At 37.9% G+C, this 57671-nt stretch carries 54 protein-coding genes (1 of these 54 running past the window's edge); 17 read left to right on the plus strand and 37 right to left on the minus strand.

Annotated elements, in window-relative coordinates; genetic code table 11:
- The first annotated feature begins 327 nt into the window (after positions 1-327).
- On the plus strand, positions 328-1104 hold the full coding sequence (gene mazG, locus ACOVQQ_RS02665; protein WP_421816819.1) for a nucleoside triphosphate pyrophosphohydrolase: 777 nt from the start codon (positions 328-330) through the stop codon (positions 1102-1104).
- Entirely contained in the window at positions 1104-2540 is a 1437-nt protein-coding gene (locus ACOVQQ_RS02670; RefSeq protein ID WP_421816820.1) for an APC family permease, read from the plus strand. Before mazG ends, ACOVQQ_RS02670 begins: the two co-directional genes overlap by 1 nt.
- A 1151-nt stretch (positions 2541-3691) precedes the next feature.
- On the opposite strand, the gene ACOVQQ_RS02675 is transcribed toward ACOVQQ_RS02670, so the two are convergent.
- The 10 genes from ACOVQQ_RS02675 to ACOVQQ_RS02720 all read right to left on the minus strand — a co-directional run bounded on the left by ACOVQQ_RS02675 (position 3692) and on the right by ACOVQQ_RS02720 (position 12090).
- The gene (locus tag ACOVQQ_RS02675; protein ID WP_421816821.1) at positions 3692-4411 is read right to left on the minus strand and encodes a DUF4369 domain-containing protein; all 720 of its coding nucleotides are present in this window, start codon (positions 4409-4411) and stop codon (positions 3692-3694) included.
- Positions 4412-4523: 112 nt separating this feature from the next.
- On the minus strand, positions 4524-6374 hold the full coding sequence (locus ACOVQQ_RS02680; RefSeq protein ID WP_421816822.1) for a peptidase M61: 1851 nt from the start codon (positions 6372-6374) through the stop codon (positions 4524-4526).
- Between the two features lie 56 nt (positions 6375-6430).
- A complete protein-coding gene (locus tag ACOVQQ_RS02685; RefSeq protein WP_421816823.1) occupies positions 6431-7360 on the minus strand; it encodes an alpha/beta hydrolase in 930 nt (309 codons plus the stop codon).
- Positions 7361-7371: 11 nt separating this feature from the next.
- A complete protein-coding gene (locus tag ACOVQQ_RS02690) occupies positions 7372-7656 on the minus strand; it encodes a TIGR03643 family protein (protein WP_094485810.1) in 285 nt (94 codons plus the stop codon).
- A 242-nt stretch (positions 7657-7898) separates the two neighbouring features.
- A complete protein-coding gene (locus tag ACOVQQ_RS02695; protein WP_094485811.1) occupies positions 7899-8177 on the minus strand; it encodes a DUF2805 domain-containing protein in 279 nt (92 codons plus the stop codon).
- Positions 8178-8266: 89 nt separating this feature from the next.
- A complete protein-coding gene (locus ACOVQQ_RS02700) occupies positions 8267-9088 on the minus strand; it encodes a sterol desaturase family protein (protein WP_421816824.1) in 822 nt (273 codons plus the stop codon).
- Between the two features lie 40 nt (positions 9089-9128).
- Entirely contained in the window at positions 9129-9725 is a 597-nt protein-coding gene (locus tag ACOVQQ_RS02705; RefSeq protein ID WP_421816825.1) for an alpha-ketoglutarate-dependent dioxygenase AlkB family protein, read from the minus strand.
- An 84-nt stretch (positions 9726-9809) separates the two neighbouring features.
- Positions 9810-10718 (minus strand): DMT family transporter, encoded by a 909-nt coding sequence (locus ACOVQQ_RS02710; RefSeq protein WP_421816826.1) that lies wholly within the window; start codon positions 10716-10718, stop codon positions 9810-9812.
- Positions 10719-10749: 31 nt separating this feature from the next.
- On the minus strand, positions 10750-11418 hold the full coding sequence (locus tag ACOVQQ_RS02715) for a hypothetical protein (RefSeq protein WP_421816827.1): 669 nt from the start codon (positions 11416-11418) through the stop codon (positions 10750-10752).
- Between the two features lie 90 nt (positions 11419-11508).
- Positions 11509-12090 carry a helix-turn-helix domain-containing protein gene (locus tag ACOVQQ_RS02720; protein WP_094485816.1) on the minus strand — a complete coding sequence of 194 codons (582 nt, stop codon included), beginning with the start codon at positions 12088-12090 and terminating at the stop codon, positions 11509-11511.
- 290 nt (positions 12091-12380) lie between these two features.
- Here ACOVQQ_RS02720 and ACOVQQ_RS02725 point away from each other — a divergent pair, with 290 nt between their 5' ends.
- Positions 12381-13316: a peptidoglycan-binding domain-containing protein gene (locus ACOVQQ_RS02725; protein ID WP_421816828.1), complete on the plus strand. Its 936-nt coding sequence runs from the start codon at positions 12381-12383 to the stop codon at positions 13314-13316.
- A gap of 110 nt (positions 13317-13426) precedes the next feature.
- Positions 13427-14776 carry an oxygen-independent coproporphyrinogen III oxidase gene (gene hemN / locus ACOVQQ_RS02730; RefSeq protein ID WP_421816829.1) on the plus strand — a complete coding sequence of 450 codons (1350 nt, stop codon included), beginning with the start codon at positions 13427-13429 and terminating at the stop codon, positions 14774-14776.
- 628 nt (positions 14777-15404) lie between these two features.
- Here hemN and ACOVQQ_RS02735 read toward each other — a convergent pair.
- The 23 genes from ACOVQQ_RS02735 to ACOVQQ_RS02845 all read right to left on the minus strand — a co-directional run bounded on the left by ACOVQQ_RS02735 (position 15405) and on the right by ACOVQQ_RS02845 (position 44527).
- Positions 15405-16238 (minus strand): caspase family protein, encoded by an 834-nt coding sequence (locus ACOVQQ_RS02735; protein ID WP_421816830.1) that lies wholly within the window; start codon positions 16236-16238, stop codon positions 15405-15407.
- A gap of 10 nt (positions 16239-16248) precedes the next feature.
- Entirely contained in the window at positions 16249-17160 is a 912-nt protein-coding gene (locus ACOVQQ_RS02740; RefSeq protein ID WP_421816831.1) for a PP2C family protein-serine/threonine phosphatase, read from the minus strand.
- Position 17161: 1 nt separating this feature from the next.
- Positions 17162-18208 (minus strand): hypothetical protein, encoded by a 1047-nt coding sequence (locus tag ACOVQQ_RS02745; RefSeq protein ID WP_421816832.1) that lies wholly within the window; start codon positions 18206-18208, stop codon positions 17162-17164.
- 12 nt (positions 18209-18220) lie between these two features.
- A complete protein-coding gene (locus tag ACOVQQ_RS02750; RefSeq protein WP_421816833.1) occupies positions 18221-20050 on the minus strand; it encodes a serine/threonine-protein kinase in 1830 nt (609 codons plus the stop codon).
- A 24-nt stretch (positions 20051-20074) separates the two neighbouring features.
- Complete coding sequence (locus tag ACOVQQ_RS02755; RefSeq protein ID WP_421816834.1) at positions 20075-21745, minus strand: serine/threonine-protein kinase; 1671 nt, start codon at positions 21743-21745, stop codon at positions 20075-20077.
- 11 nt (positions 21746-21756) lie between these two features.
- Positions 21757-22317, minus strand: a complete 561-nt coding sequence (locus ACOVQQ_RS02760) for a hypothetical protein (RefSeq protein WP_421816835.1) — start codon at positions 22315-22317, stop codon at positions 21757-21759.
- Positions 22318-22338: 21 nt separating this feature from the next.
- Positions 22339-22893 carry an FHA domain-containing protein gene (locus tag ACOVQQ_RS02765; protein ID WP_421816836.1) on the minus strand — a complete coding sequence of 185 codons (555 nt, stop codon included), beginning with the start codon at positions 22891-22893 and terminating at the stop codon, positions 22339-22341.
- 167 nt (positions 22894-23060) lie between these two features.
- Positions 23061-24041 (minus strand): hypothetical protein, encoded by a 981-nt coding sequence (locus ACOVQQ_RS02770; RefSeq protein ID WP_421816837.1) that lies wholly within the window; start codon positions 24039-24041, stop codon positions 23061-23063.
- A gap of 98 nt (positions 24042-24139) precedes the next feature.
- The gene (locus ACOVQQ_RS02775) at positions 24140-24811 is read right to left on the minus strand and encodes an FHA domain-containing protein (RefSeq protein WP_421816838.1); all 672 of its coding nucleotides are present in this window, start codon (positions 24809-24811) and stop codon (positions 24140-24142) included.
- Between the two features lie 2 nt (positions 24812-24813).
- On the minus strand, positions 24814-25503 hold the full coding sequence (locus ACOVQQ_RS02780) for a LytTR family transcriptional regulator DNA-binding domain-containing protein (protein ID WP_421816839.1): 690 nt from the start codon (positions 25501-25503) through the stop codon (positions 24814-24816).
- A gap of 726 nt (positions 25504-26229) precedes the next feature.
- Positions 26230-26688, minus strand: coding sequence for a hypothetical protein (locus tag ACOVQQ_RS02785; protein ID WP_421816840.1), 459 nt, complete (start codon positions 26686-26688; stop codon positions 26230-26232).
- A 245-nt stretch (positions 26689-26933) separates the two neighbouring features.
- On the minus strand, positions 26934-30293 hold the full coding sequence (locus ACOVQQ_RS02790) for a helicase-related protein (protein WP_421816841.1): 3360 nt from the start codon (positions 30291-30293) through the stop codon (positions 26934-26936).
- A 72-nt stretch (positions 30294-30365) separates the two neighbouring features.
- On the minus strand, positions 30366-30818 hold the full coding sequence (locus tag ACOVQQ_RS02795; protein ID WP_421816842.1) for a type II toxin-antitoxin system death-on-curing family toxin: 453 nt from the start codon (positions 30816-30818) through the stop codon (positions 30366-30368).
- Positions 30819-30821: 3 nt separating this feature from the next.
- The gene (locus ACOVQQ_RS02800) at positions 30822-31823 is read right to left on the minus strand and encodes a DNA-binding protein (protein ID WP_166235706.1); all 1002 of its coding nucleotides are present in this window, start codon (positions 31821-31823) and stop codon (positions 30822-30824) included.
- Positions 31824-32062: 239 nt separating this feature from the next.
- Positions 32063-35227 (minus strand): Eco57I restriction-modification methylase domain-containing protein, encoded by a 3165-nt coding sequence (locus tag ACOVQQ_RS02805; protein ID WP_421816843.1) that lies wholly within the window; start codon positions 35225-35227, stop codon positions 32063-32065.
- A 732-nt stretch (positions 35228-35959) separates the two neighbouring features.
- On the minus strand, positions 35960-36658 hold the full coding sequence (locus ACOVQQ_RS02810; RefSeq protein WP_421816844.1) for a sulfite exporter TauE/SafE family protein: 699 nt from the start codon (positions 36656-36658) through the stop codon (positions 35960-35962).
- A gap of 1 nt (position 36659) precedes the next feature.
- Positions 36660-37103, minus strand: coding sequence for a FixH family protein (locus tag ACOVQQ_RS02815; protein ID WP_421816845.1), 444 nt, complete (start codon positions 37101-37103; stop codon positions 36660-36662).
- 11 nt (positions 37104-37114) lie between these two features.
- Positions 37115-38536, minus strand: coding sequence for a cytochrome c oxidase accessory protein CcoG (ccoG, locus tag ACOVQQ_RS02820; RefSeq protein WP_421816846.1), 1422 nt, complete (start codon positions 38534-38536; stop codon positions 37115-37117).
- A 12-nt stretch (positions 38537-38548) separates the two neighbouring features.
- Positions 38549-39469, minus strand: coding sequence for a cbb3-type cytochrome c oxidase N-terminal domain-containing protein (locus tag ACOVQQ_RS02825; protein ID WP_421816847.1), 921 nt, complete (start codon positions 39467-39469; stop codon positions 38549-38551).
- A gap of 17 nt (positions 39470-39486) precedes the next feature.
- Positions 39487-39657 carry a CcoQ/FixQ family Cbb3-type cytochrome c oxidase assembly chaperone gene (locus ACOVQQ_RS02830; RefSeq protein ID WP_298148648.1) on the minus strand — a complete coding sequence of 57 codons (171 nt, stop codon included), beginning with the start codon at positions 39655-39657 and terminating at the stop codon, positions 39487-39489.
- A 4-nt stretch (positions 39658-39661) separates the two neighbouring features.
- Positions 39662-41839, minus strand: coding sequence for a cytochrome-c oxidase, cbb3-type subunit I (gene ccoN / locus ACOVQQ_RS02835; RefSeq protein WP_421816848.1), 2178 nt, complete (start codon positions 41837-41839; stop codon positions 39662-39664).
- A 2-nt stretch (positions 41840-41841) separates the two neighbouring features.
- Entirely contained in the window at positions 41842-42045 is a 204-nt protein-coding gene (ccoS, locus tag ACOVQQ_RS02840; RefSeq protein WP_094485826.1) for a cbb3-type cytochrome oxidase assembly protein CcoS, read from the minus strand.
- Positions 42046-42154: 109 nt separating this feature from the next.
- Entirely contained in the window at positions 42155-44527 is a 2373-nt protein-coding gene (locus ACOVQQ_RS02845) for a heavy metal translocating P-type ATPase (RefSeq protein ID WP_421816849.1), read from the minus strand.
- A 95-nt stretch (positions 44528-44622) separates the two neighbouring features.
- Between ACOVQQ_RS02845 and ACOVQQ_RS02850 the strand changes: the two genes are divergently transcribed.
- Positions 44623-45309: a Crp/Fnr family transcriptional regulator gene (locus ACOVQQ_RS02850; RefSeq protein ID WP_421816850.1), complete on the plus strand. Its 687-nt coding sequence runs from the start codon at positions 44623-44625 to the stop codon at positions 45307-45309.
- Between the two features lie 161 nt (positions 45310-45470).
- On the opposite strand, the gene ACOVQQ_RS02855 is transcribed toward ACOVQQ_RS02850, so the two are convergent.
- Positions 45471-45878: a DUF2721 domain-containing protein gene (locus ACOVQQ_RS02855; RefSeq protein WP_421816851.1), complete on the minus strand. Its 408-nt coding sequence runs from the start codon at positions 45876-45878 to the stop codon at positions 45471-45473.
- Between the two features lie 131 nt (positions 45879-46009).
- Between ACOVQQ_RS02855 and ACOVQQ_RS02860 the strand changes: the two genes are divergently transcribed.
- Complete coding sequence (locus ACOVQQ_RS02860) at positions 46010-46444, plus strand: Hsp20/alpha crystallin family protein (RefSeq protein WP_421816852.1); 435 nt, start codon at positions 46010-46012, stop codon at positions 46442-46444.
- Between the two features lie 46 nt (positions 46445-46490).
- Here ACOVQQ_RS02860 and ACOVQQ_RS02865 read toward each other — a convergent pair whose 3' ends face one another.
- A complete protein-coding gene (locus tag ACOVQQ_RS02865; RefSeq protein ID WP_421816853.1) occupies positions 46491-46685 on the minus strand; it encodes a hypothetical protein in 195 nt (64 codons plus the stop codon).
- 183 nt (positions 46686-46868) lie between these two features.
- Here ACOVQQ_RS02865 and ACOVQQ_RS02870 point away from each other — a divergent pair, with 183 nt between their 5' ends.
- Both ACOVQQ_RS02870 and ACOVQQ_RS02875 read left to right on the plus strand, forming a co-directional pair.
- The gene (locus tag ACOVQQ_RS02870; protein ID WP_421816854.1) at positions 46869-48020 is read left to right on the plus strand and encodes a glycosyltransferase family 2 protein; all 1152 of its coding nucleotides are present in this window, start codon (positions 46869-46871) and stop codon (positions 48018-48020) included.
- 81 nt (positions 48021-48101) lie between these two features.
- Positions 48102-49406: a dihydrolipoamide acetyltransferase family protein gene (locus ACOVQQ_RS02875; RefSeq protein WP_421816855.1), complete on the plus strand. Its 1305-nt coding sequence runs from the start codon at positions 48102-48104 to the stop codon at positions 49404-49406.
- A gap of 304 nt (positions 49407-49710) precedes the next feature.
- On the opposite strand, the gene ACOVQQ_RS02880 is transcribed toward ACOVQQ_RS02875, so the two are convergent.
- Entirely contained in the window at positions 49711-50874 is a 1164-nt protein-coding gene (locus tag ACOVQQ_RS02880; RefSeq protein ID WP_421816856.1) for an iron-containing alcohol dehydrogenase, read from the minus strand.
- 142 nt (positions 50875-51016) lie between these two features.
- Here ACOVQQ_RS02880 and ACOVQQ_RS02885 point away from each other — a divergent pair, with 142 nt between their 5' ends.
- Complete coding sequence (locus ACOVQQ_RS02885; RefSeq protein ID WP_298148624.1) at positions 51017-51790, plus strand: 3'-5' exonuclease; 774 nt, start codon at positions 51017-51019, stop codon at positions 51788-51790.
- 175 nt (positions 51791-51965) lie between these two features.
- Here ACOVQQ_RS02885 and ACOVQQ_RS02890 read toward each other — a convergent pair whose 3' ends face one another.
- Positions 51966-52487, minus strand: a complete 522-nt coding sequence (locus tag ACOVQQ_RS02890) for a hypothetical protein (protein WP_421816857.1) — start codon at positions 52485-52487, stop codon at positions 51966-51968.
- Between the two features lie 125 nt (positions 52488-52612).
- On the opposite strand from ACOVQQ_RS02890, the gene ACOVQQ_RS02895 reads away from it, so the two are divergent.
- From ACOVQQ_RS02895 to ACOVQQ_RS02930, 8 genes are all read left to right on the plus strand, one after another.
- Positions 52613-53224 (plus strand): fumarylacetoacetate hydrolase family protein, encoded by a 612-nt coding sequence (locus ACOVQQ_RS02895; RefSeq protein WP_421816858.1) that lies wholly within the window; start codon positions 52613-52615, stop codon positions 53222-53224.
- Positions 53224-53568, plus strand: a complete 345-nt coding sequence (locus ACOVQQ_RS02900; RefSeq protein ID WP_421816859.1) for an Hpt domain-containing protein — start codon at positions 53224-53226, stop codon at positions 53566-53568. Before ACOVQQ_RS02895 ends, ACOVQQ_RS02900 begins: the two co-directional genes overlap by 1 nt.
- 16 nt (positions 53569-53584) lie before the next feature.
- Positions 53585-54835, plus strand: coding sequence for a competence/damage-inducible protein A (locus ACOVQQ_RS02905; RefSeq protein ID WP_421816860.1), 1251 nt, complete (start codon positions 53585-53587; stop codon positions 54833-54835).
- Between the two features lie 75 nt (positions 54836-54910).
- Positions 54911-55147 carry a 50S ribosomal protein L28 gene (rpmB, locus tag ACOVQQ_RS02910; protein ID WP_298148620.1) on the plus strand — a complete coding sequence of 79 codons (237 nt, stop codon included), beginning with the start codon at positions 54911-54913 and terminating at the stop codon, positions 55145-55147.
- Between the two features lie 18 nt (positions 55148-55165).
- Positions 55166-55348 carry a 50S ribosomal protein L33 gene (gene rpmG / locus ACOVQQ_RS02915; RefSeq protein ID WP_094485840.1) on the plus strand — a complete coding sequence of 61 codons (183 nt, stop codon included), beginning with the start codon at positions 55166-55168 and terminating at the stop codon, positions 55346-55348.
- A 12-nt stretch (positions 55349-55360) separates the two neighbouring features.
- Positions 55361-55513, plus strand: a complete 153-nt coding sequence (locus ACOVQQ_RS02920) for a DUF4295 domain-containing protein (RefSeq protein ID WP_094485841.1) — start codon at positions 55361-55363, stop codon at positions 55511-55513.
- A gap of 179 nt (positions 55514-55692) precedes the next feature.
- Entirely contained in the window at positions 55693-56646 is a 954-nt protein-coding gene (gene ftsY, locus ACOVQQ_RS02925) for a signal recognition particle-docking protein FtsY (protein ID WP_094485094.1), read from the plus strand.
- A 347-nt stretch (positions 56647-56993) separates the two neighbouring features.
- Positions 56994-57671, plus strand: partial view of a sensor histidine kinase gene (locus tag ACOVQQ_RS02930; RefSeq protein WP_421816861.1) — the 5' portion only. It continues 594 nt past the right edge of the window; the window shows 678 of its 1272 coding nt (coding positions 1-678); it begins with the start codon at positions 56994-56996; its stop codon lies off the right edge, out of view.

Below are 57671 nucleotides of genomic sequence, written 5' to 3' on the forward strand. Positions count from 1 at the left end.
TCATTTTGTATTTTGGCGTTTTTATATTTTCAGTTCATGGGAGTTGATCTCTTCTCTCTTGAAAGTTTCATCCTAGTCTATTTCCCAATCTTCATAATATTTGTTTTAACTAGTTTCAGACTTTTGAAGCAAATGAATGAACCGACGATCACAGACTAAGTAGAATACGGTTCGAACTAGAGAATCTCGTTGCCCAAAGCAGCGAGATTTTTTTATTTACCGATCAGATGGCGATCATTCTTTCTAAAAATAGAAGTCTATTCTCTACTAAAGTTACTTTCGCACGATACTTCAGCAAGATTTCATACTTTTAGCAAAATTGCAGGTATGAATTCGGTTGCCGACAAACTAAAGTCATTTGAACGCTTATTAACAATCATGGATGAGCTGCGTGCCGGCTGTCCGTGGGATCAAAAACAAACCTTCGAGTCGCTTCGGCATCTTACCATTGAAGAGACTTATGAATTAGGTGATGCCATTCTCAATCGAGATCTTACTGAAATCAAAAAAGAGTTGGGCGATTTACTCTTACACATTGTTTTCTATTCAAAAATAGGAAGTGAAGAGCAGGCCTTTGATATTGCAGATGTGTGCAATGAAATTTGCGACAAGCTCATTCATCGGCATCCACATATCTACGGTGATGTTCAGGTAGCAGACGAGGAAGAGGTCAAACAAAATTGGGAAAAGTTAAAACTGAAAGAAGGGAAAAAATCGGTTTTAGAAGGTGTGCCGCAATCGCTTCCCGCATTGGTAAAGGCATCGCGCATTCAAGATAAAGCAAAAGGTGTCGGTTTTGATTGGGAAAAACCCGAGCAAGTGTGGGAAAAAGTACAAGAAGAGCTTGCCGAATTACAACAAGAAGTACATCGAGGTGATCAGGCGAAAATGGAAGCCGAATTTGGCGACGTTCTTTTTTCGATGATCAACTACGCACGTTTTTTAAACATCAATCCCGAAGATGCGCTCGAACGCACTAACAAAAAATTTATTCATCGTTTTCAACATCTGGAGCGTCGCGCTGCTGAGACAGGAAAGTCGCTTAGCGAAATGACGCTCGCAGAAATGGATGTATATTGGAACGAAGCTAAAAATACGCATTAATGGCAGAACAATTAAAACGCAGTTTAGGATTACTTGATGCAACCAGTATCGTTGCAGGCTCCATGATTGGTAGCGGAATCTTTATCGTTACCTCGGCGATGGCTCGCGATGTGGGTTCGGCGGGATACATCGTTTTACTGTGGGTACTGACCGGATTTTTAACGATGACAGCCGCTTTATCCTACGGAGAACTCGCTGGAATGATGCCAACTGCGGGCGGTCAGTTTGTTTATATTCAGCGCGCATACGGAAAGCTAACGGCTTTTTTATACGGATGGACTGTCTTTACCGTAATCCAAACCGGCGTTATTGCTGCTGTGGCCGTTGCTTTTGCAAAATATACGGCGGTTTTCTTCCCGCAGCTCGACGAAACACTGCTCGACACCGGACTTTTTATCCTTAACGGAAAAACGTTTTTAGCAATGTTCACGATTGTTTTGCTAACCTTCGTAAACAATCGAGGTGTTGAAAACGGAAAGTGGATACAACTCATATTTACTTCTGCCAAATTAGTAGCTTTGTTCGGATTAATTGCTTGCGGCTTGTATTTTGGAACACAAACAGACGTGCTTTCGCAGAATTTTGAAAATATGTGGGAAGCCAAGAAATCGGTTGTCAATCCAGACGGTACTTTGAGCATCACCGATTTAAGTGGTTTTGCGCTTTTAGGCGCTGCTGGTGCAACCATTATTAATTCGCTTTTTTCGAGCGATGCCTGGAACAACGTTACGTTTATAGCCGCTGAAATAAAAGATCCGAAGCGAAACATACCGCGTAGCTTATTTCTTGGAACTACCATCGTTACTGTCATTTATGTTTTGGCGAATGTGGCATATTTGGCACTGCTCCCTTTATCTGGCGTGCCCGACGCGCAAACGGTAACAGGTGCCGGAATTCAGTTTGCTGCCGAAGATCGGGTAGGAGCAGCTGCTGCTAGTGTCGTTCTCGGAAATAGCGGCGTATTTTTAATGGCTGCACTGATTATGATATCGACGTTTGGTTGCAACAGCGGTTTGATTTTAGCCGGCGGACGCTTGTTTTATGCGATGGCAAAAGAACGTCTGTTTTTTAATAAAGCCGCTGAATTAAACGAAAATCAGGTGCCGGCAAAAGCGTTGTGGTTTCAATGTTTGTGGGCTTGTGTATTGTGTTTATCCGGGAAATACGGCGATTTACTCACGTACGCTACTTTTGCTTCGCTGCTTTTTTATATTCTGACTATTGCAGGCATTTTCGTTTTACGACGTAAAGAGCCACACACCGAACGTCCGTACAAAGCGTTTGGATATCCGGTAATTCCTGCGCTTTATATGGCTTGTACGCTGCTGATTTGCATTATTTTGTTGGTTCAAGACACACTTAATACCGGACTTGGGTTACTCATCGTTGCCTTAGGGATTCCCGTTTATTATGTAGCTAAATTGAATAAAGAGTAGGGGAAAAGCTAGTTTCGATGGTTATGGGAAAGAAGTTGGGCCCGATAGTTATCGGGATAGTTCCGATTGCTATCGGAATCGCGACGTTCACCATTTAACGTATCGTTTTTCCCGCCCGAACCCACTTATCATGGGAGCCTTAGCCTGTCGAATGCCGCTTTCAGATCTTTTTTATTTGGGCAGCATTTCCGGCTTTCGGCTGTATCTTTTTATTCCGCGTTGCTCCAAAAAAAGGATGTCGCCTCTATCCGGGCTGCGAAAATCGTTACCGAGAAATTGGTGCTTGGGCGTTTTGCAAGGCGGTGCCATTTTTCAGGCGGTTTGATACGTTCTGTGTTTTCCTCACCAGCCAAACATTCCACAAAATTCTGTGAGATTCGGCGTTTTCTGTGCGATTAAAAGCTGCTGCGTGATCTTGTTGAACTCAGCGTATCGAAGGCTTTTTTAGAAGCTAGTCCCGATGGCTATCGGGATAGACACGAGTTCCGATAGCTATCGGAATAGACTCAGCGACGTTCACCACTTAACGTATCGTTATGCCCAAATGACCCCGCGTATCGTCGCTGCCTGAGCCTATCGAAGGTTAAATCTAAATCTTTAAATCTTTAAATCTTTCAATCTTTCAATCTTTCAATTTCGAAATCTCTAAAAATTACGGTTTTTCCGTAAAATTAATTTCTGGAAATTTCGTACGTGGGAATCGCTCCCCATCCCACCCGCCCCCATCGAGGCGAAGTTTTGAAAAAAAAACGACATACAATTACGGGTTTTCCGCATATTTCTTCTGAAGTTCGAAAACAGCACGTATTTTATTGTTCGACAGGTTAAGATGATTCGTTGATTGGTAACGATCTTCGCGGCCGCGACTGCAATGAAAATACAGCCGTAATCGCGGTACGTGAAGGCGGTTTTGGAGCAGCGACCAGCGGAAGCTGTTACAAAAGCTAGCCTGAACTGCCGCGGTTAGGCTGTATTGCAATGAAAGGCGCGAAATGCCGCCCAAAAAATAAATGAAATGCGGTTTAATGCCTTTTTAAAGCGCTTTTTACAGAGGAAAACACGACTTTACCATTCGGCAATTTGAGTTTTTACTTTGCTTTATTGATTCGAAATTCTTTGTTATTTCAGTAGTACTGATGCGTCTCTACTACTTACTGCTGTTCCATTTGCTTGCGGATCTCGTATAACTTTTGAAGTTTTTTACCGTCGCGCGTTTTAAGCACTTTTGGATCTAAATTTTTGTAAATTGTGTCTAAGTACTTGAACGACATGTCGTAAAGTTCGGTCGTTAAAATAAAGGGAACTACCTCTTTATCACGATGGTTTAAAGAGAAGTTGATTCCCATGAGGTAAATCTTTTTTACAATATCCTTCGAAGCCTTATCGATGCTGTCTAAGCGAAACGTTTTGTTAAATCGTATAGCATTTAAGCGCTGTTGCTGCAGGTCGAGATTAATGCTTCTGTATCTCGACTGAATCTTCTTGTACTCTTCCAACAACTTTTGATTTTCACTTCCTGTAATTTTAGCATCGGCGTAAAACGCTTTTAAATTGGTCTCGATGTTAATCTTACCTTTTTCGGCAAAAAATGGAACTACATCGTCTATTGAGTTAGTGACACCGCGATCGAGATAGAGAAATAACATTTTAGGCGAATCGAGATTAACATCGAATTCAAAGTTGGAATCGCCGTCAACAATAAGTGAATCAATGGTAACTAAGGTGGTATCGGCCTGTTCTTTCAAGTACAGTTTTCCGGTTTTTAAATCTTTAATGGTTCCGGTAACCAGTAAATTTCCGGTTGCTTTCTTGTCGTCTTTACAAGAAACTAGTGCCAACGCCATCAAGGCGCCTATAAAAATGTGTCGCATGCTTGTTAAATTTCGGTTCGCAAAATAACTATTTACGTGTTGATTCACCTACTTTTTCCAAACAAAAAAGCGTCGCTTTTAAGGGCGACGCTTTTAAAATCTTCACGTTAAATTATTTCTTAAGCCATGCTTGTTTAAGACCGTCTTTTGATTTGTCGGTTGCTGCGAATCCGAGTGCTTTTTCTTTTGGAAGAATTATTTTTCCTGTTGCTGTTTTTTCAACACCATCGCGTTTGTATTTGATGGTAATGGAATCGTTATCTTTCCATGTCTGACTCACATTTATCAAATCGTAGATGTTGTCTAGATTATAATTTACATCATTAAACGATAGTAAAATATCATTGCCTTGGATTCCTAAACTGGTAAAAAATGATGAAATTTCAGGCAAAGCTAGAAGGTAAATCTCTTTGGTTTGCGGGTTTACAGATATCATTGGACTTTGTCCTTTTATAAAAGGGTTTCCACTAACTTCGGTATCTTGTGGTGTCACACCAATTTTTGCTAAAATCGCATTGTAGTCGATAGGCGTTGTTCCTTGAACGTGCTTGATTAAAAAGTCTTTTACCTCAGGATAGGTGATTTCGGCAATTTTATCGAACAACTCATTGTCGTTAAATGCTTTCTTGGTTCCGTAAATTTCAGACAACTTTTGCATCATGTCTAAGATGCCGCGTTGTCCGTTGCTTTTTTCACGAATGATGATGTCGATACACATACCAATGAGCGCGCCTTTTTCGTACACATTTACATACTGCGTTTTGTACGGTTCATCTAGCACATTTTTACTCATGACGGTAAACGACATGGAGTCGTCCATCTGTGAAGCATTTTTGATTTTTCCGCTTATTCTTTTGTAGAAGTCTTCTTCAGAAATCAAACCTTGATTAATCTGGAACAAGTTGGCAAAGTACTCGGTAACTCCTTCGTACATCCACAAGTGTTCCGACATTTTTGGGTTTGCGAAATCGAAGTCTTCAATTTCTTTGGAATGAATGGTTAATGGGGTTACGATATGAAAGAATTCATGGGAAACCACATCACGCATCGATTCGTTCATTTGATCTAGTGGAAGTGATTCTGGCATCACCACTGTTGTAGAAGTGGGATGTTCTAAAGCGCCAAATCCTTTTGCGTCATCGGCTTGTAAGTCGGATAAATACAGTAATACTGCGTATTTCTTTGTTGCGTTAAATTTGCCTAAGAATTGTTTCTGTGCGGTCATCATGCGCTTCATTTCTGGCTCGAGCATCTTAGCGCTGAAGTTCCCTTTCGGGGAATACACTGCGATAATGATGTCCATATCACCTACTTTAAAGGTAACGTAATCAGGTTTGCTGTACATGATCGGATTTTCGATCAGTTCGGCGTAGCGAGCGGCAGTGAATAAATCGGTTGTATTCGAAGCATCCGCGTCGGTCATTGATGTGGCACCGTACAAATTTTCTGGATGCGTAACTTTTAATGTGTACGGAACGCTCATTAAGCCATCGACATAGCCAATAAATCCGTGTGTATTTAAAAAAAAGTTAGCACCTTCCAAGATATTGGTTCCTGCTGGCGAGAAAATTTCTTCACCAAATTGTCCGCCTTTTTCTTGATCGAAAGTATCGTTTACGTAATAGGTAATCGATTTTAGGTTCTTTGCATCGCTGATTTTATACGAGTTTTCGTCGATTTTCTCCACTTTAAGCTCGTTGTTCTTTTTGTCGATTGCTTTAAAGTCGAAGACATATTTCCCGTAGTTTGCCGTGGAATATGTTCCAGGAATGGTTTTAGGTAAACGATAAACAATCTCCGAACCGAGTTTACCTTCGAAAGTAACCTGAACGGCCAGCGCATCGTTTTTAACTTCGTTTAAATTAATCGAAGTATTAATTTTTGTGACTCCCGATTTTTGTGCCAGGACAGCATGTTGTCCCATACCACAAACGAGAACAACGGCTAGAAATAGCTTTTTCATGTACGTTCTTGATTTTAGATTTTCAAGTAAGTACATCTTTTGAGCTAATTGTTACACTATTTGTTGCAGAATGTGAATACAGCAGAAATCAATTCCGGCGATATGGCTTTAATTTGGTCGTTGTACGAAGCTACATTTTCTTCTTGCGAATTCACGATTTTTAAAACGTGATTCATTTTTTCGATCAAGACAGGCTTGTCGACTTTAGCGGCAGCAGCCAGTTGGTTTGCGTCGGAAGTTGGAACTTGTAAATCGGCTGTTCCTTGTACGATTAGAATAGGCGCAGTTACTTTCGTGATTTCTGCCGACGGGTTGTACTTAAACCAACTGATGAGGTAGGGTTGTACCGACTCGCGAAAAATGCTCGCCAACATCTGATTTTCAAGCTTAAATGTTTCTCCTTTGTTTAGTTTATCGACGGCTTTTTGAACATCTTCTCGTAAAAACGGAGCCTGTTTTGCGATTTGCTCTACCAGAAGAACGCCCGCTGCTTGAGCCGGACCGGCAAGCGATACGTAGCCACGGAGTTTTGTTAATTTTGGTTCTTGCGCAGTAACCGACATTACCAAGGCACCTTCGCTGTGGCCGAGTAGGTAAATTTTCTTTATCTGTTGCTGTTGTTGAAAATGTAGTGCTACAGCTTTTGCATCGGTAATCATGTCTTCAAAATTCAGAGCTGCTTCGTCGAAATTCGGATTTTTAGCGAGTACGAAGAAACGTTTGTCGTAACTAAAAACGGCAATTCCCTTTTTTGCGAGTTCCTCTGCGAGAAATTTAATGCTGTTGTTTTCTGCGCCGTATTGGTTTCCGAAGCGATCGGTTGGTCCGCTTCCCACCGAAACAATCAGTACGGCATTGTAGTTGGCGTTTGTTGAAAATAACGTTCCGGTGATTAGTTCGTTGATTTTAATTTCAGTTTGGGAAACTGATTGCGCAAGACTTAATGAACTGCACAAGAGCAAGGCAATTTTGAGGAATTTCGACATGATAAAGGAACTTAGCGTTTGCTAATTTTGTTGTTAGAGATGTTTCGTTGGCGCGTGCATTTGAATCGATCGACATCGTCGGTTCGCAGTTTTGCGTGTTTTGTTGCACGGCCTTGAACGCGTTCACGCCACAGTCGGAAGCTCGATGGCTTCATTTCCCGACGCATAATCTCGATGGTTTCTTGTTCTGAAATACCAAATTGAAGTTTAATGGCGTCGAAAGGAGTTCGGTCTTCCCATGCCATTTCAATAATCCGATCTATTTGGATTTCCGATAAATCTTTATAGGTTTTCATGTCCGCAAAGATACAAACTAATCAACGTGAGTGCGACATAAAAATTTTTGTTAGATCGCTGAACCTGATATAACTACATTATTCATGGAAAATTCTCGAGTACTATTTTTTGATGCTAACCGGTTAAATAGCTGCTTTCGTCGTTGTTTTTTTTTTTTGATATCTCGGCTTCCCAAAGAAAACACTCTTAAGAATCAACTATTTAGATGATTTCTGCCTTCGATTTTTCCATCGAACGCGCGTTAATCAAATTTATTTTTGATATAATACTTACCGTCTAACTCGTCGTCAAAATCGTCGTAACGAATAGGTTTTGGCTTTGGTTTTGCCGCTTGGGCTTTCTTTTTCCAAAGTTCAAACTTGTCTGCAGTGAGTTTCGATTTCATAAAATCAATCGTTTCATTTGCCGACCAGCCAAAGTCTTTTTTTATGATTTCCAGCGGATTCTTTTCCTCGAGTGCCAGACTCATAACTTTTTCAATTTGCTCGCGAGTCAAATCGCTGTGTTTACTCTTTTTCATTGCAGAAAACTCAAATCAAAATCAAAATGTTGTCAATAGTATCCCAATATTACTAAAAAATTGATTTTAGTGTATCAGCTCAGTGAAAATTATTTTGGCTGACGCTTTTTTTGGAAGGGAATAATGAGTAAATTACGTAAAGTACTGTGATCGTTTTCGTTAGGATGCGTGTCTAGACCGAAATCAATCTGACTGGGCGCTAAATGCATATAGGTGCCAAATACGTAATCCCAGGTTGAAAAGATGTTTCCGTAATTCGAATCGGTATGTGGCAAATACATGTGGTGGTGTACTTTGTGAAAATCGGGCGTTACAAATAATTTGTTGAGCACGTTTTCAAGCTTCCGCGGAAGCGAAATATTTGCGTGATTAAACTGACTAAAAACCACGGAAAGCGACTGATACAGAAAAACCATCCACATCGGTGTTCCGAGCAGCAACACGCCAAAGACGGTAAATAAAAAACGGATGACACTTTCTCCCGGATGATGCCTGTTGGCGGAAGTAGTGTCCAAATAAACATCGGTGTGGTGAATGATGTGAAAACGCCACAACGGCGCCCATTTGTGCTGTGTGAAATGAGCTAAATACGCTCCGAAAAAGTCGAGTAAAAAAATACCGACAAACGTGTACAACCAAAGGGGCATTTCGGGTAAGACGTGCAGCAAGCCAAGATCGTATTTGTGCGTGAGGTTTGCGGCCTCCAACAACAGAAACGCCAAAACAAAATTTACTAGAATGGTTGTTCCTGTAAAAAAGAAATTAATTACAGCATGCGACCATTTTTTGTAAGCAAAATTCGCTGCGGGCTTTACGTTTTCGATTAGCCAAAAAAGGGCAATTCCGCCAGCTAAAATACCGGCTCTGTGGTACGATTCTATATGTTTAAAGAACTCAACGATAGCTTCCATGAAATTGATACATTTTTTCAAATATACCAATTTTTACAAATCACTTTAGTTCTCTGAAAGTAAGGTTAATTCGTGGGCCAACTTCTTTTGTGGTTTTTGGAATTTGATGTTTCCAAAAGTGTTGCATACTGCCTTTCATCAATAATAAACTGCCGTCTTCCAATTCCAAATTTATTCTTTGATCGCTCAGTGTATTGTGCTTGAGTTGAAACTTCCGACTAGCACCGAAACTCAGCGAAGCAATCACCGGATTTCGCCCTAACGCACTTTCGTTATCAGCATGCCAACCGTTACTGTCGGCTCCGTTGCGGTATAAGTTTAAAAGTACCGTCGAAAATGAGTTTTCCGCACGTTGCTCGACCCGCTCTTTTAAATGCGTAAGCAGCGGTGTCCAACGGTTTGGTTGCATCACGATACCCGAATAGCCGTATGGCTTTCCTTCATTTCCATAAAGCGCCGTTAATCGCGGTTGTTGGTAGATTTTTCCGAAGATTCGAATCGGATCCGATTGCCAAAGGGTTTCGTGCAGTAACTGCTCAAATAACGTAACGCACTCTTCTTGGCCAATAAATCCAGGAATGTAAACCAATTCGCCGTCGGGAATATCGAAGTGTATCGGATCTGGTGCAAATAACATATTTATCGGAACTTCAATACAGATTATTGTTTCTATCGTCTTGTACTATTCAACGCAAAAGCCCGTGCTCTTATATAATTCGTCTTATCCTAGTTTTGCTTTTCGGTTAATTAGTACAACTGCAATCAGAATTAAGACAATTCCCAGCCACTGAAAACCGCTTACGCTTTCGTTCAGTAAAAAGAAAGCCATCAAAACCGAAACAGGCAATTCGAGCGAAGCTACAATACTTCCCAAACCTATTCCTGTGAGCGGAAATCCTTTATTCAATAAAATCGGTGGAATAACTGTGCCGAATAAAGCGAGTATAATTCCCCAAGTGTAAAATATTTCAAAATTAAAGGGCGTAGATTGTGTGGCGAGGGCAAACGGAAAAACCATGCAAGCACCGCCAATGAGCATCCAAAAGCTCCGTTTTTCGGAAGCTGCACCCGTTGCAATACTGTTTGCAGTAAACATGGTAGTAGTGAACGAACAGGCCGCTAGAAATCCGAGTGCGAGTCCGCGCCAATCCGGAATGTCTTGTGCTTCAAAAGCTTTCGTGGCAAGCAAGGTTCCTAATAAAACCACGGCGATAGCCAGTAGTTTAGCAGTGGATGGTTTTTGCTTGCGCAGAATAGCCTCTAAAGCTACGCCAATCCATACCGTTTGCATCAACAAAACAATGGCAATGGAAACCGGAATAAATTTAACCGATAGATAATAAAAAATGCTGGTAAGTCCCGTAGAAGTACCAGCAATGATTAGTGATTTTATTTCTTTGGATGTCGGACTCGGTTTTTGAATTTTCGATTTGCCATTGATCCAAACAAGAAGTGCCGTGAAAAGGATTCCTAATGCGAATTGCGAAGTGGTAACCTCAGCAGTTGTAAAACCTATGCCGCTATCCGATTTATCTGCGTAAGCGAGTTTAACAAAAGTGGCCAGCATGCCGTAAACTGCCGCACCTGCTCCTACAAACAGCACTCCTTTCAATACATTTTTTTGTTCCATGCGAAAAATTAAGTTCGCAAAGGTACTTTTTTCAGCTATTGAAAAACTTAATACGTTCCATTCGCATTCCAAAAGGTACGTTTCCGCTCGGAAAGGTGTACGAAACCGATTTACCAACTTTGAGTTTTACGGCTTGTTCGCCCGGCGTTGCAGCAATAGTGGCGTCGAGTGCGGCTTCCCATTTTTGGTCGATGGTTATTTCAACGGCACCGTAATACAGTTCAGTAATCATATACGCACGTCGTAATCCGGTGCGGTATTTGTCCCAGTTTTTTGCTTTGAGCTGATCGAGAAGTCGGTCGATGATGATGCGATCGCGGTTCGGAATACTTTTGCCAGTGGCTTCCAAAACCGAGAATCGCGCATTTTTAACCATGTCTAACTTCGCATCGAGTTTGGCTAACTGCGGAATCCCCAATTGTAAAGCATCGTCGGTTTCAAGTTCTACACTTTCCTGACTAAAAGCAGCTTCAATACGCGGCAATGTTCGGAAACGCTCCAAGTATTCATCGCATTCGTCTAAACTGATTAAATCCTCAGCTACAAACGCATTGAAGATATAATTGGGCATACCTTTTCGTTCAAACGAGGGTTTATCAAACCAACCGCCGTCCCAAACGCATTTTCCTAGGGTTAAGTCGGCCAATGCTGCCGGAATAAGCTCTACATCGTATTTTCTGTAAAAGTCTCTCGCATTCATAATCGTTCGTATTAGGTTTTAATCTTACGAAGTACGGAAAGTAGCCTCAAAAAAAAATCCCTACTTGTAGGGATTTTTTGCTTCTCGAAGTTATATTTTAATATGACCCCAATTTTCGCCTTTCTTAATTCGGAACAACTGCATTTCGCTGATGTTGAATTGTCTAGCAAGGGCACGCAATTTAATCTTGCGATTTGGGTCGGCTAAGATTTTTTTCAACTTCACTACATTAGCAACAGTTAATTTACGACCGTCGCTTTTAATGTTGTGCTGAATGAGTTTGCGTCTGGCTTCTTGTACATGTGGGCTCTTGTTTCCGTGGTCCAACATTTCTTGGTACGTTGCAAACTTCAAGTTTTCAAGTCGGTCGTTTGCACGCTTGTAATCCAAGTGCAAAACGTAGGTGTGATCTTCGCTAGGTCTTTCCAAGAAAGCTTCAGCTACTAGTTTTCCTACAAAAAATACTTTCGACTTCGGACTAACATCGTCGTTAACTTTCACTGGGAGCACACGATATCCATCGCGCTCACCACCTTTTAAAATTTTACCGTCTGTCATCTCTCTGGAAAAACTTAAAATTCTTCCAAAATTTGAGACAGCATAACGAACTCGTGTCTTGTGACCTAGGAAAATCTCCCTAAATTCTTCTCCAGATAATCTTCTGTATCTCATAAGGTTCTTTTTTTGTTTGGTTATTCTTAATTAGTTAGAGGGTTTAACTTTGAAAAAAAAATTGAATAATTGTTAATATTTAAATCATTAATAAATAAACACACGAATACTCAAAAATAAATTCAAAACAAAGTTACGATTCCAAATGTTAAAAACAACATGTATTTCATCGAAAAAAGGTTTTTCCGTAAAGAAAACTAATTTTTTTTTGTAAGAAAGCGTTTTTGCTGACTCGAGCCCCAAAATAAATTTTGTTTAACGATGTAAAAATGAGTAAATTACTCCGTTAAATGAAGATATTTATGCAAAATTTCACATTCTCGGCAAGCCAACTACGGCAACTTTTGGAGCTAAACAGCTTTCCTTATTCTAGAACCGAAAAGCTTATTTTTGGATTGAGAGGCTGCCTCGCAACAGCAGCTAATCCCGCTAGTTTTAAGACGGAACACAAAATCCAAACCACCGAAGTCAATTACGAAAATCCGCGTTGCCTAATTGGTATTTTTAATCCGCTTACCGAAAAAATGGCTCTCTATCCGGGCAGTACCGTTCCGCACTTAAAATACATGAAAAAGCAACAGGCAGGAACAGGGCGCGCCAATGCTATGCAATCCGGATTTTACGCGTATTACGAAAAAGGTTTTCACAATCCAAGCATCAATGGCGCACATCAAGCCCTGCGTTTAGCTACTAATATTGTGTTGCGACGAACTACGAACGATCTTGTTTTCACCAACGACGATGCTATTGAAATCGGTAACCCAAACGATAACATTCACGCAGCCTACGGCGAAAGTCTTACCGGAGCGTACAGCAGCGCAGGTTGCCAAGTCATCTTGGGGCTTCCGAATTCAAAAGGTCGGAATTTTGCACCCAACACCAGCTACTGGAAACTCTTTCACGATGCCGTTTACAAAGATTCCCCAGCACAAAATCGTTTCTGTTACGCCTTGTTTCGCGGTGCCGACGCCCAGTTTATCTCCCAAAATCCCGAGGCAATACAAATTCGTTTGCGTTTCGGTTCTAAAGGTCCGCATGTGATTCAACTCCAAAAACGATTGCAAGAACTCGGATTGTTTCAAACCAATATCGACGGCGATTTCGGAAGAAACACCTTGCTCGCCGTTCTCGCGTTCCAAAAACAGCACTTTCCTGCAAAAGATATCGATGGAGTAGTGGGAAAACAAACAGCTCTAAAACTAAATTTGAATTTGCCCACGCTGTAGTTTATTATCAGCGCTGAGAGGTTTGAAAAAAATGAAGTCATCCCTCTGCTAAGCTGATAATTGTCATGTTTTCATGCGATTGCCGCCGCTACATTTGCTCAAAAAAGATCATGAATCTCTTTGATAAATACAACACGGCTGCACCGCGCTACACCAGTTATCCCACTGTTCCCTATTGGGATGAAACTACTTTTTCGACCGTAGTAGCTCTTGAACGCCTGCAACAACAACTCGAAACCGAAAACACGCTCAGTTTGTACATTCACTTGCCTTTTTGCGAGCGCTTGTGCACGTTTTGCGGTTGTCACAAATATATTACCAAACGCCATGAAGTCGAGCAACCTTATATAGAAGCGCTGCTTAAAGAGTGGCATCTTTACCTCGAATTATTGCCCGCAAAACCTGTTTTGAAAGAACTGCACTTGGGCGGCGGCACACCAACCTTTTTCAGTCCGTTGTCGTTAGAGCACTTGCTTACCGAAATTACCAGCTCCGTTGAAGTCGATGCAACTGCCGAACTCGGTTTCGAAGGACATCCGCATTCCACCTCCGCACAGCATTTACGCGCGTTGCGACGCTTCGGATTTACGCGCGTTAGCTTTGGCGTTCAAGATTATAACCCGCATATACAACAAGCTATAAGCCGACAGCAAACTTTTAACGAAGTAGCCAAAGTAAGTTTTATGGCGCGCGAATTAGGCTACAAAAGCGTTTCGCACGATTTGGTGTACGGACTTCCCTTTCAGTGTGAAAACGATATCATCGACAGCATTGAAAAAACTACAATTTTACGTCCCGATCGCATTTCGTTGTACAGTTACGCACACGTGCCGTGGGTAAAAGGCACCGGACAGCGCGGTTTTAAAACGTCCGATTTGCCCGAAGGTGCTCAAAAACGCAAGCTGTACGAAATTGCGCGAGAACTGTTACTCGAAAACGATTATGTGGAAATTGGTATGGACCATTTTGCGCTGCCCACCGACGATTTGTTTCGCGATAGTTTGTCGGGACAATTGAACCGCAATTTTATGGGCTATACCACCGCCAAAGCCGCTGTGCAACTGGGTTTGGGTGTTTCGGCTATCGGAAATTCTAAGGCGGCATTTATGCAAAACACCAAAGATTTAAAGCAGTATTATAAGTTGCTCGAAGATAATACGTTACCGATAACTAAAGGGCATTTGCTGAGCCATGAAGATTTGTGCATACAGCAGCACATTTTAAATATCATGTGTCGGTTACAAACCACCTGGACCGACGAGCTGTTTCGGTTCATAGATTTTCAAACCTTGAAAAACAGTTTGCGCACTTTTATGTCCGATGGTTTGCTCGAGCTCACCGAAACGGGCATGCAGGTTTTAGAGGCCGGCCGACCCTTTTTGCGAAACATTTGTATGGCTTTCGATTTGCGGTTGCAGCGAAAATGGCCCGATATCAAATTGTTCTCCTCGGCAGTTTAGGATTTATTTTTTAGGGCACATCCTGCCGTGAAAAATCTGTAAGCGCGGAATTAACGTGGGTTCGACCTAAAAATTTTTATTAGATCGCTTGTAATGAGTACTTTAATTATAAGAAAATAATCTTCAGGCAGGATTTTTTAAAGCTAACCATTTAAACAGTTGCTTACGGCGTTGTATTTTTTTGAGATACCTCGGTATCCCAAAGAAAATACGCCTTGTAATCAACTATTTAAATGATTTCTAATTTCGATTTTTATATCGAACTCACGTTATTTGCAATCCGCGCGAAAAAATCGTTTACGGCAGGTCGGGCTGTTCACTGCAAGGCGCACCAGCAAACGGCGTTTCAGCCGCGTGTTGGTTCGGCTTCTTGGGTCGCCGCACCGCCACGGGCTTCAATTGCCGTTTGCTGGCACGGCTTTCCGTTGCCATCCCTTGTGCGGAAATGCGTGCAAAAGTGATAAAATATTGAATTTCTTGCAGTTTAACTTGACATACGTCTGTGTTAAAGTGATACTCGTACCATGTAGCTGAACGATCGTGCAGGCTTTTTGGGCATAGCAACGTTGCGAATAAGTACTGGTTAAACTTCAAGTTAAGTTTGAATCACAATACCATTTTAAAAAAATTAAAGATTAGAAACAACCATGTTTTTATTAAACTTACCAAAAGTATTTGGTGTTTGTTTTGGATTATATGATTTAACCTCTTTAAAAACAAAGTCATGCAATTCTTTAATTGTTATTCGTTTATCTAAATTGAGGTCTGCCTTACCTTGCAATCCTTCAATTAAAAAATAGCTAAAAACGCCTTGCTTTAATTGATTGTACTCTAAGCTGTATTCATTAGCTCGGGCAGCAACCATAACAGCTACCTCCACATCATTAATTTTTGTTGAATTTTGATTTAATGAACGTGATTGACTCTTGATATCTTTTGGAGTGTTTTGCTTTAGTGCTCCAGAGTGACAAGCATCGGCGAATATTAATTTTACTTGGCATTTTGCTGACTTTATAATATCTTTTAAATCAGAAAAATAAAGTAAGTTATAAGCTTTCCCTGTTTCTGGGTTGTATAATCCATCATGGGGAACAAACGCTCCTTGTGTTCCATGCCCAGACCAAAAAAAAATTACCCGATCACCTTCTTGTGCACGTTCAAATAACTGCTTGGCATATTTTATAATGTTTGCCTTTCTTGCAGTTTCATTTTTTAATACATAGATGTTGCCAACTGGAACTTTACCTCCTTTTTCACTCTTGAGAAAACTGACAAATTTCTCAGCATCATTGACTGTCCATTTTAAATCTTTTGCGGTATTTTCATATTTGTAATCCGCTATGCCAATCACTACAGCGTAGGTGTTTTTTATCACTTTTTCATTATTATCCTGCTTGCAAGTAAAGGCCAAGAGAGAGAATACAACTAGAAATTTAAAAAATTGACATTGCAGCTTTATCATTATGATAGAATTAATGAGTAAAAAAAGTCCTTTTGAATAAAATATAAATCAGAAATACAAAAGAGATGATGAATAATACTCGCAAACCATTAAAACCAAACTTATCTCTTTTTGTTGACAATAATTCCTTTTCTTTCGAGGATTTTACTCGATTAAACACCTGCGCTATAGATAGCCATTCAATTTCATAATTATCCCCTTTGTTTATTTCATCATCAACCGCAATTTCGATAATTATTGCTGTATTATTATCTTTTGATTCCAATTCACATTGGTTTTGAATTAGTGCAATCTTTTGCTCAACAGACTTTCTTTTGTCTACTAATGTTGTTATTAAATCATAATCACTCCAAGCTTCGTTAACGCCATCGGTACAAAGGAAGAAAATATCTCCACTATCTACTTTGTCAATTTTAATAATTTCTGGAGTGGTGGTCTTGTTTTCTTTGTTAGCTACAATTGCCTTACTAATTCTGTTATTCATGGGGTGATGCCGACCTTCTTCTCTAGTTATTTCACCCGATTTTACTAATTCACTAACAATAGAATGATCCCAAGTGTGCCAAACTAAATTTTCTTTAGGCTTCAACCAATACAAACGACTATCACCAATATGGGCTATAAACGCATTATTTTTATTAAAAAACAAACAACAAAAAGTAGTTCCCATTCCAATAGTTTCAGGGTTTTGACCGTACCTTTCATTTAATGCTTTTTGTGCATCAACAAGCAACTTTTCAATGTTAAGTTTGGTAATTTCAATTGGATTTTCTAAAATAAAATCCTTTATAAAATTACTAGCAACTTCTCCTTTAGTATGACCACCAACACCATCACAAACAATAAAAGTAGTGCTGTTACTACCAAAGGCATCTTCTTGGTTAGCGCGTTTGCCCAGTTGTGAAAAAGAAATTGACTTCATTTTATTTTGGTGTTTTTATGCCAAGTCCAGCAAGCATTTCTTTTGCTTCAGCATCATTAGTAGTAGCCGCTTTTTGAAGCCAAGTAACCGCCAATGCTTTATCTTTTATAACTCCATCACCTTGAAGATACATCTTACCTAACATTACCATCGAACTAGTATCCTTTTTATTTGCCGCCTTTAAAAACCATTCAAAAGCTAACTTATTATCTTGCTTTACTCCTATTCCATTGAGGTATAAGTTCCCTAATTCGTGCATTCCATACTTATTTCCCATTTTGGCTGACTTTTCAAACCAATAAAAAGCTTTTGAGACATCAAGAGAGGTATGTAAACCCACTTGGTAATTTCTTCCGACTTCAACCATATCTTGAGAACTATTTAAAAGAGCTGCTTTAAGCTTAAAGGCAAACGCTTTTTCATCACTTTTGGGAACACCCTTACCTAAAGTAAACATAGCGCTTAAATTATGTAAAGCTTCAATATTATCTTGGTCAGCAGCCATCGAAAAATAATAAAATGCCAACCTAAAATCAACCTCTTTGCCAAAACCATTGAAGTACATTTCTCCTATTTTATTCATGGCATCACTACTTTTGGATGAAGCTTGACTGAAAAAGTCAAAAGCCTTTGGGTAGTTTTCTTCCATATAGTAAAGTAGTCCAATTCTGTATATCGCTTCTTCGGAGCCGTTATCTTTTGCTTTATTTAAATAAGTAAGTGCTTTGGGGATGTCTTTTTTAAAATTTGAATCCCATGAATAAAATTTACCCAAAGCCAACAGAAATGAATCGTCTTGCTCTGCTATAGGCTCAATCCATTTTTGCAATTGCACTTCGTCAAACTCAAAGGTTAAATTATCTTGTAATACAATGTATGATAGTGCTGCTAAAGCTGTTTTATCTCCTTTTTCGGCTTCCGGCCATAGTTGATTGTAAGCGGCTTCGTATTGTTCTTCTAGAAAGAATTTTTTAATTTCATTTATGTTAACTTGAGAGTAGGAGTTTATTGAGAGGAGGGTTAATATAATGATTATTGTTTTTTTCATAACTAGTTAAAATTAATTATGTGGTAAAGTTGGGGAAAATCGATCAACATCTTTTTTTGCAGGTTCATATCCATTAATATATGCTTTATTATAATATTCATATGCCATAGCATCACTTTGATCTAAATAGTATCCATTTTCATACATTAAACCAATATTATAAAAGCTTTCTTTGGTATTAGCATCTTTAAAGAATTCATATGCTTTTTGATAATTTTTTTGCTCTAAAAAGCATAATCCAATATAATTTAAGGCATCAAATTGATTTTCTGCATTATAAGTTATTGATGAAGCAAATAATTTTTTTGCTTCTTCATAATCTTTTAATTCAAAATAACATACTCCTAAATAGTAATTTAATTCTCTTGATTTTTCTTGATCTTTTTCTATTGCCAACCTATACCTAATAATTGCTGACTTGTATTCACCCTTGTCAAAATAAGAATTCGCTTCTTTTATAATTGATTGTATTGAATTGATTGAGTCATACTTTTTATCAACATAGGATTTTGTTATAGATTCAGGAATGATTTCAACATCATCTGAGGTATTGTCCTTGTATATCTTTATGATAGAAGAGAGTAGAATTATAAAAAAAACCGTTCCAAAAATGTACAAAAAAACTTTAAACTCCTCTTTTCTGTAGTATAAAATTTTTGTTTCGACCGATTTAATATTAGATTTTTCATCTTTTACACTAACTTTATAAGTACCTGGATTTAAGTTTAGAAAAGTTTTTTCAGTAGTATATTTACCATCATTTATTGAATATGTAAAATTTTTGCCTAGTGGGTAAAGAATTTCAATTGAACCTGTTTTCTTTCCTTTTTGAGGATGTGTCGTTTTAACTAAAGGGGTTTCAATTTTATTGTATTTAACAGTTTCTTCAACTACAGTTTCTTCATTTTTTATTAAAATTTCTTTTTTTTGTTCATTTTTAAAAATAATATCTAATAACTCATCAGCAGTTTTAACCCTATAATTAGGATCTCTTACGAGACATTTTTCGGCTATTTTTTGCCATCTTTTCGGGAGTTCTTCAATATTTTCAGAGATTTTTTCATTCAAAATTTTATCTCCTATACCTTGTCTTGAAACAGACGTATTATTTTTTGGTGTAGAATTGAATAGTGATTTACCTGTAAAAAGTTCATATATAATAACACCATAAGCCCATAAGTCAGTGTTATAATAAATTTTTGTATCTCCTTTAATTTGTTCGGGAGAACTATATTCTACTGTACCACCTTGTACACTATTTTCAATGAAACTTTCAACTTCTTGATTTACAATTTTAGACAAACCAAAATCTGTAATCAATGGTGTAATTAATCTTCTTTTTTCATCATAATGTATAAGTATGTTTGAAGGTTTTAAATCACGGTGTATTCTATTGTTTTTATGTAGAAACGACAGTCCTTTTAAAATATCTACTGCAATATTTTCTTTATCATCAAAAGATAATTCTTTTTGTAATTCTTTTCCTTTTTCGTGTTCTTCTTCATAACTAACACCATTAAGTTTTATTAATTTACTTAAGTTACCATAAGGGTAATATTCCATAATGATATAATCGTATTCACCATGATCTGTCTTAATATTTATTACATCTTTATAATAAGCTATATTATCGTTTGGAGATAAATCCTTTATGACTTTGAATTCTTCTTCTAAGGAATATTTCTTACCATCGATAAATTTTACCTCAGAACGTTTAATAGCATATTGATAGTTATCTCTATCATTGTATTTTGCCTTAAAGACAACAGAAAAAGCCCCATTTCCTCTGAAATCTTTTTCAATATCAAATTTGTATAGTTGTCTTAACTGTTCGTAATTCATGTCATGAATTTAAATTATTATAAACTATTTTAATTTAACTGTACCTGATTGCTCTTGAAAACCATAAACTTCTTTTGTTTCTTCATTATAGTAATTGTGTTCATTTATTTTGTACGATCCAACCATTCCTTTATTTGTAATTTCAACAATCAATTTAAATGGAACTAGAGTTGGGTTTTTAAATCCACTTCCTTTTGTACCCAAATTTATAACGCCATTAAATTCAATTTGTTTGTTAGATGATTTAGGTTTTACCTTATAGTTATAGCTATTCAAATCCCAAGTTCCAAATAAATTTTTATTATCCGTATTTCCGGTAATTCTATATGACCCATCAGTATTTTTAGTTAATTTCATAAAACATTTGGTTGTTTTATTTACAGTAGCGTTATAGATTACTCCTTCAAAATTCCTCGGTAAATTTGAGTTTGTTAATCTGTCGAAATTATCACTTAAATTTGAATCATTGTTTAAATTTTTACTGACTTTACGAGATTCTATGGAGTCTAGTTTATTTAAACTATCTTTTCTCTGATTGATCACATTTTTACTTTTTTCTTCAAAAAAGTCTCTATTATAAACATCTTTTGACGGCTGCTTCTCTTGTGTTGGTCCTAAATTATTTTTACTTTCTATATTATTCCATATGATGAGAGATAACAGAATTACACTTACTAGTAGTAAAACATATTTTAAGAATTTGAAGTCATTTTTTTTTGGGTTTGTGAATGATTTGTTTTGAACCACATCTAAAATAGTCGATTGATTTTTTTGATGAGTTTCACTTTTATTAATTTCATAACTCCTATCAGGATTTTCAATAATCTTTAATAATGTAGTTGTTGATTTTATTCTTTCATTTGGGTCTTTAATGAGGCATAATTTAGCAATATTTCTCCATATTGGTGGGAGTTCATTTAGTTTATCTGAAATATTTAAATTTACTATTTGGTTAAAAATTTCTACATCATTACTATGACTTCCTGTATGCGATGTTGTATTACTAAATAATTGTTTTCCTGTAAAAATCTCGTATATAATTACTCCATATGCCCAAAGATCAGAATTGAATCTAATTTCATTATTTTTAAGTTGTTCAGGTGAGCTATATCCCAATGTTCCACCACTAAAACTATTGTTTATTAAACTGTTTTTGTTATTCATTGCTTTTTTAGAAAGCCCAAAATCAGTTATTAATGGTATAATGATTCTATCTTTTGCTTTACCATAAACATGAATAAGAATGTTTGAAGGCTTTAAGTCCCTATGAATAATGTTGTTAGCATGTAAAAAATCTATACCTTTAAGTAGCTGGATAGCAATGCTTTCTTTTTCTTGATTGTTCAGTTTTTCACTTTTTATTATGTTATCTAAATTACCATCCTTATAAAACTGTAAGATTGCATAATCAAAAATACCTTGTTGTGTTTCAAAAGTAAACACATATTCATAGTTGGCTATGTTAGGATGACTCCCTAGATTCTCTAGGGCTTTAAACTCATCTTTTAATGAAAACTCTCTACCATCAATTATTTTTACTTCAGAAACCTTTATGGCAACTTCTCGATGTAAAACAGTGTCAAGGGCTTTGTAGACTTTTCCAAAAGCACCATTACCGATTAAGTCGGTTTTGATGTTGTAATGAAATCGTTTAAAAAAATCGTCGATTGTTTTGATTTGATTGTATTTTGACATTTTCTCTCGGATTATTGATTTTCCTGTAAAAAACTTATTACCTGAGCCACTTTTTCAGCTTGATCATTTTCACTTATGGCAAACTCAAGAGTCTCATTTCTTTCAAGCTCTTCATAACTAATCTCTCCATCACCATAATACGTGATTCTTCCTTTTGTTTGATGCAATTGTTTGCCGTTTTCAGTTGTGAAACTTGGATAGGCATACCAACTAGATAGGAATACAAATTTTACACTTTGAGTGGCAGCATTATATTCTGTTTCTGAATCAATAATTTCATAAGTAGGATTTTCGCCTGAAAAAAAGGAAACTGCCTTCATGTATTTTTTTGTGAATTCTGCGATAGAAGCCTCAGCCATAATTCTTTTTCTTTCAATAGCTTCTCTTTTAAGTTCTTCTTGAACTGCTGCAATCGAATCTTGTTTGGCCTGATAAATACTGTCTTGAACTCTTTGGTATTCCTCTTGAGTAATTACAGAATCAACCTCGGATTGAATTGTTTGGTCTTGTTCTTTTTTTATACAGGACGTAAAAATGGATGCCATGATTAGTATTAAGACTATATTTTTCATAATTTTTAGTTTTAAAATGGTTTACAGAATTGTTACTTGAATTATCGTTCTACCTAATCGGATTTTATCATTGTTTTGAAGTACAATTATTTCATTTCTAGACTTGTCTTCAAAGGTCTTTAGCTTTTCTTCATTTATAAAAGTATGGTTTAAACTACCATTATCCTGAATTGAAAAAGTATTGTTCTTGTCGTTACGCTTAATAAGAGCATGGGCTCTTGACATCATAGTGTCTTCCGTTTCAATGGCAATATCGGGTTGGATTGTTGTATTGTTTTTTCTGCCAATTGTCAAGAAAGGTTGTGAAATTTCAAAATGCTGCTCTTTGTTATTTTCAGAAGCTAAAACTAACAAGGAGAGTTTTTTTTCTGTTTGATTAACACTTCCTACTTTGGTTTTATTGGTTACTGCATTTCCATTTGAAGTATCATTTGCAACAGGTACAGTTAAAAACATCATCTTTTTGCAATGAAAACACTTGTTTTTGATGCTTTTACCTTCTGAACCTTCGGTAGTTACGATGGTATTTTCTTTATTGCAAAAAGAACAATTTTCTTTGAATATTACTTTCTTCATAGTACTTGTTTTTGAATCTTGAATAGTTTTTATCAATCCTATTCGATGGTTACAATTGGAGCAAGTGAATTGCAATGAATTCCATTCTTCTTGATTATTAGGTAAATTAGATATCCCGATAGATATGTCACAATTTGGACACTTAAAAAGTTGCTTTTCCATAATGACTAGCTGTAAAATCCATCAATCGAGTCATCATTACTGATGTTATTATCTGCTTCATCATTCAAATTTCCTTGAAGGTCGTTTTCATCAAGTTCATCAGCTTCGGTATCTTCTTGATCATCTTCATTTTGATCGTCCTTTCCCTCATAATCCTCATCATCAGCACCTTGACCAATACTTATAGGTCCTCCAATAGGAAGCACTTCACCTGTCATTGTATAAGCAGCTCCAAATTGAATTTCATTGCCAACAACATTCACATCCATCAATATAATATCTGCATCTCCATCAAAATTGGTGTCCAAAACGAGGTCATGAATTTCATTACCATTCGCATCTACAAGAAAGATATCTGGCTTTCCATCATTATTGCTATCGAGCTCTTTGATGATTTTTTGTTCAAAATCATGGTCTAATTCATCAATTATTTCATACTTTACTGGTTCTGGTTCATTTCCACCTGGTTCTGGTTCGTCAATTGGACTATTCATAGGAATTGTAACACTTGAATCAACTTCTTGTATTTGCGTAGTTTCCTCATCAATCGATTGCCAATATTCTTGATGCTGTTCAACAGTCATACTATTCCATTCTTCTTTGGTGTAGGTATTGTATAATTTCCCTTGGTATTCAAAAAAACCACCGGGTCCAACTTCTTCTCGAGCAGTTGCGTAAGCGTTTTCAAAATCCATAGCATCAGTCACCGATTTTGCAAAAGGTGCCTCTGTACAAATAACCACAGCATCATCAGAAACTTCATTATCATTGGAATCAGGAGTTGGATCTGTTGGCTTCACAATTTTATTATTGGATTTAGAGATAAATCCCATTAAAGCAAATGCCCCAGCTCCTATTGCAATCCCCGCTAAACCAATCTCTGTTTTAAGAAGTGTATCTTTTTGAATTTTTGATAATCCCCTTAAAACAATATTCCCTTTACTTTTGGGTTGTTCGTTGTTTCTATTATCAATTGTCGTTTCCATGATTTTGCTATTTATTTTGTTTTACAGTGTAAAGGTGCAATGGATATGCTTTGAGTTTTAATAAATTGTACGAAATCAATTGTTGGCTGTACAAAACCTTATTTATTATAAATTGCACCGCATTTTTTTGGACAGACTTTATTCTTTTTCAGTTTTAACCATGAGTAATTTTCATCATGAATTGGAAAAATATAATCGCATTTAGGATTTGGACAGTTATACTTAGCTATAAAGTCATGTTTTTTGTTTTCAAATTTTTTTGAAATTAAGTACACATAAATAACTATGGTTGCACTTAAACAAGAGATAATTAGAGAAACTGCATTTAGAATTCCTTCTTCACTGAAGTAAGCTTTTGAAACACCTATTAATCCTATAAATGGTATACAAATAGATTGCAAACTTCTTAATTCTCTAATTTTTTTACTTTTCTTTTTATACGTTTCATAAATAATTTTTCTTTGATCAAACTCTTCTGAATAATCAGTTTTGTTTTCATTTAAAATAGTAGTATAACGCTCGACTATTTCACCTAAATCAACAATATATTTAGTTTCTACCCCTAAAGTTATTTTATCCTCCACGGTGACTATTTTACTAACAATAGGGTTGCCATTGACATAAGTCCCGTTTGTTGAATTCAAGTCTTGCAATAAAATTTCTCCGTTGTCAATAATTATTTTAGCATGAACTCTGCTCACTGATGAAAATTCTCCTGGTACTAATAGTGTGTTTTCACCCGTTACTTCTCTTCCTATCAAAAATTCCATGTTTATTCTGGTGTTTCTTCGTAATTAATTTTTGCTGTTTCCCACATTAATCGTTTTATGAGATAAGGGAATTGTTTATTGTATTTTGGAAATTCCAATATTGCACCATTGCTAAACTGAATTTGTTTTCCTTTAATGGTTTTGATCATATTCAAGTTCAAGATGATACTTTTTCCAAAGCGTTCAATAAACTCCATCGATATAAAGTAAGATTCTAACTCTTTTAACTTTTTAGAGACAACCAGTTTTGAATGATCATCAAAGTAAATTTCTGAATAATTGCCACTCCCTTTTATATAAGTAATCGTATTGGGATTAATATAATCTCTAGATTGAAGGGATGGAATTTCTATTTTTTGGACAAATAAATGAGCATTATTGATTAAGAATTTATCGAATCCAGACTTTAAGTCGTTTTTCCAGTCATGTGCATCAATATCCACAAAGTAAGCTGCATTAATTTTCCAAGCTAGCTTGGCAACCTTTGGAGATTTTGATAAAATGAAAAGCGGCGCTTGAAATGCAAGCAGTTGCTCTCGTATCTGTTTTCGCTCTTCTTTACTTTCATCTTGAGCATGAAAAAAAACTACGCTTTCAGGTAATATAACCTTAGTAGCATATGCTAAACCATTTAATTTATTTTTGATTTCCAAGACCTTGTGTGCCTCTATGTTTCTGAAGATAAGCTGCATGTAAGAATTGTTTTAAACAAATCTAAAAATTTATCTTTTTCTTTCTTTATTTAAGTTGAAAAACAATGAATTAGCTTATCAGTTCTTAATATTTGAAAGTAATTTTTTTATTTCAAAACAACTAGGGTCTAAGATTCTTTATAACTTAAAATAGTTGCTATTTTAACTTTAGTAATTGTGAAAATACTAGAGTTGTTTTGTTCCTATTCTCTTATTAAATTTAGGATAATTTAAAAATTATTAATTGAAATAAGGTCTATTGTTCTATCTTCTGCGTGTTTACCTTTATTGGATATTTTGGTAAGTCTTTGGCAAGAGTCGAAACTTTCAACTGTTTTGTGACCTTCTTGAAAAGATTTCTCAAAAGAAAATTTATGTTTTAAAAGTCGCAAAAAGGTGAGTAAAAGTTGAATGCAAAGGGACATTGTTTTTGTTAGCTGACAACTAAAAAAGACTGCCAACAGTTTGAGCGCCTTATTGTATTAATTGGCTCTGTTGATGTTTTTTCAAAATTTCTTCAAAGTATAAAAGAAGCTCTATTATAATGTAAGAATAGGGTATACATTCTGAATTTGCATCTATAAATCCGTGCTTCTAGTGAAGTACACCTTGTTGTAATGCTAAATTTAATGTGCATGTAAATTGAAAAATAGTACTTGACAGATTTTAAATTTCTGTTTTCAAATTCCTCACTTTCCAAATCAGTTCTAGCTTGCTTTCTCTGAACTAAACATTCAAATCCAGTTGTCGGTTTTCGGCGGCGGCTTTTTCGTCTTTTACATGTCCGATTGCAAAGCCTATCGACATACCAAACGGAAATCCTAAACCGAGCAGGCCCATATTGTTGGCCACAGTACCAATAGCAACGCCAATCGGTATGCCAAAGGCGCTCATGCCAAAAAGTGTAAACAATACGCGGTAATGATTTTTTGGCACCCATTTGAGCTCTTTTTTTACCTGTTGCAAAATTTGCGCCTGACTTTTAGCGATGAGTCTTAGTAACTGATTTTCGGGCAATACCGCAGCATTAATGCGTTCGATGTGCTCGTTTACAAAGGCCTCAGTGCTTTCGGGCATTGCGCGTTTACTGAGCTCGCTGAGTAATTTCTCGAAAACGGCAACCGCTTTTATTGCTTTTACACTTAGGTTTTCGCGGTTTCGGACTTGAAGAGGTTTCAATGACATGGCAATTACGGTTTAGGGTTGGGTTTGGCGTAAAGATACGAACCTGAGTTTTATTAAAAATTAACCTAAGTTCATTGATTCCAACATATTAAGTTTAGCGTGATCTAGTTTACTTAGCCAAATGCATAAATTGCCAGTTAATTCATTTGACTTCCTTGTTGTACTCTAGTTTCTGATATAATGCCTGCCTCTAAATAGGTTATCTACTTCTTTTCTGACATCAATTTGTATTCAAATTTATATCATTAAGTATTAGAATGATTTTCAACAGCGATAATAACTTCATTTTTTTGATTATTTATTTTGGTTAATATTGTATCTAAATAGTCATCGCCAAAATGGTTTCTAATCCAATTAATTTCGCTAGTAAATGCTTTGACTTCTTTTTCACTTGAATGGAAGTCGATTTTTTTTCTGCCTAATCTACCAAGAGTTCTTACTGATAAAGTATGATACTTTTTTATGTCTTTTATTAGCATTCTAACAAATTTTGCTAAGCTTTCTTCACTTCCTGACAGTATTTTTAAGTACACGTTTAAATTTTCAAGAGCTTTTGCTTCTAATGCAATATCACTTCTACCTATTTTATAATTTGGCTTGAATGATTTAATTTTTTCATAATTAATCCAAAAGTCTTTTGAAAGCGGCAACTTAATTTCGTTAAATTCACACTGAGTGTTTAATAACAAATCGTCAAAAGTTACTTCTTTGATGTTAGTATAACCTTCCTCTTCTTTTTCAATAATTTGCGCGAAAAGACTTAATCCTTTTTTTCTTAAGACATTTAGTTGATAGTTGTCCGTTTTTTTAGCTGATTTTACTCTTGTTGGTAAATTGCTTATTTTCTTTATTAATTCTGGATATTGTGTTTCTATTTCATTATAGATATTTCTAATATGTGTTGATGTATTAATCCCGCCACTTTCATCTGGATTTTGATTTAGTTTAAAGTAGAGACCTGACGCTGTTGGTTCCTCTTCTTCATCAAATATTTTAGCATCTTCACCTAACGAACTATGAATTAAATACATTTTTTGAGCTGCTATTTCTCTTGATTTTACTATATCAGCTCCTATTTCCGAGGGAAAAAAGTTATAAATGTGTAGTTCGTCAAATACTTTCGCTCCAATACGATTAATACGACCTACTCTTTGAATAACTCTTGTTGGATTCCAAGGAATATCGTAATTGATAATTACGCCTGCACGATTTAAATTGAACCCTTCAGATAGTTTATCACTCGTTAATAATATGTCGAAATGATTGGTTTGTCCGTCTTTTCTTTGCGCATTGAAATCTGAATTCAGACTTTTAGCCAATTCTTTTGAAACCTTACCATCACAAACTAATAATCGCATTCCGAATTTCTCACGGAAATATGGCTCTAAATGTTTAATAGTATCAACATATTCTGAAAACAATATGACTTTTCTGTTTTTGTCTTTTTCTAAAATAGATTGTATTTCATTTGCTATACGTTCTCTTTTTGGGTCGTTTTCTACAATTTTTAGTTTTTTTAGTTGGCTTTGAATTTCTTGAAAAACTAAAATATCACTTTCAATATGTTCCAAAAATTCAGTCCTTCTTTGGAAATCATTAATATCATAAACAGTATTGTTTTTTGGAACTTTTTTATTTAATAAATCTTTAGAATATTCGCTTAAAATTCTATCAATATCGTCTTCATCATATGACTTAATTTTATCAATTAAACCTCTGTCTAATATGTATTTGCCATTAGACTTTTCAATGAAATCACGTACTAAAATATGCACTTGTAAAAAACGATCTATTGATTGACTAAATGCCCCAAATGAACTTTCGAAACGCTTTACTAATAAGCGTCTCATGAAGTCAAATAAGTTTTGCTGTTGTTGGAATTGTCTGTTGCCTTGTTCGTCTAGTTGATCCTCGTCTACAATTTTTTCATAACTGAAAGGTTGATAGATTGCTCCTTTGAATCTGCCGTTTTCTTCAAAGTATTCATTTAATATTCTGTCATAAAATGTATTTTGTTCATGTGATAAATGATAAAATAATTCAACAGGGTCTTTAACGGTAGATAAATCACCAACCTCTGCTTTATAAACGTAATCTTCTTTTAAATCTAATCGATTTCTTCTAATTACTACAGAGGAAATTATACTCTTGATTTGATTTGCCAATAATTTAGTTTCATGTCTTACCACATTAACGTCTATGGGTAATTCCTTAGCTAGCATGGTGCGATATAATGTTTCTGCTTTTTGACGCTTAGCCGGTTTGTTAGAATTCCAGTTTTTGATTATGTCTGAAAGACGTTTGTATTTATAATTGAATGCTCTGAATAAACCTTCTAAGTTATCATCAATTGTGATACCTGATTTACCAGGTACAATAAATAGTTTTAATAATGAAAATATATCCGCGGGTGAATTATTGAATGGTGTAGCTGTCAATAAAATTACGGTTCTGTCTCTACAGATGGTAAGTAAAGATTCATAATCTGCGGAATCTTGATTCCTAAAATAATGTGCTTCGTCGACAATAACAACTTTAATTCCTTTTGTTTGAATTGTATCTGCTAAATCTTCTAATTTTCCTCTACTTTCTACTTCCCAATCATACAATTTAAATTCATTAATATAACCCCACCAACCTGTATTGTATGTTTTATCACCCATTAATCCTGGAGGACAAATAACCATTCCTCTTTTGCCTAAGTTTTTAGCTATTAGAGAGGCAATTACTGATTTCCCCAAACCTACCACATCGGCAATAATAACTCCGTTGTATTCCTCAATAATAGATAATGCTTGGTTTACTGCATCGGTTTGATAGCTGTATTTTTTATATCCAATTTCTTCCAGAAGATTTTCTACTTCGGGTTTTATTTGTTTTTGTTGTTGTAGGTCTAAATAGGTTTTTAGAATCAAGACATAAGCTTCAAAAGGAGTTACTGAAGCTGCTTGCGATTTGTGCTGAATGAATTGTATCAAAAACTCTTTTCTGTTTTCGATTTCTGAAATTGGAATAGCTCGTTCCCAAAGTTCATCAAAATAGTTTTCAGCTTCGGTAAAACCATAATCTTTTATTTCTACATTGAATTCTTCCTGACCCGATAATCCTGCACGCGTTAAGTTACTACTACCTGTAATAAACTGCCCTATCATTGCTTGTATTTCTGCCTGTTCTTGGTTTAAACGGAATAGGTATAACTTAGCGTGGTTTGAATTTTCGGTTTTACGAATGATTAATCGTTTTTCGTTTAACATTTGTAGAAAGAACTCTACTTGATTGTAGAATGCTTCTGTGTCCATTTCTTCATTGTTAATGGCATTTCCCATAGAAGTCATGAATTGATTGAATAGGTCGTCTTGTGACTGTTCCTCTTCTTGGCTACCGTGTTCTACAATTTTATTTAAGATTTGATCTACTTGAAGTCCAACCAATAATTTTAGTGTTAGGTTTTCGTTCTTTTTTAAGTTTTCAAAAAGTTCTTGCCAACCTGAAAAGTAAAAGAACCCTACTAAAAATTTAAGCTCATCACTAATGCCGATTAATGTATTTAATCTTCCTTTTAATGATTTATTGGTTTTATTATTGGTTATGAAATTGTTTGCCATTCTTTTAGTTACGTTTATTCACTTATCTATTTTTTAAAATATTGATATGTTTTGTTTTCTTGTGTTAGTCAATTATTGTTCTTGATTGTTTAAATGAATTGTTTTAGCCTCAATTATTTTCATTTTTAATTCGATGCTAAAATCATCTTCATAAATGAATGAAGTAATTATTTCATGTAATAAATCTCTATCTATTATGTTATCAGCAACATCAACAGCAATATATTCTATTTCTCTCATGAATCTACCAACTATGAAATCTAATTGATTGATTTCGAAAAAGTAAGCTGTTAAAACAACTGATGCTCTTTTGTTTCCATCAGAAAACGCATGATTTTTATTTAAGGCATAAAACAAATAAGCTGCTTTATCTTCTATAGTTGGATAATACCCATCATGTTGAACAAAATCTAAAACCGCTTCCAAATGTCCTTTGTCTTTTATGCCAAATAAACCACCTGATTTTTCTATTATATAGTCGTGTTCTTTGATAGCATATTCTATGTCAAAATAATTGAATTTCATACCCTATCTGTCTTTTAATCTTTTGAATACATCTATGTTTTCATCAATTCTTTCTTCAAGAGTTTTGCTTTTTTCACCTAAGAACCTATCAAAGTCTGTCTTTGAAACACTATCTATATATTGTTCAAGATTTTCATGCAAAACTTGCCTGAAACCATAATCTCTTGTAGCCATTTTTGTTCTTGCATCGTTGATTAATGGTGTAAATAATGGATGTTCTGCAAAGTTTTCAAGAAGATTATCCATTTCTGCCTTAGCCAATTTTCTATTATACTTTAACGACAATGATTTCATTTCGTGTGCTAAACCATTTTCAAAAGAAGCTATTAATTTTAAAACTTCAGCATACATGGTGTCTCTTACGTTTTCATTTGCTTCTAATTTTAAAACTCTTTTATACTCGTCTGCTTTTTCTTTAAAAACACATTGATAAATTTTATCTGTGTAGTATGAGTATTTGAAAGGACCTAAGTCTAAATATTCTTTTAAGGCATTTGTAAATTCTTTACGATAATGAGGTTCTTTTAATATTGTATTAAAAAAGTCTTCATCGCGTTGGTTGATGTATTTTGTAGAACCTCCTGTTTTTTGGTTTAAACTATCAATTACAATATCAAGCATTTTGCTTCTTAAAGCTTTTGCCATATCGCTCTCTACTAAAAGCATTCCGATGTTTAAAAACGATCTAAAATTAAACACGCCTAACTGTGGAGTTCTGCTAGACAAGTTTAGAATATGACCAAATTCTTCTTTGAATTCTTTTAATGATTTACCCTTTAATACATTATAACCGTTATGCTTTAGCTCTTTTTCATTATTTTCTAAGTAACGTTCTATTGTTACAACATCTATTTGATAAAATTCAGCAATTTGCTGTTTTGTGAATACATATTGTTCTTTAAAATACATACCCGGTATACCTACATAGTCTTGTAATTGCATTATGACTATATAGTTATTTAGAATGTTTTGACGGTCAATATTTGAAACGGTTAAATCTTTCATTTTCTGACTTTTTTGTTTTATTTTACAAGCACCTGCTACAAAACTGAGTTCTACTCTTTCACTACTTTTGTTACAACACAACAATTTTATTACTAAAAATTATTTAAAAAAACAATTATTGTTGATAACTTTTTTATGTTCTCCTCATTCATGAGGGAAACATATTGTGTTATTGTTGAAAAACCCTTATTTTACTGGTCTTTTGGTTTAGATTATTTTTAGTGATTTTATTCACAATTTTAATAAACATAGCTGTTATACTCCTGCTCGCTTAACCCAAACTCTGGATCTACCACCAAAACTTCAGCATAACTAAGCTCATAAAGTTTGTAAACCATAAGGTCGATTTGGTTTTCTAATTCTGTAGTGTCGAGGTTTTGTTTTTTATTTTCTATTATTTTATTAACTTTATCTACTATTAACTTTTGGATATTTGATTCAACAATTTTTATCGGTAATTTTCTTAAAAATGTCAACTTGACTTGAGCAAAAACTTTACCACTCTCTGTTATTAAAAGCTTATAAAGAAAGTTACCAAATTTTGAATTTAAAATTGATAGGATATACTTCAATTCAAAATTTTTATCGTTCTTTATGATGGAATGAACTGAGTCAATACAATAAAATTCATCTTCTATAAATGTTGCAATTAAATCAGCAGATGTTTGTCTCAGAAAAATTTTCGGTTCTCTAAAAAACTTATCATCTCTTTTACACCATAACCATTCTCCATATTCAATAAAATTTTCTTTCCATTTATCTTCGTATCTATGAAAATCTTTTCCTCTCATTACTGGTTTTGAATACTTTGAAATGATTGAATCATTAAAATAATTTTTCTTTTCACCTTGAACCTTAGCATAAACTGTAATTCCCTGAGTGCTATGTGTTATTGTCCCAAGATTTACAGTATTCGCAGAGTATTTTTTTAAAATTTTGTAATTATCTATTGTTTCGAAATCAAACGAAGTTGAATCATAATCATCTTGCAAAAGTTCTGATTTTTTTAACAAATTTAAGCTGTTATTTTGTATTAAATATTTTGTGAATTTTGTTTTAAATGATTTATTACTTTTTGATTTAATTAAAAAAGTTAGTGAACTATCCACAATAGCTGTTTCGAAAACATTCTCAATTCTTTCAGTTACTTCAATTATATTTGTTTTACTTCTAATATAATTCCTTAATTCTTGAAATTGAGTATAAACAGTAAAAGTATGTGGTGTTATGTATGAAAGGATGCCTTTGTGATTTAAATAATCTATTCCGATTTTAAAAAAGAAAATATATAAATCATAATGTTTTGATAAAACGTCTTTAAATAACTTTTGAAAAAACTCTTTATCTTTTTTATTTGAAACTTCTACATAAGGCGGATTCCCAATTACCACATCAAATTTTTCTACGCCAAACATCCAATCAGGGTCAAACCAGGCAGAGCTTTCGTTACTAAAGGGTTTCCATGCAGCTAATTGTTGTGCGCGCTTGTTTTGTCCGCCGGATTTGAGTTCGTTTTTATAGATTTCTTGTTGCAGTTTTTCGAAGTCGGATTTTAGTGTTCGCTTTTCAGTTGGCGAAGCTTGTAAATAGGCGTTTCTTATTTTTTGCAATTGCGTTTGCAATTGAGCCGTTTCACCAAAATCAAACTCAACAGCTTTTTCTTTGTTTTCTTGTTCTAATCCAATCAATGTGTTTGCCGTAACAAACTTAAATTCCAAATTAGGCAACGGAATAATACCTCTGTTCTCGGCAGTATCATTAATATTTTCGTCTATGATTAAAGAAAGAAAACTCCTTAGTTTAGAGATTTCTGCAGCAACGGGTTGAATATCTACACCGTAAATAGAGTGTTGGATTACGCCCAATTTTCTGGCATAATCACTTGTAGCCGACGATAACTTTTCTTCCATTATTTTACGCATAATGGCATTGTCAATTTTCTCTAATTGCTTCGCTTTCCACCAAACCGCACCTTTATCTAATTTTTTAAGTAATGCAATTATCTTGTGTAAAACTCCCATAGGGAAAGCTCCCGAGCCACAAGCTGGATCCAGGATTTTTACATCGCTCAAAGCTTCGAGAATTGCGATGGTTTGTTTGCTGTCGAAAGGATTTTCGGTATCGTCTTTTAGTAGAATCTCTAGTTTTTCTTCTTCGTCGATATTGGTTTTGGTTTTGATGTATTGCAATAGTGATTGTTCCACCATATAATCGACAATCTCACGAGGTGTATAAAAGCTTCCTGTAGATTTACGGGCACTTTTCTCGGTATCTGGGTCTATTTCTGCCAAAAGATTTTCGAAGATAGTTCCCAACATTTCGGGGTCTATACTTACCTCAAAATCGTTTGAACTATTTTCATCAATTGTAAAATTGTATTGTTCTAAAACTTCAAAAAAATCTTTAAACCATTGATTAGGAATATGTAGTGCAAAATTGGCTTGATGAATTCCTTCACTGTCTTTTGGGAAAAAATCATCCGCTTGCGCTTCAAAAAGTCCGCCATTTAAGAACGGAACTAGCTCATGGTTGTTAGGTAACTGATAAGGTTTTCTTTCATCGCCCTTTTTTTTATTCAAGATCAAAAAGAACAATTTTTCAAGAATTGAATGATAGTAATCATGCCTTTCGTTATCTACACTGGCTACCATTTTTGACGAAAGCCATTCTTCGGGGATCAACGGAAGACCATTGTCTGACTTCTTATTTTTCAGAAACCAGCAAAAAATGGTTCTGCCGATAAGTCGTACACCAAACTCTTGGTATTCTTTTCTATAATCATTTATTGGCTTGGTAGGCAATTGTAAGCAAGGGTTAAAAGACACTTCTTTCTTATTGATGCTTACTTTACCACCTATAAGGCTATAAAAAGCGGTTGCAATTTCTTCGTAGAATTTTTTATTTAGTTTTTCAACACTAAATGCTTCTTGTATTTCTTCTAGCGAGCTAAAATTACATCCGTTAATTCTGTTTTTGAATGTTTTGTTGGTTCTTGCTGGGTCAACAAAGTAAGTGTAACGTTTCCAGCTAGAAAATTTTTGATTTTTGTTGCCGTAATTTCTGCGAATGAACGAAAAGCGGAAACAGCCATTTTCGTCATAAAATATAAAAATGGCACCATCTTTAAAATCTGCTGAAAGTACTTTTTTGGCAATGTCGAACTGGATTTTCTTTGAGGAGCGTTCAGATAGTATTCCTTGATATTTACAAGTAAAAACAAGTAAATCAGACGCATCGCTAAAGGTAGCTTCACCTATTTTTATTAATTCTGAAAATCGTTGAAAATCGTTTTCAGTCAATATGTAGTTTAGGTCTTCGGAAATCTTTCGGAACGATGAAATTTTATCAAAAAAGAAATCGCCTACCAACTGAACAGAGAAATTTTGAATGAAAGGTATCGTCACGTCTTGGTTGTTTAAACGTTATAATAAAATGATTCGAATATAAGACAATCTCAATAGAAATATTGTTGAAAAGTTTATTGAAACAACTACGTATTACTCATCGCACGATATATCACAGTTTTAAATTTAAAGGGCTCTAAATAGCGTTGTACTAATTGTAAATATTTTGATTACACAACGTGCTTTTTGTTGGTGTCTGTTCGATAGAAAAATTGGTTTACTGGCGTTCGATAAAAAAAGTGAGATTACACCTTTAAGATGACCACTGAGGCGCAGCTTTACACGAAATGCACCTGAGTTAGTGCACTAGTTTTTACGGTAACGACTTTCCCGGCCCCGATTGCAGTGGAAATAACGCTGCAGCGGTGGCGTGTGCGGGCGTTTTTAGCGCGGCGACTGGCAGAAGCCCCGCAGAAAACTGCCCAAACCGCCGCCGCAAAAGCGGTATTGCAATGAAAAGCGGGAATAGCCGCATAAATAACGTGAGTTTGATATAAAGATCTACGTTCGAACGCTTAAATTGAGTCGTTTAAATAGTTCACGGGAATTTTTGCTGAGCTATTTTGAAAGCTAATCATTTAAACAGTCGCTTACTGCCTTGTATTTTTTTGAGGTACCTCGGTATACCAGGAAAATACGCCTTGTAATCAACCGTTTAAATGATTTCTAACTTTAATTTTTACATCGAACTCACGTTAAAGAAACAACCCCAACGAAGAGTTTTGAAGAATTTTAACGGCAGGCTGGTTGTTGCATGACCATTAACTCGACAGTGCTTGGCGATACATACGGTATGCCTAAGCCTAAACCTTTGCAAACCAGCCACAAACCCAATAGCGCGATGAAGAGTGGTAACAAAGGCGCGGCTTTGCGAACCAACACAGCGGCCGAACTCAGTAAAAGTGTGGTTGCCGCCAATAAGGGCGCAGTTCCTAAACCAAAAAGCAACATGTATAAACTGCCGTTAAGCGCGTTTCCGCTGGCTGTGGCGCCAAAAAGTGCCATGTATATCATCCCACAAGGTAAAAATCCGTTGATGAGTCCAACACTAAACGCTTTCACGGTCGGATTGTTCGGAACTAAAGGCAAAATGCCTGCTCGTAATTTTTGAAACAGTTGCAAACTCCAACGACTGCCCAGCAAAGCGGTAAACCTACGTTCGCGCAGTACAGCATATACCAGCATTAACGCACCCACAACTACCGCCATTTCTTGCTGCCAGCGCGCTAAGCCCAATTGCGCACCTGCGAGACCAAATAGTAAGCCTAGAAATCCGTAGGACAACGTTTTTCCGAGCACGTACAAACTTACGCGCCACCAACGACTGCGCTCGCCAGTAGGCTGACCTACGGCAAACCAACTCAACGGACCACACATGCCCATGCAGTGCACAGACGATAATAATCCTAAAACAACGGCGCTTGTAAACATCTTATTCTACGTAAAGGTTTTGCTTAAATCTAAGGTCTTTTCCATTTTGCCGCCACTCGAATGTAGCGTACCACAAGCCTTTTTCGAGCTTGCTTTTGGGAATGTTTAGAAACTGTTTGGAGTGTATTTGAAACGGTACTTCAAAATCGGATTTTTGGCTCGAAGGTCTTAAAAATGCAGCCGTTCCGATAAGTGTTTCGGCTTGGTTTTGAAAGCGTATTTCGACAGTGGTTGTTGTTTGCGAAATTTGTGGCTTTAAGTCTTCGGTTACAGCCGTTTCCGCGTCGAATTGTTTGTTGATTTTCTTTTCCTGACGGTAGTAATCTTCGAGCATTAACTCGTGATCGTAAGCGCTGTCGGTTTGTACTTTAATCACAAAATATAAGATAAATGCTATAAAACAGGCAAAAGCCAGGAGTACGTAACGGGATCCATTTGTTTTCATAAGTTTAGTTTTTAAAAGTATTCACGCGGACCTAAAAACTCGGTTGTGGCGTCTTCGATTTTCTTGCCGTTGGCCCAGATTTCGATATTTAGTTGCGTTTTTTCTCTTTTAAGTTCGGTTTCTGGAATTCGGATAAAGAAAGTTCCCTTAGCGAGTTTTTCGCTTCCGATGATAAACGAACTGCCGCCCACGCGATTAATTTGTGCATTTGGGTAGGTAATGCGCAGTTCGGTGTTTTGAATATCGTGCGTGGTTTTGTTGACAATTTTGTAGGTAAACACATTTTCAATGTACGTTCCTTGATGTTGAAACAGTTGTCCGGGAAGTCGGAGTACCGTGGCTTCAACCTCGTTGCGTTGTTGCAGCGTTATTCCTAAAACAAGGAGCAAAATGGCAAGAACAACGGCATAGGCTTTCATTCTAACGGTAAACACAAACGGCATCTGATTTTCAATTTCTTTTTCGCTGGCGTAGCGTATGAGTCCTTTTGGTAAGCCTACGTGTTGCATGATGCTGTCGCACTCGTCGATACAAGCGGTGCAATTGGTGCATTCGAGTTGCACGCCGTTTCGGATATCGATTCCGGTCGGACACACAAAAACGCATTGTTTGCAGTCGATGCAGTCGCCTTTTCCGCTGTTGCTGCGGTCTTCGTTTTTATTGAATTTGAATCGGCCAACTTCTTTTTCTCCGCGTTTATGGTCGTACATCACGTTAACGGTTTTGTCGTCTACCAATACACCTTGCATTCTGCCGTACGGGCAAACAATGAGACAAACTTGTTCGCGAAACCAGCTGTATATGAAATAAAATACCGCAGTGAAAATGAGTAGTGATATAAAAGTTCCAAGGTTGTTTGCGGGTCCGGTTTCTATAAGTTTGTACAATTCATTACTTCCGATGAGGTAAGCTAGAAATACGTTGGCAATCCAGAACGAAATCACAGCAAACAGAAACCACTTGAGTAGGCGTTTTCTGATTTTTTCGTTTGTCCACGGCATTTTATCCAACTGCATTTGTGCGGTGCGATCGCCGTCGATCCAGAATTCGATTCGTCGGAACAGCATTTCCATAAAAATCGTCTGCGGGCAAAACCAGCCGCAGAATATGCGTCCGAATGCCACGGTAAAGAGCGCCAAACCAACCACACCGATGATCATCACTAAAACGAAAATGTGAAAGTCTTGCGGCCAGAACGGGAATCCGAATAAGGAGAATCGGCGTTCAAGGACGTTAAACATCAGAAATTGTTGTCCGTTTACATGAATAAAAGGTGCGCTAAAGAGAAACGCCAGTAGCATGTAGCTCAGTGCTTTGCGTCGGTTGTACCATTTTCCCTTCGGAATTTTGGGATAAATCCAGGCGCGCTTTCCTGCGGCGTTCACTGTGCTGATGGCGTCTCTAAAACTGCTGTCGGTTGAATGTGCAGCCATTTTTTAGCGAAATTAGGGTTGAAGTGCTGCGACTGATTTTTCTTTGGAAGTGGTTTCGTCGGCGAGTTTGGCCTCGGGTTCAGCGGCTTTAGCATCTTTTGGATTGCTGCCTTGAAGTGATAAAACATAGCTCGCTACTTTCTGAATTTCGGTAGGTTTTATCACGGCTTTCCAAGCAACCATGCCCTTGCCGTCGCGTCCGCCTTCCATTACGGTGTTGAAAACGTTTTTAATGCCTCCGCCGAGAATCCAATAGTTGTCGGTTAAATTCGGACCAATTTGTCCGCCGGCATCAGCTCGATGGCACGCTACACAGTTGGTTTGAAAAATAGCTTTACCTTCGGCTAGATCTTTGGCATCGGTAAGTAAAGTAACTTTTTCTTTATCCATTAAATCCGGAGCAGTTTTTAAGTACTGTTCTACTTCCTGCTGAGCTACAGCCATTTCGGTGGTAAATTCTTGCGCTTGGTTGTAATCGCCAACCACGTGAAAGCGAACCAAATAAATCAGGCCGAAAACAATGGTAATGTAAAAGGAATAAACCCACCAAGGCGGAAGTTCGTTGTCGAGTTCTTTGATACCGTCGTAGTTGTGATCGAGCAGTAATTCGCCTTCATGCGCCAGAGGTTTTGATTTGGTAAGACGTTGTTTCCATTTTTTAAAGAACGGACTCTCAAGTAAAGGAAGTGCTTCAAGTGCATCGATTTTCTGTTGTTCTTCTTTGCTTAGCAGTAAGTATTTAATGGTAGCGAGCGCTTTGAACAGCATTTCGATACAAAGCAAAATCACAAAGAACACAAGCAGTGAAAGCGTTACCATTGGGTATTTAATAAACGCGGGCATGCTCCCGGTATCGAGTACGTATTCGGTTCCTCCAACAGCCAATCCGAAGAAAAAGCTGATTCGTAAAAGGGGAATTAAATTAGTTTTCATGTGAGTTGATTTAGAGGTTATTCTTCAACAAAGGGAAGCGACTCCAGTTTTTGAAGCGAAGGTTTTGAATAGGTGTACACCCAAAAAAACAGTCCGACGAAAAAGCTGAAGAACAGCAATAGTGATAAGATGGGATAGATTTCGATCCCGTCGATATTTTCGAGATTTTGCTTGACAAACTTGAGCATACACTTATTTTTTAATTTTAATATCGGTTCCGAGTCGTTGCAAATACGCTATGAGTGCTACGACTTCCCGCTCGTGCATTTCCACAAACTTTTCGTTGTTAGCCGCAGCTTTCTTTTTACTGGCTTCGTATGCTTTTACGAAATCGGGATCGTTAAACAGATTTTTTTCAATTTGTTGTGCTTGCGCAGACATTTGATTTTTTGCGTTGGCGATATCGCTTTGGCTGTACGGAACGCCCAGGGTTTGCATCGCGAACATTTTTTGTTCGATTTGCGAATAATCGGCGGCTTTATTTGCGAAAAGCCATTGATACGCCGGCATAATCGAACCTGGCGAGGTACTCTGTGGATTGTATAAATGGTTGAAATGCCAGTTGTCGTTGTATTTTCCGCCGATGCGCATCAAATCCGGACCGGTTCTTTTGGAACCCCATAAAAACGGATGGTCGTACACGTATTCGCCCGATTTGGAATACGTTCCGTAGCGCACCACTTCGGAACGGAACGGCCGAATCATTTGTGAGTGACACGAAACGCAGCCTTCGCGGATGTAGATATCGCGTCCTTCTAACTCCAGCGGTGAATAGGGCTTAACGCTTGTTATGGTTGGAATATTCGATTCGATAAGTAGAGTCGGAATTATCTGAATGCCCCCGCCAATAAGTATGGCTACTGTGGCCAACAAGGTTAGTTGTATCGGGCGACGCTCTAGCCAGCTGTGCCACTTTTCGTTGCCGTAGCGCTTGTTGCTGAGTTTTTCTAAGGCAGGAGCTTCAGCCGCGTCGTCGGTGACACCTTGTGATGCACGAACAGTTGCAACAACATTGTAAATGAGCAATACCACACCTACGAGATATAAAGTTCCGCCGATGGCGCGCATCCAATACATCGGAATGATTTGAGTTACCGTTTCGAGGAAGTTTCCGTATTGTAAGGTGCCGTCTGCTTTAAATTCTTTCCACATCGAAGCTTGTGTGAAACCTGCCACATACATCGGAATCGAATACAGAACTATCCCCAAAGTACCTATCCAAAAATGAATGTTTGCGAGTTTTATCGAATGCAGTTCGCGCTTGAATAACTTCGGAAGTAAATAGTAAATCATTCCAAAAATCAAGAAACCGTTCCAGGCCAAAGCACCTACGTGTACGTGTGCGATGATCCAGTCGCTAAAGTGTGCAATAGCGTTGATATTCTTTAGAGAAAGCATCGGACCTTCAAAAGTGGCCATTCCATACCCAGTGATGGCAACTACAAAGAATTTTAAAACCACATCGGTACGAACTTTATCCCACACGCCACGCAAAGTGAGCAGTCCGTTGATCATACCTCCCCAAGATGGAGCGATAAGCATCACAGAAAATACAACACCAAGATTTTGCGCCCAATCGGGTAAAGATGAGTACAGCAAATGGTGTGGTCCGGCCCAGATATAGATAAAGATGAGCGACCAGAAATGTATGATGGACAATCGGTAGGAATATACCGGACGGTCGGCCGCTTTCGGTACAAAATAATACATGATTCCAAGAAACGGCGTGGTAAGGAAAAAAGCCACTGCATTATGTCCGTACCACCATTGTACCAAAGCATCTTGTACACCTGCGTACACCGAATAGCTTTTAAATAATGATACCGGAAGTTCTAAGCTATTAAAAATGTGCAATACCGCTACGGTTATTACTGTGGCAATGTAAAACCAGATCGCCACATACAAATGTCGCTGACGCCGAACGAGTATGGTGCCAATCATGTTTATCGCAAAAACTACCCATACGAGCGTTATTGCGATGTCGATAGGCCATTCGAGCTCGGCATATTCTTTACTGGTTGTGATACCTAGCGGTAAGGTAATGGCCGCCGCAACGATGATTAATTGCCAGCCCCAAAAATGGATTTTCCCCAGTAAATCGCTGTACATACGTGTTTGCAGCAAACGTTGCATCGAATAGTAAACGCCTGCAAACATGGCATTTCCGACAAAGGCAAAAATAACGGCATTGGTATGCAGCGGTCGAAGGCGTCCGAAACTCAAAAACGAAATACCGTTAGTGAGATTTGGAAACAAAAACATAAAAGCTAAAAGCAAGCCAACGAGCATGCCCACCAATCCGAAAACAATCGATGCATAGATGAAATTGCGTACAATTTTATTGTCGTAATAGAATTTTTCAGGGACCATAATTAATCGTTTTGAATGGTTTTAGGAGAAACTACCGTTGGCGATGTTTCGGTTTTTGAATCGGTTACCGAATCGTCAAATAATACACGAACCGATGGGGTGTAATCGTCGTCGAACTGCCCGTTTTTTACTGCTTTGAAAAACGCATAGAGAAACAGTAATGCGATGATTAAACTGATGCTGATTAGTAAATAAATAACACTCATACCTTAAGATTATAGGAACAAAAGTAGTTTCGGCTTTTTGGACAAATCATGATATTTATCAGGTTTGAAACTTTTTTATGCGATAGGTTTTTCCAGATCTGGCGTGGTTTTATTTCGATTTGAAGCGCGCAAACACATTACTCATGATGGTCACAAAACTGATGATGGTAACGGTGCTCAAAGGCATGATAATCGCCGCTACTAAAGGCGATAGCGTTCCGGAAAGAGCAAAACTCAATCCAACGATGTTGTATAGAAGAGAAATCGTAAATGAGCCATATATGATACGCATCGCATTTTTACTGTACTTTAGGTAAGCGTTTAGTTTTTCAAAAACCGTTGCGTCGATAATGCCATCACAAGCCGGAGAAAATACGTTCACATCTTCGGCTAAAGCCAATCCGACGTTGCTTTGCATTAAAGCCCCAGCGTCGTTCAAACCGTCGCCCATCATCAAAACAGTTTTTCCTTCGTCTTGTAGTTTTTTAATGAAGTTGAGTTTTTGCTCGGGTTTTTGATTGAAGTGAAAACTTACCGAAGCGGGAAGGATGGAAGCTAGTGTGGCTTTTTCCGACGAATTATCACCAGATAAGACAACAATCTGATAGTCGTTTGCCAATTTATGGAAAAGTTCCGGCAAGTGTTTTCGATAGAGTGTAGAAAAGGTGATGCTTCCTTTGTAAATGCCTTCTATTTCAATATGTACCGCCGTTGCGTGAGTGGTTGTGTCCACAGCAGCGCCAATCCACGAAGCAGAACCAAGACGCATGTTCGTATTTCCAAGTTTGGCCTCGATTCCTTTTCCCGGAAATTCTGTAAAATCGCTGAGATCTTCCGCTTTTAATCCCAACAATTCGTTTGAAATCAATCTGCTGAGTGGATGGTTTGATGCGTAAACTGCCGATTTTATGGCAACAAGCTCGTCTTCGGTAAAGCTGCCCTTCCACGAAAGTGCCGAACTCGACGTGGTGGTAAGTGTTCCGGTTTTATCGAATACTAAAGTGTTTACAGCGGCTAATTGTTCGATAACAGCAGCATTTTTTAGATATAGTTTCTGACTTCCTAAAATCCGCAACACATTTCCGAGCGTAAACGGTGCGGTTAAGGCTAAAGCGCACGGACAAGCAACGATGAGTACTGCCGTAAGCACCTGAAAGGCCATTTGCAAGCTCGTAAAACTCCAGAAGATAAATGAAATAGCAGCCAAACCGAGCAGGGCAGGAGTGAAGTATCTACTAATGCGATCGGTGATGGTACTGTATGCTGCGCGTTTGTTTTTAGTAAAAGCTTCGTTAGCCCAAAGTTGTGTCAGATAGCTGTTCGAGATACGCTGACTCACGCGCAGCTTTACTGTTGCGCCATAAAATTTTCCACCGGCGTACAGTTTATCGCCCGATTGTTTGTAAACGGGTTTTTGTTCGCCCGTTACAAAACTGTAGTCGAGTTTGGCTGTCGCGGAAAGCAAAATTCCGTCGACAGGTATAAGTTCTTCATTTCGAATGAGGATGATGTCGTTCGGATTGATGTCGTAAACTGCAACTACAGCTTCCCCACCATCGTCGTTTACACGAGTAACGGCAATGGGGAAGTACGATTTGTAATCGCGTTCGAACGACAAAAATTCGTAGGTTTTTTGCTGAAAGAGCTTCCCAAGCAACATAAAGAAAATGAGTCCGCACATGCTGTCAAAAAATCCGGCTCCGTGGTCCAAATACATATCAACAATGCTGCGCACGAACATGGCAACGATTCCGAGTGCAATTGGGATATCCATGTTTAATCGTTTGGATCGGATTGCGTAAAACGCCGATTCGTAGTAGGGGAAGGCTGCGTATAGAAATGCTGGTAACGACAATCCTAACATCAACCAACGAAAAAACGATTTGTATTGCTCGAGCCAAAATTCACCTACTTCAAAATACTCGGGAAACGAGAGGAGCATGATGTTTCCGAAAGAGAAAAAAGCTACGCCAATGCGGTACAGTAAGTTTCGGTCGACCGGTTTTTCTTTGGCGTCAAAATGCTCCAGACTTATACGCGGTTCGTATCCAATATTGGAAAGTATTTGAACCAATTCGAATAGCGAAAGTTTGGGTTGGAAGACAATGCGAACGGTTTTCTTGAGAAAGTTAACCTGTGAGCGCAGTATAGCAGGAGAAATTTTATGCAGATGCTCGAGTATCCAAATGCAAGAACTGCAATGAATATGCGGAATGTGAAGTGTAATGATGTTTGTTTCTTCATTTTGAAATTCGAGCAAAGAGGAAACAATTGCCGGATCTTTTAGAAAAGCATATTTGATACTTGCATCGGCTGGTCTGGCGCCCGGATTGGCGTCAAAACGGTAGTAATCGCTGAGGTGGTTATCGGTGAAAAACTGATAAATCGTTTTGCATCCAACACAGCAAAAAGCACGTTTGTCGAATTGAAGTGTGTTTTGTGGGCTAACTAAAGTTCCGCAGTGGTAGCAGGGTGCATTCATAATAATGTCATTTTCCTGAAGCGAAATTCGGTTCTGCGTAGGCGAAAAGTTATGATAATTGTCAGTTTTGCCTTAATTTTCGGAAAAAATTGGTGATGTCGAAATGTGAGCAATGCATCGTGAGGCAGTTTAGTGCTGTGAAAGCGCTATCAAAGGAGCAATTGGTGCGTATGGCTTCTTGTAAAACGTCGTACACGGTGAAGAAAGGCGAGGCAGTTTTTGAGGAAGGCCGCATCACCAACGGCGTTTTCTGTGTGAAATCGGGTGTTTGTAAGTTATCGAAACTCAGCGCCAACGGCAAAGATCAGATTTTGAAGTTTGCAACAGCCGGCGAATTGCTCGGACAACGGTCGCTCATTACAGACGAACCTGCGAATTTAACGGCAACGGCACTCGACGATATGGAAGTTTGTTTCATTCCAAAATCCGAGATTATTGGGTTCTTCAATGAAAGCAATCAGTTTTCTTTGGAAGTCATGCGTTCTATTTGCGGCGATTTGAAGGAAGCTGATGAGCATAAAGTATCGCTTGCGCAAAAGACCGTCAAGCAACGTATTGCCGAAGTTTTGCTGTATTTGTATGATAATTTTGGCGTTCTATCCGACGGAAGTTTGCGCATTCAACTTTCCAGAGAAGAACTTGGCGGTATGGTAGGAACGGCAACAGAAAGTTGTATCCGACTTTTAGCGGAATTACAAAAAGAAGGCTATGTTAAACTCGATCGCAAACACATTAAATTGCTTGAAATTAATAAGTTACGTCATCTAGCCGAACATTATTAACAGACGGGTGATTTACATCTCATCTTTAAACTTCAATGAAATGCCAGCGAGTCGCATCGCTGGGTCGAAAAATGGAAACAAATCGGTAATCGCAGTACATGGATTAATCGATTTACAACCAATCGTTTTCTAAATCCACAACATAAACCAAATTCTAGGTTTCAATTGCTCTTGTCTTTTGCATTTTTAATGTCGGATAGGTGTAAACGAAGCGCTTCAACCGAAATAGAAATTTCCCAAAATGAGATTCCAAGGGAAATCAGTAAGCCCAACAAACTCAAACCAAATAGGTAAATACCCGAGGTTTGTTGCTCTAAAAACAACAACAGCATACTAAAAACCGACAAAAACAAGCTCAGTACGCCAAAGAGTTGCATGTTGCGGATTAACGTTAATCGCAAATTTAAATTTCTGATTTCCAGCAAGGTAGTTCTGCGCTCGTCTTCTTCGTACGATTTTTTTAAGGATCGAACGATGGTGGCAATGGTTAAGAAGCGGTTGGTGTACGCTAATAAAATAAGCGAAGTAGCCGAAAATAAAAGCGCAGGTGTTTCTATGGATAGTATCATAAGTCTTTTAGATAAGAAAAACAGACAAAATGTCGGTAAATAAGTCAAAAAGTCAGCTAAATTTCCTTTGGAATATAATTTGCCTTATCGCTTGCAAAAATACAGATGTTTAACTCATAAAACGAAATACCATGAACTTAGTAAAAAGAAATGGCCACAGCGCAAATTTGTTTCCTTCTTTAATTGAAGAATTTTTTAGACCCGATTGGATGGGTGGCATGCAAAGTGTAAATCACAGCGTTCCGCCGGTAAACATTCGTGAAACCGATAGCGCATTTACCGTCGAGCTTTCAGCTCCAGGAAAAAACAAAGACGATTTCCATATTGAAATCGACAATGATTTGTTAACCATTTCCAGTGAAGTGAAGACAGAAAATAACGCTGAAGTAGGTAAATACACACGTAGAGAATTTACCTTTAGTTCGTTCAAACGTTCATTTACTTTGCCTGATTCGGTTAATACCGACGAAATCAAAGCCAACTACGATAACGGCATTTTGAGCATTGCTCTTCCTAAGAAAGAAGAAGCTTTGCCAAAACCAAAGCGCTTGATTGATATTTTGTAAGTATTTTTCAAGAAAAAATGAGAGTCGACTATTATTGGTCGACTCTTTATTTTTTATTTTCTATCGAACTTTGATACATGCGGTAAAGCACTATACTACCTAAAATTACCGTTCCAACAAAAAAGAGCATTCCGACACCAATAAGTAACGTAGCGCCTGGCCAATGCATTAATTTAAACAAACCACCAGCAGTTGAAATTACTAGCCATGCAATCAAACAAAAAAGAAACTTCTTACCCATAAAAACAACGTTTTATATTTAATTAAATATATCTGTTTTGCTATCAAATATAAAGGAACCATAATACTTTTCAAAACTTTATTAAATTATTTAATTTGACAATGATTTTGATCGAATTCAAATTACCTAGTGTCATCCAGTATTGTCAGTATTCAATTTCAAGATTTCGCCTATCTTTAACCCATGACTTTAACTGTAGTAATTCTCAATTACAACGTTCGGTATTTTTTGGAGTTGTGTGTTCATAGTGTCGTGAAAGCAACACAAAATTTACAAGCCGAGATTATTGTAGTAGACAACAACAGCAGCGATGAATCGGAGCGTGTTTTGCAGGTGTTTCCGCAAATAAAATGGATTCAAACGGGCTATAACTCAGGTTTTCCAAAGGGAAATAATATAGGTGTTGAGGCCGCAACCGGTAAATATCTGTGCATTCTCAATCCGGATACCGTAGTTCCAGAGGATTTTTTTTCGTCATTTTTGGCTTTCGCCGAAAGGCATCCAAACTTCGGAATTGTTGGTCCGCATTTAATCGACGGCGCCGGTGCGTATCTTCCCGAAAGTAAACGCGGCGTTCCAACACCGTTCGTGGCTACTGCGAAAATTTTCAACCTTCACCGGTTATTTCCCAACATATCGTTTTTCAACAGTTATTATGCAGGGCATTTGAAACGCACTGATGTTGCTGAAGTACCGATTCTGGTTGGTGCATGTATGTTTATGGAAACAGAATTTTACCGACAGTTGAACGGTTTTGACGAGGCTTGTTTTATGTATGCCGACGATATCGACTTGTCGTATCGTTCGTTGCTTGCAAACCGAAAAAACTACTATTTGGGTACACTGCTGGGTTTGCATTTCAAAGGCGAAAGTACCGATCGTAACATTCAGTATATCAATCGGTTTCGAGAAGCAATGTTGTTTTTCTATCGGAAGCATTTCAAACCGAATTTCCTTTTTAACAATGGCTTGCGATTGGGTGCGTGGATTTTCGCAAACTTCAAGAGCAGACAGCAGACGAGAACACAACTTGAACCAACTGCGATTTTTTGGATTGCTTCCAACGAATTGCGCCTCACTGAATTTTCTTCAATTCTTGAAAAATTCGCAGTTCGCGTGCAAAAAATCGACCCAAATGCCGTACATTCGCAAACGTTTTCGGAAAACGAGCAGAATTTGATAATTTTTGACTGTAAAAGCGTTTCCTATCAACAAATCTTGGAAATCATGCAAGAAAAGGTACATCCCAAGGTTGGATTTCGGTTTGCATTGGCAAATAGTAAAGTGCTTGTAGGTAGCGATTCGTCGAACAGCAAAGGTGTTGTTCTGTTTTAATTCCAAAACCCGTTCACATTTTTAAAATTGATTACCGCTTTATAGTAATTTTGCACCGCAAAGGCGCTTAAGAAAAATATTATGGCAAGATACGAACTGAAGTTACCAAAAATGGGCGAAAGTGTCGCCGAAGCTACCATTACCAATTGGTTAAAACAAGTAGGCGATAGCATTGCTGCCGACGAAGCTGTACTGGAAATTGCAACTGATAAAGTTGACTCGGAAGTGCCTTCTGAAGTTTCAGGAACTCTTGTTGAACAATTGTTTCAAAAAGACGATTTAGTTCAGGTCGGACAAACGATCGCCATTATTGAAACTGCTGGTGATGCACCTGCTGCTGCACCAGTTGCCGAAGTTGCTGCTGCGGTTGCAACCATTGAACAAACGGTTAGTGTCGCAAAAGATTTAGTAACGGCACCCGATTTTAAATCGTCCGATCGTTTCTATTCACCGCTAGTAAAGAATATCGCCAAAACAGAAGGCGTAAGCTTGGCCGAACTCGATATGATTTCAGGCTCTGGAAAAGACAATCGCGTTACAAAAGACGATCTTTTGAAGTTTATCGAGAATCGTAAATCAGCACCTCAAGCACCAGCCGTTGTGCCGCAAGTTACCGCCGCTCCCGTTGTTTCTGCTGTTAGCGAAGCACCAAAGGCAGTTCCGGTTTCGGTAAATGGTGCCGACGAGATTGTGGAAATGGACCGTATGCGAAAACTCATTTCAGGTTACATGGTTGCTTCTGTACAAACTTCAGCACACGTACAATCGTTTATTGAAGTCGACGTGACCAATATTGTAAAATGGCGCGATAAGGTGAAAACGGCGTTCGAAAAGCGCGAAGGCGAAAAGCTAACGTTTACACCAATCTTTATGGAAGCGGTTGCCAAAGCGTTAAAAGATTTCCCGATGATGAATATTTCAGTAGATGGAGATTACATCATCAAAAAGAAAAATATAAACTTAGGAATGGCCGCGGCATTACCGAACGGAAACTTAATTGTTCCGGTTATTAAAAACGCCGATCAGCTTAATTTAGTTGGAATGGCTAAAGCAGTAAACGATTTGGGTAATCGTGCAAAAGCAGGAAAGTTAAAACCAGACGATACGCAAGGCGGAACATACACTGTGACCAACGTAGGAACTTTTGGCAGTGTATTCGGAACGCCTATTATAAACCAACCGCAAGTAGGTATTTTGGCTTTAGGCGCGATTCGAAAAGTGCCAGCTGTAATCGAAACTCCGGAAGGCGATTTTATCGGTATTCGTCAGAAAATGTTCTTGTCGCACAGTTACGATCACCGTGTGGTCGACGGTGCACTGGGAGGTAGTTTCGTAAAACGCGTAGCCGATTACCTAGAAGCATTCGATGTGAATCGAGATTTTTAATTAAAAAAGACTTTGTGATAAATATGGAGACCTTGGATTACAATCAGTAAATCCAAGGTCTGTTTTTATTTTGGTGCGATACTAAGGTTAAGTTCAAACAAGCAATTATAAATGTGCTTGAAAGTGCTGTTTTTACATAGTACATTACTGTATTCCGAACATCATAGGGCAGAAAATTGCTTTTTCAAGAGTTAAAGCATGAAATCTAGTCGTTACAAGTACGAAATTTTAATACTAACCCATAATTAATTGGAGCACTTTTCTTCAAACTACATTTGATTTCTATTTTGTGGAAATTGCAGCATCAATAACTCATTTCAACAATTTCCTTCACTTTAGCGATTGTTATTTGTTGTCGTTCGCCGAGTGCTTTCCAGCCGCGATTTTCAAAACGTTCAACCACAATTTCGGCAGTGTTTTCATAATTTTCTGTCGCTTCCGAAAGTTTTAGTGGCATTCCCATCAGTTTTAGAAATGCACTTGTTTTTTCGATGGCTGCCAGCGCTACTTCTTCGTCGGTTCCGCTTAGGTTCCAAACGCGTTTTCCGTACTGCGCTAGTTTGTCTTTTTTCGTTTCAAAAACAGCTTTGTATAAGTTTGGAGCGATGATTGCCAACGTTCGCGCATGATCGATTTCGTAAAGAGCCGTAAGTTCATGACCAATCATGTGCGTAGCCCAATCGGTCGGTACGCCTTTTTGAATCAGGCCATTTAACGCCATCGTAGCACACCACATGAAGTTCGATGCCAGTTTGTAATCCGATGGATTTTCAACAACCTCGGGTCCGATTTCCACAAGCGTTTGTAAGATACTCTCGGCAATTCGGTCCTGAAGCAACGCATCGTGCGAGTAGGTGAGGTATTGTTCCATAACGTGCGTAAATGCATCGACAACGCCATTTTGTAACTGTCGTTTTGGCAAGCTCTGAATCACAGTAGGATCGCAAATCGAAAATTGAGGAAACAGTGCTTTTCCGCCGAGCGTTAACTTTTCTTGTGTAGCTTCAATGGTAACAACTGCCCCGGAATTCATTTCGCTTCCGGTTGCTGGTATAGTTAGAATGGTTCCGAAAGGAATAGTTTTTGAACTGTCGATAAAGAGAATGCGCTTTCGCAGAATTTCAATCGGATCGCCTTCAAAATTAACTGCTCCGGAGATAAATTTCACGCCGTCGATAACGCTCCCGCCACCAACAGCCAAAACAAAACCGATTTCATTTTCGCGAATAATAGCAACTGCTTTCATCAAAGTCTCGAATCTGGGGTTGGGTTCAATTCCGCCGAATTCAATGACAGTTTTTCCAGCTAATTGCTTTTTTACTTGCTCGTAAATTCCATTTTTAAAGATACTACCTCCGCCATAAGCGAGTAAAATAGTTTTATTTTCAGGCAGTAAGCTGCTTAATTTTACAATTTGTCCTTTTCCAAAAACATAGTTGGTTGGATTGAAGTATTCGAAGTTAGTCATGGTATAAATTTAATGGAGCAAAGTTCGTATTTCGCTTTAAAAGCCGAATTAAAATGAACTTAATGTTTGGTTAAAGTTAATAGGATTGAGCCACCCAACTGCAGTAGTTTCTTGGCTATATTTGTACGCTCAAACTCAATCTATGCCACTTTCTTTACACCGACCCATTTGCTTTTTCGATTTAGAAACAACAGGAACTGATATCGCACGCGATCGTATCGTAGAAATTTCCATACTAAAAGTTTTTCCAAACGGAAACAAAGAATCGAAAACATGGCTGGTTAATCCAACAATTCCGATTCCCGCAGTGTGTACAGCAGTACATGGCATTAGTAACGAGCAAGTAGCCAATGAGCCTACTTTTGCACAACTGGCTCCACAAATACATCAAATGATAAAGGATGCCGATTTAGCCGGATTCAACTCCGATCGATTTGATATTCCGCTTCTCGCAGAAGAATTGCTCCGTGCAGGTGTCGATTTCGACATGGGCAATCGCGTATCCGTTGATATTCAGACTATTTTCCACAAAATGGAAGAACGTACACTTAGCGCCGCCTATAAATTTTATTGTGGAAAAAATCTGGAAAACGCGCATTCCGCAGCAGCCGACACAAATGCAACCTACGAGATTTTACTCGCACAAATTGAACGTTATCCGAATTTAGCGCACGATACTAAAGGTTTATCTGAATTTTCAACTAGAAAGAAAATCGCCGATTTTGCAGGAATGATTGCCTACGATAACGACGGAGATGAGATTTTTACCTTCGGAAAACACAAAGGAGCAAAAGTGACACGCATTCTCGAATCGGAACCTGGCTACTTTAGCTGGATTCAAAACGCTGATTTCCCGCTCTATACGAAAAAAGTACTTACGGCAATTAAGTTGAGAAAACTGAATACAAAATCATAAAAAAAGCCGTGCGTAGCAGCACAGCGTGGAAATTATTCTTGGTTTTTAATATTGCCAGCTATTTTGGCTCAGATTTATATTACCCAGCAATTACGTCGTTTCTCATGAGAATTATTTTTAGAGTAATACAAATTTACGATTTTCTTTTGGTCTTAAATTATTATCGCAAAAAAAATTATCTAACCTCTAAACTATCGCCCGTTACGAATTGCTTCGATGTAATTGATGCTTTTGAGTGAAATTCTTGAACGAATATGCTGCTAAAACCAGATAAGGAGTGTTTAGCAATAATAGTAAGACGAATATATGTGGATTCATCTTGCCATTCTTCTTCCAAATCTTGTGTAGTTCGAACACGCCAAGCATGCAAGCTATTCGGGTCTGCGGATTTCCTTTCGGGAATGTACGATATAAAGTCCTGTACTAATTTAATGTCCTTTCCTTGAATATTATGACCGCCGATTCCTCCCACTTGTTTGTAAAAAGTAGGTTCAACACGAACATCAAAAATTTCGGCGGAAGTTTTATTAACGAATTTAAAAAAGTAGTTGATTTGACCATCTAACTCCCTTTTACTGATATGCGGCGATATGCTAATTTGAGCGCGTTTTTTTCTAAGAAAGTAAATTAAAAACAAATATGAGGAAATAAGTCCTGTAGCTATACTCAGAAATTGCGAAGTTAAAATTTCGAACATGGCGGATACAATTTGAAAGGCGTAAAGTGTAAAAATAGTGATTTCTTCGAACTAAATCAACGCGCTTTTTTGAGCATTCGTAACTAAAATTTGTGCATTTTTGGCAATCGCTAATGCTAACTCATATGAAGATTATTTGCGTAGGAAGAAATTACGCCGATCACATTGCCGAGCTTAAAAACGAGACACCTACCGATCCCGTTTTGTTTTTGAAGCCCGACAGCGCACTCATTCTAAAACAACATCCGTTTGTGATTCCTGAATTTTCATCCGAAATTCATCATGAAATAGAACTAGTGGTCAAAATCAATAAAGTTGGAAAGTACATCGAACCGCAATTTGCATCGAAATACTACAACGAAATTACTGTTGGCATCGACTTTACAGCGCGCGATCTACAACAAAAACTTAAAGATAAAGGACTTCCTTGGGAAAAAGCCAAAGCTTTCGACGGCTCTGCACTTGTCGGTAATTTTCTGCCTGTCAGCGACTTCGATTCGCTTGAAAATCTTAATTTCGAACTTCGAAAAAACAACCAAAGCGTTCAAGTCGGAAATTCGGCGTTAATGCTAACTAAAATAGATGATTTAATTGCCTACATTTCTACGTTCTTTACCTTAAAAATAGGCGACCTTATCTTTACCGGAACTCCAGCCGGCGTAGGTAAAGTCGAAGAAAACGACGTTCTAGAAGGCTATCTTGAAAACCAAAAACTATTTCGATTACAAATTAAATAATGGCACTACACTATAACCTAGCAAAAGTTTATGCAATTTCTGAAAACGACGATGAGTTCGCCAAGCAAATTGCCACACTTTTCGTAACCGAAGTTCCACAAGAAATGGAACTCGTGAAAACAGGAATCGAAACGAAAAAGTACGATCAAACGCACGCCGCAGCTCATAAAATCAAGCCAACACTCGATTTGCTCGGAATGGATAACGCCTATGAAGAAGTGAAACTCATCGAAGCATGGGCCAAACGAAAAGGCAAACGCAGAGAGATTAAAGACACCTTCAAGGATTTATCCGTACGTGTAGACAAGGCCGTTCGCGAAATCATGAAAGACTTTTCGCTATAAGCAACATATAAAACTAATGAAAGCAGCAATTCTGACTATTGGCGACGAAATTCTCATCGGACAAATTGTCGATACCAACTCTTCGTTTATCGCAAAAGAACTCGATAAAATTGGCATCGCAACCCTAGAAATGCGCTCCATTTCCGACGACCGTCAGCACATCCTTGCCACCTTTCAAGAACTGCAAAATCAATTCGATTTAGTAGTAATAACCGGCGGTTTAGGACCAACAAAAGACGATATCACCAAAAAAACCATCGCCGAGTATTTTAACGATACACTCGTTGAAAACACAGCCGTTTTAGAACACGTGCGTAAGATGTTGGAAAAGTATTTCAACCGACCGCTCTCGCAACTCAATAAAGATCAGGCGCTTGTTCCTACGCAAGCAACTATTTTGTTTAACGACTACGGAACAGCTCCCGGCATGTGGTTGCAAAAAGAAAATACCGTTTTTGTTTCCTTACCTGGCGTTCCATACGAAATGAAACATCTCGTAAAAGACCGTCTTATCCCGCTTTTGGTTGAAAAATACGACCGTCCGTTTATCGTGCACCAAACAATTATGACCTACGGGCAAGGGGAAAGCCTCATTGCCGAACGCATCGCGCACTGGGAAGATGCCTTACCCGAATTCGTTAAATTAGCGTATTTGCCGAGTCCTGGTCGTGTGCGTTTACGACTCACAGCACGCGGCAGCAACGAACAGCTGCTTAAAGACGCCGTGAAAGCGCAGGTCGATTTACTCCAAGAAATCATTGGCGACATTATCGTTGGCACCGAAGAAACCGATTCGATCGAAGTAGTTGTAGGTCGTAAATTAACTCAGGCCAAACGAAGCATAGCTACTGCCGAAAGCTGTACCGGCGGAAAAATCGCGCAGGTGCTCAGCAGTGTGGCGGGAGCTTCGCAGTACTTTTACGGCAGTATGGTTACCTATCGTACCGAATCGAAAACCGAATTGCTGGGCATTTCAAAACAAACCTTAAGTGAATTTGGTGTCGTTAGTGCCGAAACAGCGAAGCAAATGGCAAAGGCAGTTCAGGCGAAATTCGGAACCGATTTTGCATTGGCAACTACCGGAAATGCAGGTCCGAGCGCCGGCGACGAGCGGCAGCCTGCAGGTAAAGTTTTTATCGGGCTGGCCACGCCAAATGCAGTAGAAGCATTCGAGTTCGACTTCGGGCAACCGCGCGAAAAAGTCATCGATAGAGCGGTCGCAAAAGCACTCGAATTACTTCAAAAAGAAATTTTAAAATTTTTGTAATTATAATTTTGCTGTAAGGTTTCTTTTCACTTACTTTGCACGCTCAATTTGAATAACGAATTAAAGATTACGATAATGTCAAGAGTTTGCGACTTAACGGGTAAAAGAGCGATGGTTGGTAACAACGTATCGCATGCGATGAACAAGACGAAAAGAAAATTTTCGGTTAACTTGATTAAGAAACGTTTCTATTCTGTAGAAGAAGGACGTTGGATTACGCTGCGTGTTGCCGCTTCTACCATCAAAACCATCAACAAGAAAGGTTTCGAGGCTGTTGTGAAGCAAGCTCAGAAAGACGGTTTTATCGGTTAATCCTAAAAAATACGCACAATGGCAAAGAAAGGTAACAGAATTCAGGTAATTTTAGAGTGTACAGAGCACAAGACATCTGGTGTTCCAGGTACATCTCGTTATATCACAACAAAAAACAAAAAGAACACGCCCGATCGTATGGAGATTAAAAAATTCAACCCGATCTTGAAGCGCGTAACTGTTCACAAAGAAATCAAGTAATTTTAGGAACTCATGGCAAAGAAAACCGTAGCAACGTTACAAACACAATCAAAAAGATTGTCAAAAGCTATCAAAATGGTGAAATCTCCTAAAACCGGAGCGTACGTGTTCGTTGAGGCTATCATGACTCCCGAGCAAGTAGACGAGTTTTTGAAAAAGAAATAATCACAACTTGACCAGCATAAGCCGCTTTCTCATGGAAGGCGGCTTTTTTATTTATCTTTGTTTTTTAGAAGCTTTTTCCCGCTTTTCACTCCAATCTTTTTTGCGGCTTAAGCCGAACCGCAAAAAAGGATTTCCGTTGCAATCGGGGCTAGGGCATTCGTTACCAAAATAGTACACACATGAATTTCTTCAAGAAAATCTTCTCTTCCGAAAAAAAAGAAACACTCGATAAAGGACTCGAAAAAACCAAAACCAGCTTCTTCGGAAAGCTCACCAAAGCTATTGCCGGAAAATCTAAAGTCGACGATGAGGTACTCGATAATCTCGAAGAAATCCTAATCAGTTCCGACGTAGGTGTAAATACGACCATCAAAATCATCGAACGAATCGAAAAACGCGTGGCCGCCGATAAATACCTCGGAACCGCCGAACTTAACCAGATTCTTCGCGATGAAATTTCGGCCCTTTTAGCCGAAACCAACTCCGGAAACGAAACCGATTTTAGCATCCCGACCGGTAAAAAACCATACGTAATTATGGTTGTGGGTGTAAACGGTGTCGGAAAAACCACCACTATTGGCAAACTTGCATCGCAATTAAAGGCGGCAGGCTATTCGGTAGTGCTCGGAGCGGCCGATACCTTTCGCGCAGCTGCCATCGATCAGTTACAAATTTGGGCCGATCGGGTAGGAGTGCCGTTGGTCAAACAAAATATGGGCAGCGATCCGGCTTCTGTAGCTTTCGATACGCTAACATCTGCCGTAGCTCAAAACGCCGACGTCGTAATCATCGATACCGCTGGTCGTTTGCACAATAAGGTAAACCTCATGAACGAACTTTCGAAGGTAAAGCGCGTGATGCAAAAAGTAGTTTCCGATGCACCACACGACGTCATGCTCGTACTCGATGGTTCAACCGGACAAAACGCTTTCGAACAAGCCAAACAATTCACCGCAGCTACCGAAGTTACCTCGCTTGCGGTCACCAAACTCGATGGAACGGCAAAAGGCGGCGTGGTTATTGGTATCTCCGACCAGTTTCAAATTCCCGTGCGTTACATCGGCGTTGGCGAAGGCATCAACGATTTGCAAGTATTCAACAAATTCGAATTTGTAGATTCGTTTTTTAAGTAGTCGTTACTCCGCTACTTGCATGAAATCAGCTCGAATTTATTTATAAGTCAATTTTTGGAGTACTGAATGGATTTTAAATCATAAGATTTTACTACATCTTGGGTTCGATATTGCTTTATCAAAAGTAATTAGTATGTTATAAGACTATTATTTATCGGATTAAAAGTCCCTAAAATATGTTAACTGTAAAATCTAAGTTGGGCAGTAAACTCTTTGAAATTATTAAGTTAAGTGCTAGTTGTTTTAATATCTCCCTCTTCTTTTTTTGTGTGTTTTTTTCCTTTCAAGTCCTTGTTAACGAGTTGTTAAGCGCTCAAAATCCCAAGCAAAAGCAGTATAATTGCGCTATGAAATTTAAGTTCACTAAACTCAATATCATTATTGTTGCCGGCTTTTGTGCCATCATAGGTATTTTGATTGCCCAAATTTTATGGACGCGTGAAGCCTTCGATCTGGAAGAAAAAAAGTTCAGCGGAAACGTGCGTTTGGCTTTACTCGAAGTGGTTAAGAGTTTGTACGAAGGCACTAACCACGAGCTTCCGCCGGTAAATCCGGTTCGTAAAATGGCAAACGATTATTTCGTGGTTAATGTTGAAAACGACTTTGAACCGCAAGTTTTGGAGTTTTATCTGAAAAAAGAACTTCAGAAATTTGGCATTCAAACCAATTTCGAATACGCTCTATACAACTGTGAAAGCGATAAGATGGTGTACGGCGATTTCGTTCAATTGAGCGATCACGCGCCCGAAACGGCTCACCAAATCGAATTTCCAAAACACAAATCGTTCGTTTACTATTTCGCCATTCGGTTTCCAGAACAAACCAGCTACTTACTCGGCAATTTTAAGGTGTGGATTTTCGCAACCGCCGCTTTAGTGCTCATACTGCTCATTTATTTGTATTCGGTAATTATGTTGCTGCAGCAGAAACGGTACGGCGAATTACAGCGTGATTTTATCAATAACATGACGCACGAGTTTAAAACGCCGCTTTCATCTATTTTGCTTGCTTCCAATTACTTGGAA

Origin of the sequence: Flavobacterium sp. (assembly GCF_049240005.1) — a bacterium.
In the GTDB taxonomy this organism is placed as follows: Bacteria; Bacteroidota; Bacteroidia; order Flavobacteriales; family Flavobacteriaceae; genus Flavobacterium.

Excerpts from the sequence above, each read along its gene's own strand:
- ACOVQQ_RS02695 (WP_094485811.1), bottom strand. The coding sequence starts at position 8,177 with ATGAAAAAGAGTAAACACAGCGATTTGACTCGCGAGCAAATTGAAAAA.
- ACOVQQ_RS02770 (WP_421816837.1), bottom strand. The coding sequence starts at position 24,041 with ATGGAAACGACAATTGATAATAGAAACAACGAACAACCCAAAAGTAAA.
- ACOVQQ_RS02700 (WP_421816824.1), bottom strand. The coding sequence starts at position 9,088 with ATGGAAGCTATCGTTGAGTTCTTTAAACATATAGAATCGTACCACAGA.
- ACOVQQ_RS02755 (WP_421816834.1), bottom strand. The coding sequence starts at position 21,745 with ATGTCAAAATACAATCAAATCAAAACAATCGACGATTTTTTTAAACGA.
- ACOVQQ_RS02670 (WP_421816820.1), top strand. The coding sequence starts at position 1,104 with ATGGCAGAACAATTAAAACGCAGTTTAGGATTACTTGATGCAACCAGT.
- ACOVQQ_RS02825 (WP_421816847.1), bottom strand. The coding sequence starts at position 39,469 with ATGAAAACTAATTTAATTCCCCTTTTACGAATCAGCTTTTTCTTCGGA.
- ccoN (WP_421816848.1), bottom strand. The coding sequence starts at position 41,839 with ATGGTCCCTGAAAAATTCTATTACGACAATAAAATTGTACGCAATTTC.
- ftsY (WP_094485094.1), top strand. The coding sequence starts at position 55,693 with ATGAATTTCTTCAAGAAAATCTTCTCTTCCGAAAAAAAAGAAACACTC.
- hemN (WP_421816829.1), top strand. The coding sequence starts at position 13,427 with ATGAATCTCTTTGATAAATACAACACGGCTGCACCGCGCTACACCAGT.
- ACOVQQ_RS02720 (WP_094485816.1), bottom strand. The coding sequence starts at position 12,090 with ATGAGATACAGAAGATTATCTGGAGAAGAATTTAGGGAGATTTTCCTA.
- ACOVQQ_RS02870 (WP_421816854.1), top strand. The coding sequence starts at position 46,869 with ATGACTTTAACTGTAGTAATTCTCAATTACAACGTTCGGTATTTTTTG.
- ACOVQQ_RS02865 (WP_421816853.1), bottom strand. The coding sequence starts at position 46,685 with ATGGGTAAGAAGTTTCTTTTTTGTTTGATTGCATGGCTAGTAATTTCA.
- ACOVQQ_RS02890 (WP_421816857.1), bottom strand. The coding sequence starts at position 52,487 with ATGTTCGAAATTTTAACTTCGCAATTTCTGAGTATAGCTACAGGACTT.
- ccoS (WP_094485826.1), bottom strand. The coding sequence starts at position 42,045 with ATGAGTGTTATTTATTTACTAATCAGCATCAGTTTAATCATCGCATTA.
- ACOVQQ_RS02850 (WP_421816850.1), top strand. The coding sequence starts at position 44,623 with ATGTCGAAATGTGAGCAATGCATCGTGAGGCAGTTTAGTGCTGTGAAA.
- rpmB (WP_298148620.1), top strand. The coding sequence starts at position 54,911 with ATGTCAAGAGTTTGCGACTTAACGGGTAAAAGAGCGATGGTTGGTAAC.
- ACOVQQ_RS02775 (WP_421816838.1), bottom strand. The coding sequence starts at position 24,811 with ATGGAATTTTTGATAGGAAGAGAAGTAACGGGTGAAAACACACTATTA.
- ACOVQQ_RS02845 (WP_421816849.1), bottom strand. The coding sequence starts at position 44,527 with ATGAATGCACCCTGCTACCACTGCGGAACTTTAGTTAGCCCACAAAAC.
- ACOVQQ_RS02885 (WP_298148624.1), top strand. The coding sequence starts at position 51,017 with ATGCCACTTTCTTTACACCGACCCATTTGCTTTTTCGATTTAGAAACA.
- ACOVQQ_RS02830 (WP_298148648.1), bottom strand. The coding sequence starts at position 39,657 with ATGCTCAAGTTTGTCAAGCAAAATCTCGAAAATATCGACGGGATCGAA.
- ACOVQQ_RS02765 (WP_421816836.1), bottom strand. The coding sequence starts at position 22,893 with ATGAAGAAAGTAATATTCAAAGAAAATTGTTCTTTTTGCAATAAAGAA.
- ACOVQQ_RS02675 (WP_421816821.1), bottom strand. The coding sequence starts at position 4,411 with ATGCGACACATTTTTATAGGCGCCTTGATGGCGTTGGCACTAGTTTCT.
- ACOVQQ_RS02790 (WP_421816841.1), bottom strand. The coding sequence starts at position 30,293 with ATGGCAAACAATTTCATAACCAATAATAAAACCAATAAATCATTAAAA.
- ACOVQQ_RS02905 (WP_421816860.1), top strand. The coding sequence starts at position 53,585 with ATGAAAGCAGCAATTCTGACTATTGGCGACGAAATTCTCATCGGACAA.
- ACOVQQ_RS02680 (WP_421816822.1), bottom strand. The coding sequence starts at position 6,374 with ATGAAAAAGCTATTTCTAGCCGTTGTTCTCGTTTGTGGTATGGGACAA.
- ACOVQQ_RS02800 (WP_166235706.1), bottom strand. The coding sequence starts at position 31,823 with ATGAAAGATTTAACCGTTTCAAATATTGACCGTCAAAACATTCTAAAT.
- ACOVQQ_RS02895 (WP_421816858.1), top strand. The coding sequence starts at position 52,613 with ATGAAGATTATTTGCGTAGGAAGAAATTACGCCGATCACATTGCCGAG.
- ACOVQQ_RS02920 (WP_094485841.1), top strand. The coding sequence starts at position 55,361 with ATGGCAAAGAAAACCGTAGCAACGTTACAAACACAATCAAAAAGATTG.
- ACOVQQ_RS02875 (WP_421816855.1), top strand. The coding sequence starts at position 48,102 with ATGGCAAGATACGAACTGAAGTTACCAAAAATGGGCGAAAGTGTCGCC.
- rpmG (WP_094485840.1), top strand. The coding sequence starts at position 55,166 with ATGGCAAAGAAAGGTAACAGAATTCAGGTAATTTTAGAGTGTACAGAG.
- ACOVQQ_RS02795 (WP_421816842.1), bottom strand. The coding sequence starts at position 30,818 with ATGAAATTCAATTATTTTGACATAGAATATGCTATCAAAGAACACGAC.
- ccoG (WP_421816846.1), bottom strand. The coding sequence starts at position 38,536 with ATGGCTGCACATTCAACCGACAGCAGTTTTAGAGACGCCATCAGCACA.
- ACOVQQ_RS02685 (WP_421816823.1), bottom strand. The coding sequence starts at position 7,360 with ATGTCGAAATTCCTCAAAATTGCCTTGCTCTTGTGCAGTTCATTAAGT.
- ACOVQQ_RS02900 (WP_421816859.1), top strand. The coding sequence starts at position 53,224 with ATGGCACTACACTATAACCTAGCAAAAGTTTATGCAATTTCTGAAAAC.
- ACOVQQ_RS02785 (WP_421816840.1), bottom strand. The coding sequence starts at position 26,688 with ATGTCATTGAAACCTCTTCAAGTCCGAAACCGCGAAAACCTAAGTGTA.
- ACOVQQ_RS02760 (WP_421816835.1), bottom strand. The coding sequence starts at position 22,317 with ATGAAAAATATAGTCTTAATACTAATCATGGCATCCATTTTTACGTCC.
- ACOVQQ_RS02705 (WP_421816825.1), bottom strand. The coding sequence starts at position 9,725 with ATGTTATTTGCACCAGATCCGATACACTTCGATATTCCCGACGGCGAA.
- ACOVQQ_RS02810 (WP_421816844.1), bottom strand. The coding sequence starts at position 36,658 with ATGTTTACAAGCGCCGTTGTTTTAGGATTATTATCGTCTGTGCACTGC.
- ACOVQQ_RS02725 (WP_421816828.1), top strand. The coding sequence starts at position 12,381 with ATGAAGATATTTATGCAAAATTTCACATTCTCGGCAAGCCAACTACGG.
- ACOVQQ_RS02815 (WP_421816845.1), bottom strand. The coding sequence starts at position 37,103 with ATGAAAACAAATGGATCCCGTTACGTACTCCTGGCTTTTGCCTGTTTT.
- ACOVQQ_RS02735 (WP_421816830.1), bottom strand. The coding sequence starts at position 16,238 with ATGATAAAGCTGCAATGTCAATTTTTTAAATTTCTAGTTGTATTCTCT.
- ACOVQQ_RS02710 (WP_421816826.1), bottom strand. The coding sequence starts at position 10,718 with ATGGAACAAAAAAATGTATTGAAAGGAGTGCTGTTTGTAGGAGCAGGT.
- ACOVQQ_RS02860 (WP_421816852.1), top strand. The coding sequence starts at position 46,010 with ATGAACTTAGTAAAAAGAAATGGCCACAGCGCAAATTTGTTTCCTTCT.
- ACOVQQ_RS02855 (WP_421816851.1), bottom strand. The coding sequence starts at position 45,878 with ATGATACTATCCATAGAAACACCTGCGCTTTTATTTTCGGCTACTTCG.
- ACOVQQ_RS02780 (WP_421816839.1), bottom strand. The coding sequence starts at position 25,503 with ATGCAGCTTATCTTCAGAAACATAGAGGCACACAAGGTCTTGGAAATC.
- ACOVQQ_RS02715 (WP_421816827.1), bottom strand. The coding sequence starts at position 11,418 with ATGAATGCGAGAGACTTTTACAGAAAATACGATGTAGAGCTTATTCCG.
- ACOVQQ_RS02740 (WP_421816831.1), bottom strand. The coding sequence starts at position 17,160 with ATGAAGTCAATTTCTTTTTCACAACTGGGCAAACGCGCTAACCAAGAA.
- ACOVQQ_RS02750 (WP_421816833.1), bottom strand. The coding sequence starts at position 20,050 with ATGAATTACGAACAGTTAAGACAACTATACAAATTTGATATTGAAAAA.
- ACOVQQ_RS02690 (WP_094485810.1), bottom strand. The coding sequence starts at position 7,656 with ATGAAAACCTATAAAGATTTATCGGAAATCCAAATAGATCGGATTATT.
- mazG (WP_421816819.1), top strand. The coding sequence starts at position 328 with ATGAATTCGGTTGCCGACAAACTAAAGTCATTTGAACGCTTATTAACA.
- ACOVQQ_RS02880 (WP_421816856.1), bottom strand. The coding sequence starts at position 50,874 with ATGACTAACTTCGAATACTTCAATCCAACCAACTATGTTTTTGGAAAA.
- ACOVQQ_RS02745 (WP_421816832.1), bottom strand. The coding sequence starts at position 18,208 with ATGAAAAAAACAATAATCATTATATTAACCCTCCTCTCAATAAACTCC.